Genomic DNA, 57,102 nt, shown 5'->3' with positions numbered 1-57,102 from the left:
CCTGCATCCGGTGACCCGTACCATCGATCGTATTGAAAGTTTCTTCGGTGAGCTCGGCTTTACCGTCGCGACTGGCCCGGAAATCGAAGATGACTACCATAACTTCGATGCGCTGAATATTCCTGGCCACCATCCGGCACGCGCTGACCACGACACTTTCTGGTTTGATGCCACGCGCCTGCTGCGTACGCAAACCTCAGGCGTGCAGATCCGCACCATGGCTAACCAGCAGCCGCCGATCCGCATTATTGCGCCAGGCCGCGTCTATCGTAACGACTACGATCAGACCCATACCCCAATGTTCCATCAGATGGAAGGCCTGATCGTTGATACCAACATCAGCTTTACCAACCTGAAGGGAACGCTGCACGATTTCCTGCGTAACTTCTTTGAAGAAGATCTGCAGATTCGTTTTCGTCCGTCCTATTTCCCGTTCACCGAGCCGTCGGCCGAAGTCGACGTTATGGGGAAAAACGGGAAATGGCTGGAAGTGCTCGGCTGCGGGATGGTGCATCCAAACGTACTGCGCAACGTGGGTATCGATCCGGAAATCTATTCCGGCTTTGCCTTCGGCATGGGTATGGAGCGTCTGACCATGCTGCGCTACGGCGTGACCGACTTACGCGCGTTCTTCGAAAACGATCTGCGTTTCCTCAAACAGTTTAAATAAGGGCAGGACAGAACAATGAAATTCAGTGAACTGTGGTTACGCGAGTGGGTTAACCCAGCTATCGATAGCGAAGCGCTGTCGGACCAGATAACGATGGCCGGCCTTGAGGTTGACGGCGTTGAACCGGTTGCGGGCAGCTTCAACGGCGTTGTCGTTGGGGAAGTGGTTGAGTGCGCTCAGCACCCTAATGCTGACAAACTGCGCGTCACAAAAATTAACGTCGGCGGCGAACGCCTGCTGGACATCGTCTGCGGTGCGCCAAACTGCCGTCAGGGCCTGAAGGTTGCCGTTGCAACCATCGGTGCCGTACTGCCGGGCGATTTTAAAATTAAAGCGGCAAAGCTGCGCGGCGAGCCGTCGGAAGGCATGCTGTGCTCCTTCTCCGAGCTGGGGATCTCCGACGATCACAGCGGTATTATTGAACTGCCCGCCGACGCGCCGCTGGGTACCAATATCCGCGAATACCTGAAGCTCGACGATAACACTATCGAAATCAGCGTCACGCCGAACCGTGCCGACTGCCTGGGTATTATCGGCATTGCCCGCGATGTCGCCGTGCTCAACAAGGCGCCATTGAATGTCCCGGAAATGGCCCCGGTGGCCGCGACCATCGACGACGTTCTGCCAATTCAGGTCGATGCGCCGGAAGCATGCCCGCGCTACCTGGGCCGTGTGGTAAAAGGCATTAATGTCAAAGCGCCGACGCCGTTATGGATGAAAGAGAAGCTGCGCCGCTGCGGCATTCGCTCCATCGATGCCGTGGTTGACGTGACCAACTACGTTCTGCTCGAGCTCGGTCAGCCGATGCACGCCTTCGATAAAGACCGCATTGAAGGCGGAATTATCGTGCGTATGGCGCATGAAGGCGAAACCCTGGTCCTGCTCGACGGCTCCGAGGCTAAGCTGGATACCGATACTCTGGTTATTGCTGACCACCAGAAAGCCCTGGCTATGGGCGGAATTTTCGGCGGCGAGCACTCCGGCGTAAACGATGAAACGCAAAACGTTCTGCTGGAATGCGCGTTCTTCAGCCCGCTGTCCATTACCGGCCGCGCCCGCCGTCATGGTCTGCATACCGATGCTTCCCACCGCTACGAGCGCGGCGTGGACTCCGCGCTGCAGTATCAGGCAATGGAGCGCGCAACCCGCCTGCTGATGGATATTTGCGGCGGTGAAGCGGGTCCGATTATTGACGTGACCAATGAAGCGACTCTGCCGAAGCCTGCGACCATCCGTTTGCGCCGCAGCAAACTGGATCGTCTGATTGGCCATCACATTGAAGATGCGCAGGTTAGCGACATTCTGCGTCGTCTGGGCTGTGAAGTTACCGAAGGCCAGGATGAGTGGCATGCCGTGGCGCCGAGCTGGCGTTTCGACATGGAGATCGAAGAAGACCTGGTCGAAGAGGTTGCCCGCGTCTATGGCTATAACAATATTCCTGACGAACCGGTGCAAGCGGGCCTGATCATGGGCAGCCACCGCGAAGCGGATCTGTCGCTTAAGCGCGTGAAAACGCTGCTCAACGACAAAGGCTATCAGGAAGTGATTACCTACAGCTTTGTTGACCCGAAAGTACAGCAGTGGATCCACGCCGGTGAAGAAGCGCTGATTCTGCCGAGCCCGATCTCCAGCGAAATGTCGGCGATGCGTCTGTCATTGTGGACCGGTCTGCTCGGGACGGTGGTCTACAACCAGAATCGCCAGCAGAGCCGCGTCCGCATCTTTGAGAGCGGCTTACGCTTTGTTCCCGATACGCAGGCCCCGCTGGGTATTCGCCAGGACGTGATGCTGGCTGGCGTCATCTGCGGTAACCGTTATGAAGAACACTGGAACCTGGCAAAAGAAACCGTCGATTTCTATGATTTAAAAGGCGATCTGGAGTCCGTTCTCGACCTCACGGGTAAACTGTCCGACATCGAATTCCGCATCGAAGCCAATAATGCGCTTCATCCGGGCCAGTCGGCGGCGATTTATCTGAAAGGTGAACGTATTGGTTTTATTGGGGTTGTTCATCCCGAGCTGGAACGTAAACTGGATCTGAACGGCCGCACGTTGGTGTTCGAGTTGGAGTGGAACAAGCTTGCAGACCGCGTGGTGCCTCAGGCGCGTGAAGTTTCTCGCTTCCCGGCGAACCGTCGCGACATCGCTGTCGTTGTGGCAGAAAACGTTCCCGCAGCCGATGTTTTAGCCGAGTGTAAGAAAGTTGGCGTAAATCAGGTAGTTGGCGTAAACTTATTTGACGTGTACCGCGGCAAGGGCGTAGCGGAAGGTTTCAAAAGCCTCGCTATCAGCCTTATCCTCCAGGATACCAGCCGTACACTCGAAGAAGAGGAGATTGCCGCTACCGTCGCCAAATGTGTAGAGGCATTGAAAGAGCGATTCCAGGCATCATTGAGGGATTGAACCTATGGCGCTTACAAAAGCTGAAATGTCAGAATATCTGTTTGATAAGCTTGGGCTTAGCAAGCGGGATGCCAAAGAGCTGGTAGAGTTGTTTTTCGAAGAAGTCCGTCGCGCTCTGGAAAACGGAGAGCAGGTAAAACTCTCCGGGTTCGGCAACTTCGATTTGCGAGATAAGAACCAACGCCCGGGCCGTAACCCGAAAACGGGAGAGGATATTCCTATTACAGCCCGGCGTGTGGTGACCTTCAGACCCGGACAGAAGTTAAAAAGCCGTGTCGAAAACGCTTCACCCAGAGAGAAATGATCTGGACTGACTAATCAAAAAGGCCGCTATGCGGCCTTTTTTCTTTTCCTGGCCGAATACCGTAAAATCAATCACATCCTTTTTCTCAACTCAGAAATCTATGCTGACCTTTGCTCAAACTCAACGGCGCCGCAACCGGCGCTGGCTTGCGGTATTAACGTTGCTGCTGCTGGTTACGTCGACCATCAGCCTGTGCGCGGGCGACCAGTGGATTGGCCCCGGTGAATGGTTTAGCGCCAAAGGCGAGCTGTTTATCTGGCAGATTCGTTTGCCGCGAACCCTGGCCGTCCTGCTGGTGGGCGCGGCGCTGGCCCTGTCCGGCGCGATTATGCAGGCGCTGTTTGAAAACCCGCTGGCGGAGCCCGGGCTGCTGGGGGTATCAAACGGCGCTGGGGTTGGCCTGATAGCCGCCGTGTTGCTGGGAAAAGGGCTGCTTCCGGGCTGGGCGCTGGGGCTGTGCGCCATCGCTGGCGCGCTGGTCATTACCTTTATTTTACTGCGTTTTGCCAGGCGGCATCTCTCGACCAGCCGCCTGCTGCTGGCGGGCGTGGCGCTCGGTATCATATGCAGCGCGCTGATGACCTGGGCGGTCTACTTCTCAACCTCTTTCGATCTCCGCCAGCTGATGTACTGGATGATGGGCGGCTTTGGCGGCGTGGACTGGCAGCAGCTGTGGCTGATGCTGGCCCTGCTGCCGGTGCTGGCCTGGGTGTGCCTGCAATCGCAGCCTCTTAATCTGTTAGCGCTGGGGGAGGTTTCCGCACGCCAGCTGGGGCTGCCGCTGTGGCTATGGCGTAAAGTGCTGGTGGTGGCGACCGGCTGGCTGGTGGGCGTCAGCGTGGCGCTGGCCGGCGCGATCGGCTTTATTGGTCTGGTTATCCCGCATATTCTGCGCTTATGTGGTTTAAGCGATCACCGCGCGCTGCTTCCGGCCTGTTTGTTAGCGGGGGCCAGCGCGCTGCTGGGCGCGGATATTATCGCGCGTCTGGCGCTTTCGGCGGCGGAATTGCCGATTGGCGTGGTCACCGCCACCCTGGGCGCGCCGGTGTTTATCTGGTTATTGCTGAAATCAGGCCGCCCGCAGTGAGGGGCGGCCGTAAGCGGTTGATAGTTTTACCAGCCCTTAATCGCATCGCCTTTGTAGACTTCCGCTGCCTTGTCGGCAACCTGCTGAGTCTGGAAGGCCTCTTTCAGCTCCTGGACTTTTTTGCTGTCTTTATTATCTTCGCGCGCAACAATGGCGTTGACGTACGGCGAGTCCGGGCCTTCCATAAATAGCCCATCGCGGGCAGCCGAGAGACCGGCCTGAGCGGAGAAGTTGGTGTTGATGATCGACAGGGCGACGTTCGGGTCATCAAGCGTACGGGTCAGCTGCGGCGTGTCGACTTCCACGATTTTCAGCTGCTTAGGATTGTCGATAATGTCCAGCGTCGTCGGCAGGTAGCCTGTACCCTCTTTCAGCTTGATTAAACCTTGCGTCTGCAGCAGCAGCAGGCTGCGGCCCAGGGTTGTGGTTTCGTTAGAGATGGAAATCGTCGCGCCGTCAGGCAGTTCGCTGATATTTTTGATTTTCTTCGAGTAGGCGGCGATGGGGAAGACGAAGGTTTTACCGACAATGGCAAACTTATAGCCGCGCTCTTTTGATTGTGCCTCAAGGTAAGGCAGCGTCTGGAAGGCGTTAGCATCGACGTCTTTATTGTTCAGGGCTTCGTTCGGCAGAACGTAATCATTAAATGAGATTACCTCGACGTCGAGGTTGTATTTCTCTTTAGCCACCTGTTCTACGACTTTCCAGATAGCCTCATCCGGCCCGGTATTAATGGCGACTTTAATCTTATTATCTTCATCCGGCGAGCAGGCCGAAAGCAGCGTAACGGAGGCCGCGATTAACACCGCGCTAAACATCTTCTTCATCAATAAAACTCTCTTAAATTAACAATTAACGAAATGCTATTACATCCATCCACCACTGTACACTGAATTGCGGGCTCCCGGTGTTGAGATGAATTCATGTTGTGCTGCCTGTTACATCAAGAGACACTCCCGGGGGATTCAAAGTAGAATGACCCAGTCTGAATCCGCTACAGTAGATAGGGATCACCTGAAGCAGTAACCGGTATATTCACTGAGGGAAGGCTATGCAACACGATATTCTCAATACTGAAGTCACCACCATTGATGGTGAGAAAACAACGCTCACCCCGTGGGCAGGCAAAGTCCTGTTGATTGTCAACGTCGCGTCAAAATGCGGCCTGACGCCGCAGTATGAGCAGCTGGAAGCGCTGCAAAAAGATTTAGAAAGCGAAGGTTTTAGCGTACTGGGCTTTCCGTGCAACCAGTTTCTGGGTCAGGAGCCGGGTAGCGAAGAAGAGATTAAAACGTTCTGTAGCACGACTTACGGCGTGACTTTCCCGATGTTCAGCAAAATTGACGTCAACGGCGAACATCGCGCGCCTCTGTACCAGAAGCTGGTTGAGGCCGCCCCGCAGGCTATCGCCCCGGAAGGCAGCGGTTTTTATGAGCGCATGGCCAGCAAAGGCAGAGCGCCGCTGTACGTGGATGATATTCTGTGGAACTTTGAAAAATTCCTCATCGGCCGCGATGGTCAGGTCATCGGCCGTTTCTCACCGGATATGACGCCGGATGATCCGCAGCTGGTGGCCGCTATTAAAGGAGCTTTAGCCAAATAATGCCGTTTTTGATGCAGCTACAGGATGTAGAAGAGGCGGGGCGGCTGGCGCCGTTTTCAGCCGATATCAGGCCGGGAGAGATCGTTCATCTGGTGGGGCCAAACGGGGCGGGGAAAAGCACGCTGCTGGCGCGTATGGCGGGGCTCTCTACCGGCCCGGGTCAGGTAAAACTGAATGGACGCCCGCTGTATGACTGGCTGGCGCCGGAGCTGGCGCGTCATCGGGCCTATTTAAGCCAACACCAGATGCCGCCTTTCGCCATGCCGGTTTGGCATTATCTGTCGCTGCATCTCCAGGACGACGCGCACAACGGGCTACTGACGACCATCGCGGAGAAGCTGGGCTTAGGCGACAAGCTTGGGCGCCAGGTGAATCACATCTCCGGCGGGGAGTGGCAGCGCGTGCGCCTGGCGGCGGTAATACTGCAGATTCATCGTCAGGCTAACGCGTCCGGACAGTTGCTATTGCTGGATGAACCGATGAACAGCCTGGACGTGGCGCAGCAGGCCGCCTTGGACCGACTGTTAAGCGAACTCTGCGCCTCGGGGATTGCCGTCGTGATGAGCAGCCACGACCTGAATCATACCCTCCGACACGCCCATCGCTCCTGGCTTATCTGCCGGGGGGAGACGATCGCCTGCGGCAGCACCGCCGAGGTATTAAGCGAAGAGAATTTAACCGCCGCCTATGCCATGGACTTCCAGCGGGTCGAGGTGGCGGGTCATCTTATGCTCGTTGCGTCACAGTAGCACGCAGTCAGCTTGCCAGCGAATTGATAAACAAGGTAAATTATCCTGCTATCAGGATAGGGAACAGAGGATTCGTCTGAGATGCGTTTTTGGCTCGTTTTGTGTGTTGCGTTATTTCTGGCGGGTTGTAGCAGCCATCGGGCGCCGCCGCCCAATCCACGGCTTGCTGATTCGATTACCGTTGTTGCTAACCTGAATGAGCAGCTAAGGAACTGGCGGGGAGCGCCGTATCGCTACGGCGGCATGTCGCCACGCGGCGTTGATTGCTCCGGGTTTGTGCTGATGACCTTCCGCGATAAGTTCGCGTTGCAGCTGCCGCGTGAAACGCGTGAACAGGCGGAGATCGGCACGAAAATCGATAAGAGCGAACTGCTGCCCGGCGATCTGGTTTTCTTCAAGACCGGTTCCGGAGAGAGCGGTCTGCACGTCGGTATTTACGACACGGATAACCAGTTTATCCACGCCTCCACCAGCCAGGGCGTGACGCGCTCGTCGCTGGATAATGTCTACTGGCATAAAAAATTCTGGCAGGCGCGAAGGATCTAGCCTCGATACGTCAAAGCGTAGCGTGGCGTTTTCTTGCCCGGCGGCGGTAACGCCTTACCGGGCAGCGCCACAACGCTCGTCTTGTCTTTTATCGCAATAACCCATCCATTCCTCCGTGTTAATAATTTGTTGAAAGCACTACACTGAAGGCAGGAGGAACCATGACCCTGTCTTTTACTACCCACTGGCGTGATGAACTGCCGGATTTTTACACCGCTCTAACCCCTACGCCGCTGGAGAATGCGCGGCTTGTCTGGCACAACGCTCCGCTGGCGCGAACGCTGGGCGTTGACGCGTCGTTATTCAGCCCGCAGAAGGGCGCTGGCGTATGGGGCGGCGAAACGCTGCTGCCGGGAATGTCGCCGCTGGCGCAGGTTTACAGCGGCCACCAGTTCGGCGCCTGGGCTGGGCAGCTTGGCGACGGGCGCGGTATTCTGCTCGGCGAACAGCAGCTCGCTGATGGTCGTCGCTTTGACTGGCACCTTAAAGGCGCCGGGCTCACTCCCTATTCGCGAATGGGCGACGGGCGGGCGGTGCTGCGCTCGACGATCCGCGAGGCGCTGGCCTCGGAAGCGATGCATGCGTTGGGCATTCCCACCACCCGCGCGCTGGCGATAGTGGCCAGCGATACGCCGGTATACCGCGAAACCGTCGAGCGCGGGGCAATGCTGATGCGGCTGGCGGAAAGCCACGTTCGTTTCGGCCATTTTGAGCATTTTTACTACCGTCGCGAGCCTCTGAAAGTGCAGCAGCTGGCGGATTACGTGATTCGTCACCACTGGCCGCATCTGCAAAATGAAGCGGATAAGTACCTTCTGTGGTTCAGTGACGTTGTCACTCGAACCGCGGAGATGATTGCCTGCTGGCAAACGGTGGGCTTTGCCCACGGGGTGATGAATACCGACAATATGTCAATTCTCGGCCTGACGATGGACTACGGTCCGTACGGTTTCCTTGATGATTTCCAGCCTGGCTTTATCTGTAACCACTCCGATTATCAGGGGCGCTACAGCTTTGATAATCAGCCGGCGGTAGGGCTATGGAACCTGCAACGTCTGGCGCAGACGCTCTCGCCGTTTATCAGCGCTGAGGCGCTGAACGGCGCGCTGGATAGTTACCAGCAAGCGCTGCTGACGGCGTATGGCCGCCGCATGCGCGACAAGCTCGGATTGTTTACCCAGCAAAAAGGGGATAACGAACTGCTGGACGGCCTGTTTGCGCTGATGGAACGCGAGGGCAGCGACTATACGCGGACCTTCCGGATGCTCAGCGTCAGCGAGCAGGAGAGCGCCGCCTCGCCGCTACGCGATGAGTTTATCGACCGCGAGACGTTCGATACCTGGTTTACCGCTTATCGCGCGCGCCTGCGCGATGAACAGGTTGACGATGCGCAAAGGCAGATGCGGATGCGCAGCGTGAACCCGGCGATCGTGCTGCGTAACTGGCTGGCCCAGCGGGCCATTGAACAGGCGGAGCAGGGGGATATGAGCGAGCTGGAGCGCCTGCATAGCGCACTCTCTCACCCCTTTGCCGATCGGACGGATGAGTATATTCAGCGTCCACCGGACTGGGGAAGGCGTCTGGAAGTAAGCTGTTCCAGCTAGCGATCGTTATCCCTGCCTTTATCGGCGGGGATAATTATTTGGTCAGGATCAGCTTACCCGAATGGGTCTGACGCAGCAGGTAGCGCTGACCGCGATGTTCAATCACCACCCGTCCCTCGCTGCCTAATAATGTCCGGCTGCTTATCTCTTTGTCCGTCGGAACCGGATACGGGGCATTGTCTGTTGTTTTTTCTGCTGTGGCAGTGTTATCCATACGCGTCATAGCACTAAAAATAAAAATCAAGGCAACAATGATAATCATTATCAATAATGTTGTTTTTCACGCAAGCTTTATTTAGCGGATTACCAGATTTAGCAGGTGTCGGGCCGGTCGGTGGCGGAAAATCGCTCCCCACCGCGCGTACGGTGGGGAGGGGAACTACAGGCGGGTGGCGGTGGCGGCGGCTAATTCATCCAGCAGCCGTTCGCTATCGTCCCAGCTCAGGCAGGGATCGGTAATCGATTGTCCCCAGGTCAGCGGCTGGCCCGCGACGACCTTCTGCGTGCCTTCCTGAAGGAAACTCTCGGCCATGATCCCGGCGATGGCGGTCGAGCCGGCGCGGATCTGCTGGCAGATGTCGGCGCAAACGTCCAGCTGACGGCGGTGCTGTTTCTGGCAATTGCCGTGGCTAAAATCCACCACCAGCTGTTCCGGCAGGTCGAACTCCGCCAGCGCTTCCCCGGCGGCGGCGATATCGGCGGCGTGGTAATTCGGCTTTTTACCGCCGCGCATAATGATATGGCCGTACGGATTGCCGCTGGTCTGGTAGATGGTCATCTGTCCCTGCTTATCCGGCGACAGGAACATATGGCTGGCGCGGGAAGCGCGGATCGCATCAACGGCGATACGGGTATTGCCATCGGTACCGTTCTTAAAGCCTACCGGGCACGAGAGCGCCGAGGCCATTTCGCGGTGGATCTGGCTCTCGGTCGTACGCGCGCCGATAGCGCCCCAGCTTATCAGGTCGGCAATAAACTGCCCGGTCACCATATCGAGAAACTCGGTGGCGGTCGGGACACCCAGTTCATTGACCTGCAGCAGCAGGCTACGCGCCAGCTCAAGGCCGTGATTCACCCGATAGCTGCCGTTCAGGTCGGGGTCGGAGATCAGCCCCTTCCAGCCAACCACCGTGCGCGGCTTCTCAAAATAGGTACGCATCACGATTTCCAGCTGCGGCTGGTAACGTTCGCGCATACCCTGCAGGCGGCGCGCATACTCCATCGCCGCATCAATATCGTGAATGGAACAGGGACCGATCACCACCAGCAGGCGGCGATCTTCACCGTTGAGAATTTTCTCGATTCGGCGGCGTGAGGCGGAAACGTGTGCGGCAACGTCGGCAGACACTGGATGCCGCTGAGCCAGTTCCGCAGGCGTTACCAGGCTTTCAATGCGCGCGGTACGCAATTCGTCTGTTTTATTCATTGGGGTCTCAAAATCTGTTTCTTCCGCGGCGAAAATGCCGGGAAGTGATGCGCATCACGATAAACCAATCCCCGCTTATTGCAAGAGCAGGGCATGATCCTGTATAGGGCTCAGGTGATAGCATAAACAAATTTTTAATAATGTACTAGTGTGTTAGTACATTCTGCGGCTTAACCCCATAATATCCATGATTTTGGTGGCGATCTCTTCCACGGAATAGTTGGTACTGTTCAGGCAAGGTATCTTGTTTTTGCGGTAAAGCGCCTCGACTTCGGTCACTTCCATCCGGCACTGGCGCATGGAAGCATAGCGGCTGTTTTCCCGCCGCTCTTCGCGGATGGCCGCCAGGCGCTCCGGATTGATCGTTAAGCCGAAGAGTTTGTGCTGTAGCGGCTTAAGCGAAGCCGGAAGAATCAGGTTGTCCATATCATCGGCGATAAACGGGTAGTTAGCGGCGCGGATACCGTACTGCATCGCCAGATACAGGCTGGTGGGGGTTTTCCCGCAGCGCGAAACGCCGAGGAGGATCACCTGGGCCTGATCGAGATTACGCAGAGAAATTCCGTCATCGTGGGCAAGGGTGTAGTCGATAGCGGCGATACGCGCGTCGTATTTGTTCAGGTTACCGGGCGTCAGGCCGTGGGTGCGGTGAGCGATTGGCGTCGGATCGAGGCGCAGCTCCTGCTGCAGGGGGGCCACCAGCGCCTGGACGATATCCTGACAAAAGCCTTCGCTTTGTAGGATGATGTCGCGGATTTCCGGCAGCACGATGGAGTAGAACACCAGCGGTCTAATGCCGGTCTGCTGGAAAATCGCGTCGATTTGCTCCTTCACGGCGCGCGCGCGGCTAATATTTTCGACAAACGGCAGGGTTACGCTGCTGGTGGCGACCGGGAATTGCGACATGACCGCATGACCCAGAACTTCCGCCGTAATAGCGGTACCGTCGGAAATATAAAATACGTGGCGATCTACAGCACTTTCCATTTTGACCATCCGGTATAATGAGTTTAATTGTCTGAAAGCTGATATTAAATTTAAGCATAACGCTCCAGGCTTTGTCTCATATTTAAAAAATGAAACGCTATTTTTATTTTTAATGAAAAGGTGAGTTCATTTTTCGCAACTGCGTATCTTTTGTATCAAATTTCATCAGATTTCTGAAGAATCATTAGTTTAGCTATATCTGGCAAAGAATCCTAAAAACGAAAAAATAATTTGCTTGAACGATTCACCGTTTCTTTCAGCTGGATAAATATGTCAGGATAAATCTCGTAGTCGATCGTGAATTATTTATCACTGGTATTAAATCACAAAAGGATTGTCTCGATGTCCAACAATGGCTCGTCACCGCTGGTGCTTTGGTATAACCAACTCGGCATGAATGATGTAGACAGGGTTGGGGGCAAAAATGCCTCCCTTGGTGAAATGATTACAAATCTGTCGGGTATGGGCGTGTCCGTACCGAACGGGTTTGCCACCACCGCTGATGCCTTTAATCAGTTTTTGGACCAAAGCGGTGTCAACCAGCGCATTTATGAACTGCTGGATGAAACCGACATTGACGACGTTTCCGCATTAGCGAAAGCGGGCGCACAGATCCGTCAGTGGATCATTGATACGCCGTTCCAGAGCGAACTGGAAAATGCGATTCGCGATGCCTATACCCAGCTGTCCGCCGATGACGCTGAGGCCTCCTTTGCCGTGCGCTCCTCCGCGACGGCGGAAGATATGCCGGACGCCTCCTTCGCCGGTCAGCAGGAGACATTCCTTAACGTGCAGGGCTTTGACGCCGTGCTCGTCGCGGTGAAGCACGTGTTTGCTTCGCTGTTTAACGATCGCGCCATTTCCTACCGCGTGCATCAGGGATACGATCACCGCGGGGTGGCGCTCTCCGCCGGGGTGCAGAGGATGGTGCGCTCCGATCTGGCCTCGTCCGGTGTGATGTTCTCCATCGATACCGAATCCGGTTTTGATCAGGTGGTGTTTATCACCTCCGCCTGGGGGCTCGGCGAGATGGTGGTGCAGGGGGCGGTGAACCCTGATGAGTTCTACGTCCATAAACCCACGCTGGAAGCGGGCCGGCCGGCAATCGTACGCCGCACCATGGGGTCGAAAAAAATCCGCATGGTTTACGCCCCTACCCAGGAGCACGGCAAGCAGGTGCGTATCGAAGACGTGCCGCAGGCGCAGCGCGACGTCTTCTCGTTAACCGACGCGGAAGTGCAGGAGCTGGCGCAGCAAGCGGTTCAAATCGAGAAGCACTACAACCGTCCGATGGATATCGAATGGGCGAAAGACGGCCATACCGGTAAGCTGTTTATCGTGCAGGCGCGTCCGGAGACCGTCCGTTCTCGCGGCCAGGTGATGGAGCGCTATACCCTCCATGCGCAAGGACAGATTATTTCGGAAGGGCGCGCGATCGGCCATCGTATCGGCGCGGGTCCGGTGAAGGTCATTCACGATATCAGCGAAATGAACCGCATCGAGCCCGGCGACGTGCTGGTGACCGACATGACCGACCCGGACTGGGAGCCGATCATGAAAAAGGCGGCGGCGATCGTCACCAACCGCGGCGGGCGTACCTGTCATGCGGCGATTATCGCGCGTGAGCTGGGGATCCCTGCGGTAGTGGGCTGCGGTAACGCCACCGATCGCATCCAGGAAAACCAGAATGTGACCGTCTCCTGCGCCGAGGGCGATACCGGCTACGTGTATGCCGAAATCCTCGACTTCAGCGTCAAGAGCTCCACCGTTGGCGATATGCCGGATCTGCCGCTGAAGATCATGATGAACGTCGGTAACCCGGACCGCGCCTTCGACTTTGCCTGCCTGCCGAACGAAGGCGTGGGCCTGGCGCGTCTGGAGTTCATTATCAACCGTATGATTGGCGTCCACCCGCGCGCGCTGCTGGAGTTCGACGATCAGGAGCCGGGGCTGCAGAATGAAATCCGCGAGCTGATGAAAGGCTACGACTCGCCGAAAGAGTTCTACGTCGGTCGCCTGACCGAAGGGATCTCCACCCTTGGCGCGGCATTTTTCCCGAAACGGGTGATTGTGCGTCTTTCCGACTTTAAGTCTAACGAATACGCCAACCTGGTCGGCGGCGAACGTTACGAGCCAGAAGAAGAGAACCCGATGCTGGGCTTCCGCGGGGCCGGCCGCTATGTGTCAGAAAGCTTCCGCGACTGCTTCGCGCTGGAGTGTGAAGCGGTTAAGCGGGTGCGTAACGACATGGGCCTGACCAACGTCGAAATCATGGTGCCGTTTGTCCGGACCGTCGCGCAGGCAAAAGCGGTGGTTGAAGAGCTGGAACGCCAGGGCCTCAAGCGCGGCGAAAACGGCCTGAAGCTGATTATGATGTGTGAGATCCCATCGAATGCGCTGCTGGCTGAACAGTTCCTCGAATACTTCGACGGCTTCTCTATTGGTTCTAACGACATGACGCAGCTGGCGCTGGGGCTGGATCGCGACTCCGGCGTGGTCTCCGAGCTGTTCGATGAGCGTAACGACGCGGTGAAAGCGCTGCTGTCGATGGCCATCCGCGCGGCGAAGAAGCAGGGCAAGTACGTCGGTATCTGCGGACAGGGTCCGTCTGACCATGAAGATTTTGCCGCCTGGCTGATGGAAGAGGGGATCGATAGCCTTTCCCTGAACCCGGACACGGTCGTGCAAACCTGGCTCGGCCTGGCGGAGCTGAATAAGTAAGTTCTCGCTAAAACAGGCAACTGGATACTCCCCGTCAGCTCAGCAGTGGCGGGGATTTTTTGTTTTTGGGGAACAGAAAGCGGACAAAAAAAAGCCCATCGTGGGAGATGGGCAAAGACTACACACAGCAATTCGTTGTTTCACTCAGGGGATTTCCATGCTTATAAATCAATGCGTTGATTTATAACCGTGAGCTAATACTAGGCACTGAGGCTTTTTGCGTCGATCGGATTCCTCTCAATAGTTAAATTAAGGTAAAGAATCTGCGAAGCAAATGCGGTTAGCAGGCCGCGGGTGGTGGAATGGCGTGAAAGATAGATTAGGATTTCTTAAGCTTTAAGGCTACCGCGCCCGACAGCGATAGGGGCAGAGGGGCAAAAGGCGGGTTTCCCCGCCTTTTCACTTACTTATCCTGAGTGGCTCGGGTATTGAGCTCGCTCAGCTCCTCAAGCACCAGGTCGGGGTCCTTCGGCGGCGGCGGCGCTTCGTTAACCCACGCATCGTATAGCCGCCAGGAGACCGCCAGCAGCACCGGACCGATAAACAGCCCAATCATGCCGAACGCCACCAGGCCGCCGATAACGCCGGAAAGGATCAGAATCATCGGCAGGTCCGCGCCCATACGAATCAACAGCGGACGGATAAAGTTATCCATGGTGCCGACAACGCAGCTCCAGACCAGCAGTACGGTGCCCCATGTGGTATCACCGCTCCAGTACAGCCAGATAATTGACGGTACCAGAACCAGTAAAGGCCCCAGCTGCACAAGGCAGGTAAAGATCATCACCACGGTGAGCAGCGCGGCGTAAGGCACGCCGCTGATCGCAAGGCCAATACCGCCAAGCACCGCCTGGGCCAGGGCGGTGACGACCACCCCCAGCGCCACGGCGCGAATTGCCTGGCCGGCGAGGATCACCGCCGCATCGCCGCGTTTGGCCGCCAGACGGGTGGCAAAGTGGCGGAACCCATACGCAACCTGTTCGCCTCGCCAGTACAGCAGGGCGCTAAACAGCAGCATGAGTCCGCAGTAGACCAGCAGCTTGCCGATGTGCGCCGCCTGGCCAACAAACCATGTGGTGGTGGTGCCGAGATAGGGGCGAATTTTAACCATAATCGCCGTTCCCCCCATCTCCAGTAAATTGTGCCAGCCGGTATACAGCTTATCGCCAATCAGCGGAACGCTATTTAGCCACGCCAGATCCGGCGGCGTAAAGTTACCGCTGGTAATCACTTTTATTAATGGCGTGCTGTTATCCACCAGGCTGTTGACCAGCAGCGCAATAGGGATAACGAACAGTAAAAAGAGCAGCAGCGTCATCACCAGCACCGCCAGCGCGCGCTTGCCGAACAGCAGGCGCTGCAGGCGCAAAAGCACCGGCCAGGTGGCGATAACCACGGTACCGGCCCAGGCAAATGACAGGATAAATGGCTGAACGACCCACAGGCAGGAAATAATAATCAGGGACAAAAACAGCACCGACAGCAGAACTTGCGGTATGTCCCGGGGCTGATTGGGGTTAATCATGATAAAGTTTTACCTTTGCAGTCGCGTCACAAGGCTGACGCAGCGTAATTCCATGTACTGATAATAATATCAATATCTTCGCGCGCCTGATTTTGCCCTTAATTCTGGCGGGCGCATATGAAAAAAATGTGATAAAAAGTTGTGTGCACTACGCAAACGTTTAATCACTTACAACACAACATAGTCAGGCAGGGTCGAGCGTCATGATCCCACAGATTTCTCAAGCGCCAGGTGTCGTTCAGCTGGTGCTGAATTTTTTGCAGGTACTGGAGCAACAAGGTTTTACCGGCGATACCGCCACCAGCTACGCCGACAGGCTAACGATGGCGACTGATAACAGTGTATATCAACTGTTGCCGGATGCGATTTTATTCCCCCGCTCCACGGCAGACGTCGCTCTGCTGGCAAGACTGGCGGCGGAAGAACGTTTTAAATCACTGATCTTTACCCCGCGCGGGGGCGGTACCGGCACCAACGGTCAGGCGCTCAACGCCGGGATCATCGTCGATATGTCCCGCTATATGAACCGCATTATTGAAATCAACCCCGAAGAAGGGTGGGTGCGGGTGGAAGCCGGGGTCATTAAAGATCAGCTCAATCAGTTCCTTAAACCGTACGGCTACTTTTTTGCGCCGGAACTGTCGACCAGCAACCGCGCCACGCTTGGCGGGATGATCAACACCGATGCTTCCGGGCAGGGCTCGCTGGTCTACGGGAAAACCTCCGATCACGTGCTCGGCGTGCGCTCGGTGCTGATCGGCGGCGACATTCTGGATACGCAGCCGATTCCGGCGGCGCTGGCGGAAACGCTGGGCGCAGAACAGTCGGCGATCGGGCGTATTTACCGCACGGTCTATCAGCGCTGCAAAGCGCAGCGGCAGCTGGTTATCGATAAATTCCCCAAACTTAACCGCTTCCTGACGGGCTACGATTTACGCCACGTCTTTAATGACGAGATGAGCGAATTCGATCTGACCCGCATCCTGACCGGTTCAGAAGGGACGCTGGCGTTTATTACCGAAGCGCGGCTGGATATTACCCGCTTACCGAAAGTACGCCGCCTGGTTAACGTTAAGTACGATTCCTTTAACTCCGCGCTGCGCAACGCGCCGTTTATGGTCGAAGCGAAGGCGCTGTCGGTCGAAACCGTCGACTCAAAAGTGCTTAATCTGGCGCGGGAAGATATTGTCTGGCATTCGGTCAGCGAGCTCATTACCGACGTTGCGGATAAAGAGATGCTGGGGCTGAATATCGTTGAGTTCGCCGGTGATGACGCCGAACTGATCGACGGCCAGGTGACAACCCTGTGCCAGCGCCTGGATGAGCTGATGGCGCGCGGCGAAGCGGGCGTTATCGGCTGGCAGGTTTGCCACGATCTGGACGGCGTTGAGCGCATCTACGCGATGCGGAAAAAAGCCGTTGGCCTGCTGGGGAATGCCAAAGGGGCCGCTAAACCGATACCCTTCGCCGAAGATACCTGCGTGCCGCCGGAGCATCTGGCCGACTATATTGTGGAATTTCGCGCGCTGCTTGACGGTCATGGCCTGAGCTACGGCATGTTTGGCCATGTGGATGCCGGCGTGCTGCACGTGCGGCCGGCGCTGGATATGTGCGATCCGCAGCAAGAGATGCTGATGAAGCGCATCTCCGATGACGTCGTAGCCTTAACCGCCAAGTATGGCGGCCTTCTGTGGGGGGAACACGGGAAAGGCTTCCGCGCCGAATATAGCCCGGCGTTCTTTGGGGCAGAACTGTTTGGCGAGCTGCGCAAGATTAAAGCCGCGTTTGACCCGGATAACCGTCTGAACCCCGGTAAAATATGCCCGCCGGAAGGCGTGGATGCGCCGATGATGAAGGTGGATGCGGTTAAGCGCGGGACCTTCGATCGGCAGATCCCCATTGCCGTGCGCAGCTCGTGGCGCGGCGCGATGGAGTGTAATGGCAACGGTCTGTGCTTCAACTTTGATGCCAAAAGCCCGATGTGTCCGTCGATGAAGGTCAGCAACCACCGTATTCACTCGCCGAAGGGGCGGGCCACGCTGGTGCGAGAATGGCTGCGCCTGCTGGCGGATCGCGGCGTCGACCCCAATCAGCTGGAAAAAGATCTGCCGGAAAAACGCGCCAGCCTGCGTACCCTGGTGGAGCGCACCCGCAATAGCTGGCACGCGCGTAAGGGAGAGTACGATTTCTCGCATGAGGTCAAGGAGGCGATGTCCGGCTGTCTGGCCTGTAAAGCCTGCTCGACCCAGTGCCCGATTAAGATCGACGTTCCGGAGTTCCGGTCGCGTTTCCTCCAGCTTTACCACAGCCGCTACCTGCGGCCGGTCCGCGATCATCTGGTGGCGGCGGTTGAATCCTACGCGCCGCTGATGGCGCATGCGCCGAAGACGTTCAACTTCTTTATTAATCAGCCGTGGATGCGCAAGCTATCGGAAAAGCATATCGGTATGGTCGATCTCCCGCTGCTCTCCGTCCCGTCGCTGAAGCAGCAGATGGTCGGTCATCGTTCGGCGAATACCACGCTGGAGCAGCTGGAAGCGCTGAGCGCAGAGCAGAAAGCGAAAAGGGTGCTGGTGGTTCAGGATCCGTTTACCAGCTATTACGATGCGCAGGTGGTTGCCGATTTTGTTCAACTGGTCGAAAAGCTAGGCTACCAGCCGGTGCTGCTGCCGTTTTCGCCAAACGGTAAAGCCCAGCATATTAAGGGCTTCCTGACGCGATTCGCGCGCACCGCGCAGAAAACCGCCGATTTCCTGAACCGGGTGGCCCAGCTCGGCATGCCGATGGTGGGGGTCGATCCGGCGCTGGTGCTCTGCTATCGCGATGAATACAACCAGGTGCTCGGCGACAAGCGCGGCGATTTCCGCGTGATGCTGGTGCATGAGTGGCTGCCGCAGGCGCTGTCGGCAACCGCTGCGCAGGAGCAGGGCGGCGAGTCGTGGTATCTGTTTGGCCACTGTACCGAGGTCACGGCGCTTCCCGCTTCCACCAAACAGTGGGCGGATATCTTCGCGCGTTTTGGCGCGAAGCTGGAAAACGTTAACGTGGGCTGCTGCGGCATGGCCGGTACCTACGGTCATGAAGTGAAGAACCACGCCAACTCGCTGGCTATCTACGCGCTCTCCTGGCAGCAGGCGATGCAGCGCCTGCCGCGCAATCGTTGCCTGGTCACCGGCTACTCCTGTCGTAGCCAGGTGAAGCGTATTGAAGGCAGCGGCGTACGCCATCCGCTACAGGCGCTACTGGAGATTATAGGATGATTTGGAAACGTCAGAGCACCCTGGAACAGCTGAACACCATGGGCGACGGGAATATGGTCGGCCTGCTGGATATTCGCTTCGAGGCCCTTACCGATGACGCCATCGAGGCCACCATGCCGGTAGATAGCCGCACCCATCAGCCGTTTGGGCTGCTGCACGGCGGCGCGTCGGTGGTATTAGCGGAAACTTTAGGCTCGGTGGCCGGCTATCTGTGCAGCGAAGGCGAGCAGAAGGTGGTGGGGCTGGAGGTCAATGCTAACCATATCCGTTCGGTGCGCAGCGGAAGGGTTCGCGGCGTGTGCCGCGCGCTGCACGTCGGCTCCCGTCATCAGGTGTGGCAAATCGACATCTCTGATGAACAAGGGCGCCTTTGCTGTTCGTCGCGGCTGACAACCGCAGTCATCTAAGTTAGCAAGGGGGAAATGTCCCCCTTGCTGCTTTTGTATTCCGCTTCCAGTTTCACTTTTAATAAGAAAAATCCTGGCTTATTGCTGCCTCTCCCGAGGTTTTAATTATTCACGATGCGATACTTCCGCTTGCTGATTATTTGCCCGGTACGCGTTCAGGGCGTAGACCATTATCCCCGTGCTGACAAGTCTATGTATGCTAAATATAATTTTATGAAACATCATTAATATTTATGCTAATCTTTCTATACCAGATATTTACAAGGTAACAAGAGGACGGAGTTAGCTATGGGTATCATTTCATGGATCATTTTTGGGCTTATTGCCGGTATTTTAGCCAAGTGGATTATGCCGGGGAAAGACGGCGGCGGATTTATCGTTACCGTAATTCTGGGTGTCATCGGTGCAGTTGTCGGGGGTTGGATTAGTACTTTCTTCGGCTTTGGCCGTGTAGATGGTTTTAATTTCGGCAGCTTTGTCGTGGCGGTGATTGGTGCGCTGGTTGTCCTGTTTATCTACAGGAAGATCAGGAGCTAATTCGCTCTTCGTATCAGTAACGCCATAAAGTGAAGAGGCTGCCACCATCGTTGGCAGCCTTTTTAATATTTGCACCATGCCCGACAGGGCAATATCCCCTCTCTGAACGCTTATCCCGGAATACGCTGGCAGGTCAGGCCGCGCGGGGGAACGGTACGATTTCGATTTGGATCGGGTTCGTAGCGAATAGACTGGCCTGTCCGGCGACGGCGAGTCGTACTGATTTTACGGGGGGGAAGAGGTTAATCGAGCAACACGCTAATAATTAACAACACGACCATACACATCGACATGACATCTGTTTCTATATCCATAATTCAGTACTACACAGGTTCCCGAACGGTCGCCAGGGCGACATTGCGTAAAAGATGAAGGAAATTTAGCAGCGCATTCTACATGAGCCAGTCAGCAGTGAATAAATCTTTATTTCTGTGAAATGACAATACTTATAATGAAAACGAATAGAATTTGTTGCATGAATGCATTTCGGCGCGCAGGCCGGATCGCGAGAGGGCCGAAAGCCCAATCCGCATAATCAGTACTTAGCAGGAAGTTTGTTGATTTTTATGAGTTTCCCCTCTTCCATTTCGATAAAACCACCGGTTTTCAGCGCCGCCAGAATGCGCATTACGCCGCTGCGGGAAAGCCGGGTTTTCTCTCTGATATATCTTTCAGCCGTCACGCTGTAGCGATAACCCTCCTCTTCCTCCATGAGCTTGATCAGCTGCTGGCGAATCATCTCGTACGCCGTTGGCGTGCCCTGGGGCATAACGTTATGATAGAGGCGGTTATAGACAAACATCAGCTGTTTAGAGAGCAGTCCCCATAGCGCCTTCTCTCTAATGATTTCCTCGACGCGACGGGTTGTGAGTACGCCAATCTGGCACGGCGTGACGGTTTTAAAATAGTCATCAAAGTAAATGTCCGTCAGGTTAGCGAGGCCGAAAAGGGCGGGACTGAGCGCCGTGGAAAGCATCATATTGTCACTTCTTCGGTATATCGCTATCGTCCCCTCCAGAAGGAGATAACACATCCCCTGACCGTTAACCTGAAGATCAAACTGCTCGCCGCGGCCCGTTCGGTACGTCGTGCAGTAGGGCTGTAAATGAGAAATAAATTCCTGTGCGTAAGGGGAGCCGCGGAAGGGGTGATTTGCAGATGGCATAGTCAGAAAATCCTGAAGGAGATCGGACTTATTATAACCTCGCGCGTATCTCTTGCCACTCCGAAGATACATGAACAATCAATACTTTCGCGGCAGGTGGTGGATGTCAATCAGCACTCCGCGCTCCATGGTAATGTATTTACCCGTTCGTAGCTCTGCGAGGATGCGCATAACGCCGCTGCGGGAAAGATAGGTTCGACTTTTGATATAGGCCGCCGCGGTGATACTTTGCCGGATAGCTTCGGGCTCTTGCATTAATTCAACAAGTTGAAAACGAATGATGTCATAGGCTGACATTTGCGATATTTGCGCGCAGTGCTCATAAACCCGCGATGCGGTATAGATCAGCAGCTTTGAAAAATGCTCCCATAAGTTCTGTTGCGCCACTACGCGATTAAACGTTTCCAGCGAAACGGCCGCAATTTCCGATGTTTCCAGTACCCTGACGTAAAGTCGTTCAGAGGAAAACTGGCTACACACGCCGAGAAGAAATGGCGATGACTCAGAATTTAAAACAATCCCGTCTCCGCGACGATGCAGCGCGACGCTGCCCTGGATAAGTAAAAAACACTGACGAACGTTATTATCGTAATAATGGACGATCTCCCCTTTCGAGACTATTCGTCTCTCGGCGTACGGCAGGACATTATCAATTAATTTCTCAATGTGCTTAAAGGGTTTTATCTCAAGTACTTCCGCTGGTTCGTTGCCGAATTCAGGAATAATTCTCGTGTTCATAAGATACCTCACTAACTTATGCGATCGTTTTTTGATCGATGTTGGGAATTATCTTAAAAAACAGCATCTCAGGGAATATTGGCGCCGGGTCTAATAATAGACTTGGGTGGATTATGGTTATAATTAATTGATTTTATTGATTTTGTCTCGCCAGTCCAAAAGTAGACCGGGGTCAGTGTGATTAAGTAATTTCTTAATTTGAATGTTTTATTTTTGTTAATTTCGAGTCTACATTTAGACCGCGAAATAGATTGTGCGCTGAAAAAATGTTGTATAAATTTTGTCTCGTCGGCAGGGGTAATCCGGTTTTAATAAAATGAAATAGTGGTGTGATATATACCACTGTTTCCCGGCAATATATTAAAGCAATGGCAAAATGCGTTTATTAAATATTTTGCCTGAATGTAAATAAAGTAAAACAGGATGTGTCGTTATGAAAAAGAAAATTGTTATTGCGATACTTGCAGCAGGTTCTGCATTATCAATGACTCAGGCTTTCGCAGCAGCGGGTACCGTTAATTTTAATGGCAATATTTTGGATGCCGCCTGCGACATCGATGTCGCGTCAAAGGACCAGGTGGTTGTTTTGGGCGATTATTATAAAACTGAATTTCCGGTAGCCGGTTCGAGAACCGCCGCGACGAAATTCGATATTATTTTGAAGAACTGTCCGGTGACGGTTAACAATGCCAAAGTCCGCTTTGATGGCACGCCTGATTTAAGTAACTCCAGCCTGCTGGCTATTGACTCGTCGGTCGCTGGCGCAGCCTCCGGTGTCGCGATTAATCTGATGACGGCGGATAAAGCCGATCTGCCTCTGCACGGCAGCAACGGTTACTCCTACCCGCTCACCAGCACCGCTGATAATACGCTGAATTTCTATGCTCAGTATGTGTCGACCACTGCGACGGTGGTTGCCGGCCCAGCTAACTCGGTCGCGAACTTCTCAGTGGTTTACAACTAAGTTTCTGCAGTAATCAGTAGGGGGCCGGCCCGGCCCCTTTGTTTTAAGAGGTATTAAATGCGTTTTATCAGAACAATTGGCCTGGCGATAACAATGTTAACGCTGGTGCAGGCAACCGCCACTGCCGGGGTAATTATTGGCGGCACGCGGATCATTTTCGATGGTGCAAAAAAAGAAGCGTCAATCAGCGTTAATAATCCTGATGCGACGCCTTATTTAATTCAGTCATGGATAGATGAGCAGGAAGGTGGTTCTGGTAAAGCGCCTTTTATTATTACACCGCCGATGTATCGCCTCGACAGCGGACAAAAAAATATTGAGCGAATTGTCGCGACAGGTTCACTGCCTCAGGCCAAAGAAAGTTTATTCTGGATAAATATTAAAGCGATTCCCTCGGCATCAAAGCAGATGAACTCCCTGCAAATTGCCGTAAAAACGCGTATCAAGCTGATTTATCGTCCCGTTACGCTTCGCGCCTCAACGCCGGAGGAACAGGCAAATAAACTCACCTGGCAAAGAAGCGGCAATGAACTTCAGGTTAATAACCCAACGCCTTACGTCATTAATTTCAATGAAATTACCGTGGGCGGAAAAATGCTTGCCCAGGTGACCTACGTCATGCCGGGTTCGACCACCCGGTTCCGCTTGCCGGACGGGGCCTCCGGCAATGCCCTGACATTTAAAGTTATTAATGACTACGGCAGCCCCGGTCCGTCACATCAAGCCAGTTTGTAATCCCTGAACAAATGGCAAGCCCAGCGTTAAATAGGTAATAGCGATGACAATAAAAAATAATAAGTTGCGACCTGCTCGTCTGGCTACGCTTATCGCCATAGTGTTGACCGGTTTCTCTCCGGAACTGTATGCCAGTGATTCGTTTAATACGGCCCTGGTAGAGCTGGATAATCCCGGCGTGGGCAAAGCGGATTTATCGGCTTTTGAATCGGGCTCTCAGGCGCCGGGAACATACCATGTGGATATTATTCTTGATGACCAGTTAATGGACACCCGGGATATTCCTTTTTCGATGGCAAAGACCGGGGGCGGTAATGAGGTATTGCAGCCCTGTCTGAGCGTGGAACAATTAAAACAGTGGGGAGTGAAAACCGAACTTTTTCCCCAGCTGTCGGTAGAAAATAGTGATTGCGCCAATCTCCAGGCTATTCCGCAAGCCAGCGCTGATTTTCAATTTGGCGCCCAGCGGCTGGTTATCAGCATTCCCCAGGCGGCGATCGACCTGCCGGCAAGGGGCTATGTACCGCCGGAAATGTGGGATGAGGGAATTACTGCGGCATTGCTCAATTACAGCCTGAGCGGAGCGAACACTCGGGCGAAAACGGGCCAGGGCGGCAGAAGCGACAGCCAGTATGCGAACCTGCGTCCGGGGATCAATATAGGGCCGTGGCGTTTTCGCAACTATACCACCTGGTCACGGGAGTCCTCCGGCCAGGATAAATGGGATACCGTTTATACCTACGCGCAGCGGGCCATTATTCCTCTGAAAGCCCAGCTTACCGTTGGTGACAGTTCTGCGCCTGCCGACGTGTTCGACAGTATGCCGTTTCGCGGCGGCCAGCTGGCATCCGATGACGACATGCTGCCGGATTCTCTTAAGGGCTATGCGCCCGTAGTACGCGGCATTGCCCGAACCAATGCGCAGGTCGTGGTGCGCCAGAACGGCTACCAGATCTACCAAAGCTACGTTGCGCCGGGCGCCTTTGAAATCACGGATATGTATCCTACCGGCGGGGCAGGCGATCTCGACGTGACGATTAAGGAAGCCGATGGCAGCGAACAGCACTTCACGCTGCCCTACGCCTCGCTGCCGGTACTGCAGCGGGAAGGCCGGTTCAAATACGCCATCACCGGCGGGCAGTATCGTTCATATAACAGCAGCGTGGATAAAACCCCTTTCGGGCAGGCAACGGCAATTTATGGCCTGCAGCATGGCTTTACCCTCTATGGCGGCCTGCAGGAGTCAAGCAAATATCAGTCGCTGGCATTCGGCGTGGGTAAAAATATGGGGGCGTTAGGCGCTATCTCCACGGATGTCACGCAGGCCTGGTCAACGCCGGATAAAACGGAAAAATCGCGCGGCCAATCCTGGCGAGCGCGATACAGCAAAAACTTCATCGATACCGGGACCAACTTTTCCATTGCGGGATACCGCTATTCCACCAGCGGCTATTACGGGATGCAGGAAGTTCTGGACTCATATGGAGACAGCAACGCGCTGCAGGACCGCAGGCGTAACCGCGCGGAGCTGACGATGAGCCAGACGCTGAGCCGCGAACTGGGATCGCTAACCCTCAGCGCGGCGAGGGAAGATTACTGGAACTCCGCCAGGTCGATGGCTTCCTGGAGCGTCGGATACAACAACTACTGGCGCAATATCAGCTACGGCCTGACCTGGACATACAGCAAAAATGGCAGCGCGACGTCAAACGACAGCGCGAATAACAGCGCCCACGACCAGCTGCTGGCGTTTAACGTCAGCGTACCGTTGGATAAATTCCTCCCGCAAACGTGGGCCAGCTATGGCATGAACGCCAGCAAGAATGGTGGAACGACGCATAATATCGGCATGAACGGGGTCGCGCTGGAGAACAACTCGCTGAACTGGAACGTCCAGCAGGGTTACGGTACGGATGGCGTGGGTTACACCGGCAATATGAACGGTGACTATAAAGGGACGTACGGCGAAGTGACGGCGGGGTATAGCTACGACAAAAACAGCGAGCGGCTTAATTATGGTCTGCAGGGGGGCGTTATCGCCCACGCCGATGGCATCACGCTTTCCCAACCGCTCGGTGAAACCAATGCCCTGATAAAAGCCCCCGGCGCACACGGCGTGAATATTCGCAACCAACCCGGCGCGCGCACGGACTACCGGGGATATACGGTAGTCAGCAATATTTCCGTCTATCGAAAAAACGACCTGACGCTCGATCCGCAAAATATGCCTGAGGATGTAGAGCTGGAGATAAACACCGACACGGTTACCCCGACGCGAGGCGCGGTGGTGCGCGCCGATTATCTTTCCAAAGTGGGGCGCAGGGTCCTGATGACCTTAACCGACAATAACCGCTTCGTGCCGTTCGGGGCGGTGGTGACGCTTGCGGATGATAATAAGAGCAGCTTTATCGTTGGCGATCGCGGCCAGGTTTTTTTAAGCGGAATGCGCGAGCAGGGGGCGATCTTCGTCACGTGGGGCCGCCAGTCCAGCCAACAGTGCCGTGCTGATTTCAGCCTGCCGAAACAATCAACCTACGCTGGAATAACAGAAGTTAGCGCCAGTTGCCACCAGGAACGTTAAACATGAGATTGATTTACTCTGTTATTTTGCTCGGCTTGATAGCCGGATGGAATAGCGCGCGTGCCGGAACCTGCACCACCATTACCCCGCAGATCTCCACTCTGTCCGTGGGAACGATTACCGTACCGCGTGATGCGCCGGTCGGGACCGTTATTTTTTCGGGGGGCGGGACATATACGGGCTCTTACCTTTCCGGCTGTACTAACCCACTCATGCTGGGTTTCAGCATGCGATATAATAATGCGACGCTGAGCAGCTACGGTAATCACGTTTACAACACTAATATTAGCGGTATTGGTATTCGTTTTTCATCAAACGCTTATTTTGAAAATCCAAGTAATACATTCTCCTATAACGCACAGACCTCTTATGTCGACTGGTACGGCGGCAACATACAGCTGGTGGTGACCGGGCAGGTATCATCGGGCGCATTAACGCCGGGAACGATCGGGGTGGTGACGCTCCAGGGCAGCGACGGCGTCTACCGTGATGGCCTGACCGCAACGCTGACCGATGGGACAATCAACGCCCTGGCCTGCAGTATCACTACGCCTCAGTTGAACTTCATCATTGGCGATATTCCCGCTTCAACGTTCGGCTCGACGGTAGGCACCACGCCCGCTGGCGCGCAGAATACGCAAAATCTGGGGTTAAGCTGCAGCGCCGGCACCAATATCACCGTTTCGCTGAGCGGCGTACAAAATCCCGATAGCGCCAACCCCAGCGTAATGGCATTAACGGGGCAGGGCAGCGCCGGGACGGCAAAAGGCGTCGGCGTGCAGCTTTTATATAATGGCGCGCCGCTGTCCATCAATAGCCCGCTGTTATTAAAACGGTCATCGGGCGGGCAAGAAACGCTGCCGCTGACGGCCCGTTATTATCAGACCTTAACTTCCGTTGAGTCCGGCTCGGCAAATGCGACCGCCACGCTTAATTTGACGTACCAGTAACGGGTGAAAAAATGAAAATACGCCATAAAAAATTGCTTATTCTGACGTTGCTGTGCTGGAACGTTTTTTCTGCCGACAGCGTGACGATGGGGGTGACGGGAAATATTGTCGCCTCGCCCTGTATATTCAATGGGGGAAACAGCAACCTCGATGTCAATCTGGGCGATATTCAGGCAACCAATATGGCCACGCCCGGGTCATCCTCCGACCCTGTGGCCTTTAATTTGCTGTTTACCAACTGTCCGGCGGGAACGCGCAGCGTAACGGCCTCCTTCACCGGCACTCCCGATCCGCTTGCCGGTCCTGACTATTATCTGAATAGCGGTACGGCAACCAACGTGGCGGTAGCGATGAGTGAAGCGGGCAGCGGCGCGCTAAAGGGAACGGGTTCCAGCATCACCCACAATATCGCGGCTGACAGAACCGCAACCCTGGCTATGCAGGCCTCGGTAAAATCGGTGTCAGGCGGTGCGACGCCCGGAAGCGTCAGTGCCGTTGTGGTCATGACGCTGCAGTACAATTAAACGGGCATCCGTTTAGCGATACGCGGTAGCGCCTTGATCGCCGTCATGGCGCTGCCCTTTTAATTTCCGTGGTTATCGCGGTCTTTTTGCCTCATGACCGGGAAAGATAACGTCCGCCATTTCTCCTTTTTACCCGCAGTACGTGATTGTGACTCTTTTGCCCTTCACGGCGGGTTCTGTGCAACGCAAATTCGCTATCTCAAAAATAGGTATTTCCGATGCATATTTTAACTTTCCTGCAATTTCTACCTTTCTGTCACTGAAATGCATTATTAATCAATGCATTGAACAATTTATTCCATCTCCGATATCTCTTCTGTCAGGGTCTATGCTTATAAAAAGCACTGAATGGGGAAATACCCCTTCTCTGGATGGGTTGAAGTGATAATCATTATCACTAACATAGCGATATGGCCCGATGGCGTCAACCTATGAGGTAGAGCGATGAATTCACATGCAGGAACTTTCAATCCCGAAGATTTTAGCTGGCGTGGGCTGGTCATGACCCCAGCCGCCGCCGCCCATATTCGCGATCTGGTCCGCAAACAGCCGGATATGCAGGGGCTGCGGCTTGGCGTTAAAACCAGCGGCTGCGCCGGTTTTGGCTACGTTCTCGAGCTAATTGCTGAACCGGCGAAAGACGATCTGTTATTTGAGCGCGATGGCGCGAAGCTGTGGGCGCCGCTGCAGGCGATGCCGTTTATCGACGGCACCGAGCTCGATTACGTTCGCGAAGGCTTAAATCAAATCTTCAAATTTCATAACCCTAAAGCCCAGCACGAATGCGGCTGCGGCGAAAGTTTTGGCGTTCAGGCGGAGTAACTATGTCTCGTAATACTGAAGCAACTGACGATGTCAAAACCTGGAGCGGCGGGCCACTCAACTATAAAGAGGGCTTTTTCACTCAGCTACGGACCGATGAGCTGGCGAAAGGCATAAATGAAGAGGTGGTCAGGGCGATTTCTGCGCGCCGCAATGAGCCAGAATGGATGCTGGAGTTTCGTCTGAACGCGTTTAAGGCCTGGCAGGCGATGGAAGAGCCGCACTGGCTGAAGGCGCACTACGACAAGCTGAACTATCAGGATTACAGCTATTATTCAGCGCCCTCCTGCGGCAACTGCGATGATACCTGCGCCTCTGAGCCCGGCGCGCTGCAGCAAACGGGGTCCAGCGCGTTTCTGACCAGCGAAGTCGAAGAGGCGTTTAACCTTCTCGGCGTGCCGGTGCGGGAAGGACGGGAAGTGGCCGTCGACGCCATTTTTGACTCGGTTTCGGTGGCGACCACCTATCGCGAAAAGCTGGCGGAACAGGGGATTATTTTCTGTTCCTTCGGCGAAGCGATCCACGATCACCCGGAACTGGTGAAGAAATACCTCGGCACCGTGGTGCCGGGCAACGACAACTTCTTTGCCGCCCTCAACGCGGCGGTGGCGTCCGACGGGACCTTTATCTATGTGCCCAAAGGCGTACGCTGCCCGATGGAGCTGTCGACCTATTTCCGCATCAACGCGGAAAAAACCGGCCAGTTCGAACGCACCATTCTGGTGGCCGACGAAGGCAGCTACGTGAGCTATATCGAAGGCTGTTCGGCGCCGGTACGCGATAGCTACCAGCTGCACGCGGCGGTGGTCGAGGTGATTATTCATAAAGACGCCGAGGTGAAGTACTCCACGGTGCAAAACTGGTTCCCCGGCGACAACAATACCGGCGGGATCCTCAACTTCGTCACCAAGCGCGCCCTGTGCGAAGGCGAGAATAGCAAAATGTCGTGGACCCAGTCGGAAACCGGCTCGGCGATCACCTGGAAGTATCCGAGCTGCATTCTGCGCGGGGATAACTCCATCGGCGAGTTCTTCTCGGTGGCGCTGACCAGCGGCCATCAGCAGGCGGACACCGGCACCAAGATGATCCATATCGGCAAAAACACCCGTTCGACGATTATCTCGAAGGGCATTTCCGCCGGCCACAGCCAGAACAGCTATCGCGGTCTGGTCAAAATCATGCCGACGGCGACAAACGCGCGCAACTTCACCCAGTGTGACTCCATGCTGATTGGCCCGGACAGCGGGGCGCATACCTTCCCGTACGTGGAATGCCGCAACAACAGCGCGCAGCTGGAGCACGAAGCGACCACCTCCCGTATCGGCGAAGATCAGCTGTTCTACTGCCTGCAGCGCGGAATCAGCGAAGACGATGCGATTTCGATGATCGTCAACGGTTTCTGTAAAGACGTCTTCTCAGAGCTGCCGCTGGAGTTTGCCGTAGAAGCGCAAAAATTACTGGCAATTAGCCTTGAACACAGCGTCGGCTGATAACAAAGGAAATAAGATGTTAAGTATAAAAAATTTGCAGGTCGCCGTTGAAGACAAAGCGATCCTGCGCGGGCTGGATCTGGAGGTTCGCCCCGGCGAAGTGCACGCCATTATGGGCCCGAACGGCTCCGGGAAAAGTACGCTCTCCGCTACGCTGGCCGGGCGTGAAGACTATGAAGTGACCGGCGGCAGCGTGGCGTTTAAAGGCAAAGATTTACTGGAACTCTCCCCTGAAGATCGCGCCGGTGAAGGCATCTTCATGGCCTTCCAGTATCCGGTGGAAATTCCCGGCGTCAGCAATCAGTTTTTCCTGCAAACCGCGCTCAACGCCGTGCGCAGCTATCGTGGCCAGGAGCAGCTTGACCGTTTTGACTTCCAGGACCTGATGGAAGACAAAATAAAGCTGCTGAAGATGCCGGAGGATCTGCTGACCCGCTCGGTTAACGTCGGCTTCTCCGGCGGCGAGAAAAAGCGCAACGATATCCTGCAGATGGCGGTGCTGGAACCGGAGCTGTGCATCCTGGACGAGTCCGATTCCGGGCTGGATATCGACGCGCTGAAGATTGTCTCTGACGGCGTCAACTCCCTGCGCGACGGCAAGCGCTCTTTTATTATCGTCACCCACTATCAGCGCATTCTCGATTATATCAAGCCGGATTACGTCCACGTGCTGTACCAGGGGCGAATCGTCAAATCCGGCGATTTTACTCTGGTCAAACAACTGGAGGAGCAGGGCTATGGCTGGCTTACCGAACAGCAGTAACGCGCTGCAGCAGTGGCACCATCTGTTTGAGTCCCAAAGCGGGCAGCGCAGCCCGCAGGCGCATCAGCATCTGCAACAGCTGCTGCGCCTGGGGTTGCCAACGCGTAAACACGAAAACTGGAAATATACCCCGCTGGACGAGCTACTGAATCAGACCTTTGTCGCCGCTCAGCCGCAGACGCTGACGGCGGCCCGGCGCGACGAACTGGCGCTAACGGTAGAGGCATGGCGGCTGGTGTTTGTCGACGGTCAGTTTAGCGCGAGCCTGAGCGACGATCTGGCCGCCAGCGGCTATGAAGTGCAGGTGGATAACGAGCGTCAGCAGCTGCCTGACGCCGTTCAGCCCGAAGTGTTTCTGCATTTGACCGAAAGCCTGGCGACCACCGTTACCCATATTCGGGTCAGGCGCAACCAGCGCCCGGATAAACCGCTGCTGATTATGCACCTGACGCGCGGGCTGGCGAGCGATGAAATGAACACCGCCCACTATCGCCACCATCTGGCGCTGGAGAGCGGCGCGCAGGCGACCATCATCGAACACTATCTGAGCCTTAACGATGAGCGGCACTTTACCGGCGCAAGGCTGACGATGACCGTGGCGGATAACGCCCACCTGCAGCATATCAAGCTGGCGTTTGAGAACGCGCAAAGCTACCACTTTGCCCATAACGACCTGGCGCTCGGGCGCGACGCCTCCGCTTTCAGCAGCAGTTTTCTGCTCGGTAGCTCGGTGCTGCGCCACCACACCAGCACGCAGTTGAAGGGGGAAAACAGCACCCTGCGGATTAACTCGCTGGCGATGCCGGTCAACGGCGAAGTCTGCGACAGTCGCACCTGGCTCGATCATCAGGTCGGGTACTGTAACAGCCGCCAGCTGCATAAAACCATCGTCAACGATAAAGGGCGGGCGGTGTTTAATGGCCTGATTAACGTCGCGCAGCATGCGATCAAAACCGACGGCCAGATGACCAACAACAACCTGCTGCTGGGCCGCTTATCCGAAGTGGATACCAAACCGCAGCTGGAGATTTACGCTGACGACGTGAAGTGCAGCCACGGCGCGACCATCGGGCGTATTGATGACGAACAGCTGTTTTATCTGCGCTCGCGCGGCATTACGCAGCAGGCGGCGCAGCAGATGATTCTTTACGCCTTTGCCGCGGAGCTCACGGAAGCGATCGACGATGAGGCGCTCAGGCAGCAGATACTGGCGCGTATAGGCCAGCGTTTGCCGGGAGGTAAGGCATGACATTTTCTGTGGAACGCGTGCGCGCGGATTTCCCGCTTCTCAATCGCGAGGTTAATGGCCAGCCGCTGGCCTACCTCGACAGCGCCGCCAGCGCGCAGAAGCCGGAAGCGGTGATTAACGCCGAGGCGGAATTTTACCGTCACGGCTATGCGGCGGTGCATCGCGGCATTCATACCCTCAGCGCGGAAGCCACGGCGAGCATGGAGCAGGTGCGCCAGCGGGCGGCGACGTTCCTCAACGCCCGCTCGGCGGAGGAACTGGTGTTTGTTCGCGGCACCACGGAAGGCATTAACCTCGTGGCGAACAGCTGGGGAAACGCCAACGTCGGCGCGGGCGACAACATCATCGTCAGCGCGATGGAGCATCACGCCAATATCGTGCCGTGGCAGATGCTGTGCGCCAGAGTGGGGGCGCAGCTGCGGGTGATCCCGCTGAACCAGGACGGTACGCTGCAGCTGGATGCGATCCCCGGCCTGTTTGACGAGCGTACCCGCCTGCTGGCCATTACCCAGGTATCGAACGTGCTGGGAACCGAAAATCCCATCGCCGCTCTGACGGCGTTGGCCCATCAGCACGGCGCCAAAGTGCTGGTGGACGGCGCGCAGGCGGTGATGCACCATCCGGTGGACGTGCAGGCGCTGGAGTGCGACTTTTACGCCTTCTCCGCCCACAAGCTGTACGGTCCCACCGGCATCGGCGTGCTCTACGTCAAGCAGGACATTTTGCAGGAGATGGCGCCGTGGGAAGGGGGCGGGTCGATGATCGCCACGGTCAGCCTGACGGAAGGCACGACCTGGGCAAAAGCGCCGTGGCGCTTCGAGGCGGGAACGCCGAATACCGGCGGCATCATCGGGCTGGGCGCGGCGCTGGATTACGTCAGCGCGCTGGGACTGACGCACATAGCGGAATATGAACAGACTCTGATGCGCTACGCGCTGCAGGCGCTGGAGAGCGTGGCGGATTTAACCCTTTACGGCCCGCAAGATCGCCTGGGAGCGATCGCCTTTAATCTCGGCAAACATCATGCTTATGATGTCGGCAGCTTCCTCGATAACTACGGTATTGCGGTGCGGACCGGGCACCACTGCGCCATGCCGCTGATGGCGTTCTACGGCGTGCCGGCCATGTGTCGGGCATCGCTGGCGATGTACAATACGACGGAGGAGGTGGACCGACTGGTAGCGGGGCTACAGCGGATCCACAAATTATTAAGCTAAAGGAAGCAACTATGGCGGCGTTACCGGACAGAGACAAACTGCTGCGCAACTTTAGCCGTTGTGCGAACTGGGAAGAGAAGTATCTCTATATTATTGAACTGGGTCAGCGCCTGGCGCCGCTGAGCCCGGAGGAACACACCGCGCAGAACATCATTCAGGGCTGCCAGAGCCAGGTGTGGATCGTGATGACGCAGGAGCAGAGCGGCGCGATTGCGCTTCGCGGCGACAGCGATGCGGCCATCGTCAAAGGCCTTATCGCTGTGGTGTTTATCCTCTATGACCAGATGACGGCCAAAGATATCACCGCGTTTGACGTGCGTCCGTGGTTTGAAAAAATGGCCCTGACGCAGCACCTTACCCCCTCGCGGTCGCAAGGACTGGAAGCCATGATCCGCGCAATTCGCGCGAAAGCAGCAAATCTTAGCTAGAATAAAACAGTAGATTTCATTCTGTTATGCACGACGGGAGGCTCGCCTCCCGTCGTGCATAACAGGCCTGGCGTTTTATCAGCGAAAGAAGGAATCTCAGTATGAAACGCGCTTCTCTTATCACCATTGCCCTTCTGAGCGCCCTCAGCGCGTCCCACGCCGCCTGGGCCGTTGATTATCCCCTTCCTCCTGCCAACAGTCGTCTGATTGGTGAGAACCAGTTCTGGACGGTACAGGAGGGTGACCGCAACCTGCAGGCGATTGCCCGTCGTTTTGATACGGCGGCGATGCTGATCCTTGAAGCGAACGATACCATTGCGCCGGTGCAGCCTAAACCGGGTACTCAGGTGCTGATACCTTCGCAGATGCTGCTGCCGGACGTGCCGCGTGAGGGCATCGTCGTCAACCTGGCCGAGCTGCGTCTGTACTACTTCCCGCCGGGCGTCAATCAGGTGCAGGTCTATCCCCTGGGGATTGGTCAGCAGGGGCTGGAGACGCCGGAGATGACGACCCGCATAGGGCAGAAAATCCCGAACCCCACCTGGACGCCGACGGCGGGCATCCGCGCCCGTTCGCTGGAGAAGGGGATTAAACTGCCGCCGGTCGTGCCCGCAGGGCCGAATAACCCGCTAGGCCGCTATGCGCTCCGCCTGGCATACGGTAACGGTGAATATCTGATTCATGGCACCAGCGCGCCGGACAGCGTGGGTCTGCGCGTCAGCTCCGGCTGTATGCGCATGAACGCGGCGGATATCCAGTCTTTATTCAATCAGGTGAAAAGCGGGACGCCGGTACGGATTATCAACCAGCCGGTCAAGTTCGCCGTGGAGCCGGACGGTAAGCGCTATGTTGAAGTTCATCGCCCGTTGACGCCGGATGAGGCCAGCAATGCGCAGACCATGGCCTATACGCTTCCGGCGGAGTTTCATCAATTCTCGGGGGATAAAGCGGTTGATGAGGCGCAGCTTAAACGTGCGCTGACCCGGCGGGCAGGATATCCGGTGGTGGTATCGGCTAGCGGAAGCACCGCGTCGAGCCTGTCGGTACAGAATAATACGCCGGTGGATGAAGCGAAAAGGGTGCAGTAGGCGGGAAAAGGCAAGGCAAAAAAAATGGCGCACAATGTGCGCCATTTTTATTACACAGATACTATTACTTGCGGTATTTAGTAGCTGCGTTGTCCAGACGCTGGTTAGCGCGAGCTGCGTCATCTTTAGCAGCCTGAACGTCGGAACGCATTGCGTTCACGTCGTTGCTCAGCTGGTCAACTTTAGCGTTCAGAGTCTGAACGTCAGAAGACAGCTGATCGATTTTAGCATTGCTGGAGCAACCAGCCAGCAGAGTAGAACCCAGGATTACCGCGCCCAGTACCAGTTTAGTACGATTCATTATTAATACCCTCTAGATTGAGTTAATCTCCATGTAGCGTTACAAGTATTACACAAACTTTTTTGTGATGAGAATATTTTTTTACCTGAATGCACTTATTTTTGATCGTTCGCTCAAAGAAGCATCGAAATCATCACGTAACTTTAAAAAGGCGAGTGAAAACAGCGCGCTTCCATCGGATTCATCTTAGATAATCTCGCATTAAATAGTAAATTCCGATTTGCATTTTTATTAATAGCGGCTAGTGCCAGAATAAAAAAAAGCGCCCCGAAGAGGCGCTTTTAAAGGAAATACTAATTAACCTGTAAATTATTACAGCACGTGCACGGAAGCGGTATTGGTGGTTCCGCTCGGGACCAACGCGCCGGAGACCATAACAACCACGTCGCCTTTGCGCGCCAGGCCGCTCTGCAGCGCCAGCTCTTTACCCTGGATATAGAAGGCATCGGTAGAAGAGATATCTTCAACCAGCTGCGCCACAACGCCTTTGCTCAGCACCAGCTGACGCGCGGTCGTTTCATTGGTGGTCAGCGCCAGGATGGTGGCATCCGGGAAGTATTTACGTACGGCGCGCGCGGATTTACCGCCCTGGGTTGCCACAACGATCAGCGGCGCTTCCAGTTTTTCAGCCGTTTCAACCGCACCGCGGCAAACCGCTTCGGTGATGCGCAGCTTACGGTTGTCGTTGTTGTATTCAAGACGGCTGGTCATCACGCGGTCGGTACGCTCGCAGATGGTCGCCATGATGGTGACCGCTTCCAGCGGGTATTTACCTTTTGCGGATTCGCCGGACAGCATAACTGCGTCGGTGCCGTCGAGGATGGCGTTAGCCACGTCGCCTGCTTCCGCACGGGTCGGACGCGGGTTTTTGATCATAGAATCCAGCATCTGGGTCGCGGTGATAACGACTTTACGTGCGCGGATACATTTTTCGATCATCATCTTCTGCGCGAAGATCACTTCTTCAACCGGGATTTCAACGCCCAGGTCGCCACGCGCAACCATGATGCCGTCAGAGGCTTCGAGGATCTCGTCGAAGTTGTTCAGGCCTTCCTGGTTTTCAATTTTGGAGATGATCTGGATCTTCTCGCCGCCGTGGGCTTTCAGGTGTTCACGGATTTCAACAACGTCAGAACGCTTACGGATAAAGGAGGCCGCAACAAAGTCAACGCCCTGTTCGCAACCGAAGATCAGGTCCTGCTTGTCTTTTTCGGCCAGCGCCGGCAGAGCGATAGACACGCCCGGCAGGTTAACGCCTTTGTTCTCGCCAAGGTCGCCGTTGTTCAGCACTTTACAAACAACTTTGTTGCCTTCGATAGCGGTGACTTCCATACCGATCAGACCATCGTCAACCAGTACGGTGTTGCCGACGCTCAGGTCGCTGGTGAAACCTTCATAGGTCACCGCAACGATTTCGTTATTACCGACAACGGATTTGTCGGTGGTGAAGGTAAAGGTCTGGCCCGCTTTCAGAGAAACGTCGTTGCCGCCTTCCAGCTTAATGGTACGGATTTCCGGACCTTTGGTATCCAGAAGGATTGCCGCTTTCTTACCGGTTTTACTCATCACATTGCGCAGGTTCTGGATGCGCTGACCGTGTTCCGCGTAATCACCGTGAGAGAAGTTCAGACGCATAACGTTCATGCCAGCGTCCAGCATTTTGGTCAACATCTCTTCGGATTCGGTTTTCGGACCGATGGTGCAAACAATTTTGGTCTTTTTCATGACAGTTTAATCTTTAAGTTGTGAAGGATAGGGATGGGGAATCTGACTCCGTGGGCGCACTGCCGCAGAGTTAAACCTGTATTACGAAAGTTGCTATGCCACGCTCTAAGGATAGGTGACAACAAAAGAGCGTGCAGAAGAATGTGTGCTGGCGGTTCAGCCCATGAAAAGAGGCAACGTGTTATGCGTTTAGTCATGCAATCCAATGCGCTGAAACCATTCAATAAGAATTTGTTGGGCATTATACGTTGCCAAATCCAAAAAAGAAAATGAAAACCATGTTTCATTTCTATAGTTATATACTTAACAAAATGCAAACTAATCCTACGCTTATGCGCAACACATTTTTTCATCACCTGACAAGATAAAGAGGGCGGAAACACGGGTTTATTCACAAGTTTGCCAGGGAAAAGCGGTCTCTGAGGCGCAAACGCGGAGCTGGTTTGATTTACTCAGGAAATATATCAATAATGATTTGATTGATAATGAAAAATTGAGAGTGAAATAGAATGGGAAACACAGCCAAAGATGAGGCGCTGTATCAGGAAATGTGCCGCGTAGTGGGCAAAGTCGTGCTGGAGATGCGCGACCTGGGTCAGGAGCCAAAGCATATCGTTATCGCCGGCGTGGTGCGTACCGCCCTGGCGAACCCGAAAATCAAACGTTCCGCGCTGACGCAGGAAGCGATGGAGAAGGTGGTCCATGCGCTTTCCGGAAACTAGCCGCCGCCGGGCGCTTCCCGCGCGCTTCAGGAAATCACAAAGCGAATAACCGCCTTGACGGCAATATCGCAGTGGTGGGCGACCATCGCTTCATCATCAATAGCCGGCATCGGATCGTCCAGGTAGAGGCTGCTGAACGTATAAAAGTTTGATACCTGGTAGAAGCTAAAGCTGCTGATCAATCGATGTACATCGCGCGCTTCCAGCCCTGCCTGAAACACCCCTTGCTGCTGCCCGCGCTGAAGAATATCTTCCAGGATCGACAGGGCGGTGCGGTTCAGCGGTTTCAGTTGACCTGAACTTTTCAGCCATTTCCCGCGCTGCATGTTTTCCATACAGATCACCCGCATATAGTCAGCGTGCGTGGCGTGATAGCGCACGCTCCACTTCACCAGCTGCACCAGCGCCTCTACCGGCGGTACGTTTTCCAGCCCGAGCTGCTGCTCGGTTTCGCGGATCCTCGCATAGACGTGCTGCAGCACGGCCTGATAAAGCAGCTCTTTGGTCTTGAAGTAGTAGACCACCATGCGTTTGGTAGTCTGCGCTTCGGTGGCGATTTGCTCCATCCGCGCGCCCGACAGTCCATGCTCGGCGAAAACGGTAATGGCGGCGGCGAAGATCCGCTCTTTCAGAGACTGCGCTTCATCATGAGCAACGACGGACATAACGGCTCCTTTTCTTGAGATGCAAAAAATACACATATTGATCACAATTTTGCAACCAATCATGGCGCATTTGAACCAAATGATACATATTCAGGTCATTAAGTCAGCTAATGACCCGAGGACTCTATGTTGCGTTCCATCGCCACCGTCTCGATCTCCGGTACCTTACCCGAAAAGCTCCATGCCATCGCAGCGGCGGGCTATCAGGGCGTCGAAATCTTCGAAAACGATCTGCTCTATTATACCGGTACGCCGGCCGATATCCGCCACCTGGCGGCAGATTTAGGACTAAAAATCACGCTTTTTCAACCATTTCGTGATTTTGAAGGCGCCAGCCGCGCCCAGTTTGCCGCCAACATGGAACGCGCCAGGCGCAAATTTGCGCTTATGCACGAGCTGGGCTGCGACACCCTGCTGCTGTGCAGCAACGTTCAGCCGGACTGTTCCGCCGATGTCGAGCTGCAGGTCGCCGACTTACGCGCCCTTGCTGCGATGGCGGAGCAGGAACGCATTATGATTGGCTACGAGGCGCTGGCCTGGGGCACCCACGTCAACCGCTGGCATCAGGCGTGGGCGCGGGTCAAAAGCGTCGATAGCCCGGCGCTGGGCATCGTGCTCGACAGTTTCCACGTGCTGGCGCGCGGCGATACGCTGGCGCAGCTGGCGGATGTGCCGCTGGAAAAAATCACCTTTGTACAGATGGCCGACGCGCCGCTGATGAAAATGGATATTCTCGAATGGAGCCGCCACTTCCGCTGTTTTCCCGGCCAGGGGCAGCTGCCGCTGGTGGAGTTTGCCTGCGATCTTACCCGCCGCGGCTACTGCGGCCCCTGGTCGCTGGAGATCTTTAACGACAGCTTCCGCGCATCGCCCAACGGCGCGACGGCGAAAGATGGCTATCGCTCGCTGCTGTGGCTGGAAGAGCAGGTCCGTCAGCGGCTGCCGGAAAGCCGGGCGCCGCTGTTTTCCCCCGCTGAACTGCCCCTCTACGCCGGGCTGGAGTTTATCGAGTTTGCCGCCACGCCGGCGCAGGCGGGCGAACTCGGACACAGGCTGACGCAGCTCGGCTTTGCCGAAGAGGGGACGCATCGCTCAAAACGCGTCGCCCTCTGGCGCAACGGCGGGGCGAGGGTGGTGGTTAACGCCCAGCCGCATAGCTGGGCCGATCATTTTCACCAGCGTCACGGGGTTTCCCTCTGCGCCATGGCGCTGCGCGTCAGCCAGAGCGCGGCGATCGTGGAACGGGCCCGCGCCTTAGGCTACGCCACCTGGCAGGGCGATGCCGGGCCGAACGAAAGCCCCATCCCGGCGGTTTGCGCCCCCGACGGCAGCCTTATTTATCTGATTGAGATGGGGGACGATATCTACACCCGCGATTTTCATCTGCGCACGGACGTCACGCCGCGCGACGATTATCGGGGTATCGATCACCTGGCACTCGGCATGGAAGCGGACAGCCGCGATAACTGGATTATCTTTTTCCGCACCGTATTCGGCTTTACGCTCGAACATGAGCAGACCCTGCCCGATCCTTACGGGCTGGTGCGCAGCCTGGCGGTGCGCAGTCCGCAGGGCGACATTCGTCTCGCGCTCAATATTTCGCAAAGCCGCGCCACGCAAATTGCCCGTTCGGTAGCCTGTTATCAGGGAGCAGGTTTACAGCACGCGGCGTTTGCCTGCCACGATTTACCCTCCACGCTCGCCAGCCTGGCTCCGGTTGCGGTCAACGCGCTGCCGATTCCGGCGAACTACTATGAAGATCTGTTGGCCCGTTTTGGCGAGGATGTTCAGGTCAACCTGCTGAAGAATCATCAAATTCTTTACGATCGTGACGGAAGCGGCGGTGAATTCCTGCACCTTTATACCCGCCCGTTTTCTGCCGGACGCTTTTTCTTTGAACTGACCGAGCGGCGCAACGGTTACGCACTTTATGGTGCTGTAAATGCAGCTGTACGCTTGTCAGCAATGCAGTACACCTAGTAATGTAGCAAATGGTTCACAACCCAACGTCGCAAACACAATAACAACATCCGGCTGTACCCTATGACAGGAAACGACTATGAACTCTTATAGCCATAATCACACGACGGCCGCCGCCGCGTCCGGCGCGCGGCCTTCCCGGCGGCGTATCGGTATCCTTGCGCTGCTGGCGGTCGGCACCATGATCAACTATCTCGACCGCACGGTGCTGGGGATTGCCGCGCCGCAGCTGACCGCAGAGCTGGGTATTGATGCCGCGATGATGGGCATCGTATTCTCCGCCTTTGCCTGGACCTACGCGCTGGCGCAGATCCCCGGCGGCATCTTCCTTGACCGCTTCGGTAATAAAGTCACCTATTTTCTGGCGCTGACCCTGTGGTCGCTATTCACCATGTTCCACGGCCTGGCGGTCGGCCTGAAAACCCTGCTGCTGTGCCGTTTTGGCCTCGGCGTCAGCGAAGCCCCCTGTTTCCCGGTGAACAGCCGGGTGGTGAGCGCCTGGTTCCCGCAGCAGGAGCGCGCTAAGGCGACGGCGGTCTATACCGTCGGCGAATATCTCGGGCTGGCCTGTTTTGCGCCGCTGCTGTTCTGGATAATGGGCAGCTTTGGCTGGCGCGCGCTGTTTATTAGCGTCGGCGCCGCCGGCGTGATGTTCGCGCTGGTGTGGTGGCGCTGCTATCGCGAGCCGCATGAGGATAAACACCTCAATCAGCTGGAGCGCGAGCACATCGTCAACGGCGGCGGAATGTCCACCGGCGCAGAGCAGCATACCGCCTTTAGCTGGCCGCTGATCCGCCAGCTGCTGGCGAAACGGCAGATTCTCGGCGCCAGCATCGGGCAGTTTGCCGGTAATACGGTGCTGGTCTTCTTCCTGACCTGGTTTCCAACCTATCTGGCCACCGAGCGCCATATGCCGTGGATTAAGGTCGGCTTCTTCGCCATCATGCCGTTTCTGGCGGCGGCGGGCGGCGTGATGTTCGGCGGCTGGGTCTCCGATAAGCTGCTGAAGGCCACCGGCTCGGCGAACCTCGGGCGTAAGCTGCCGATCATTGCCGGTCTGCTGATGGCGAGCACCATTATCTCCGCCAACTGGCTGACCAGCGATCTGGCGGTAATTCTGGTGATGTCGTTCGCCTTTTTTGGTCAGGGGATGGTCGGGCTGGGCTGGACGTTGATCTCCGACATCGCGCCGAAAGGCCTTGGCGGTCTGACCGGCGGCCTGTTTAACTTCTGCGCTAACCTCGCCGGGATCCTGACGCCGCTGATTATCGGTTTCATTGTTGCCGCCTCCGGCAACTTCTTTTACGCGCTGATTTATATCGGCGGCGCAGCGCTGCTGGGCGTGGCGGCTTATGTCTTTATCCTGGGCGATGTCAAGCGTATCGAACTTTCGCAGTAACGTGATGCAGTCGTTGTTAAAGGAGCAGGGAATGGTGATTAGTGGAAATACGCGGCTGATAGCGCATCTTGGCTATCCGACCGCGAAGTTTAAAGCGCCGATGATTTACAACCCGTGGTTGGTTCATCAGCAGGTTGACGCCAAAGTGGTGCCGATGGGCGTCAAGCCTGAGGATTACGCCGCCTTTGTGCCGATGCTGTTTAAGATGACCAATATTATTGGCGCGCTGGTCACCATGCCGCACAAAATCGCCACCTGCGGGCTGGTGCAGCATCTTAGCCCAACGGCGGCGATAGCGGGCGCCTGTAACGCGATCCGTCCCGAAGCCGACGGCACGCTGAGCGGCGATATGTTTGATGGCGAAGGCTTTGTCCTCGGTATCACGCGTAAAGGTTTCCAGACGCGAGGGGCGCGGGCGCTGGTGGTGGGCAGCGGCGGCGTCGGCTCGGCCATTGCCGCATCGCTGGCGGCGGCGGGCGTCAGCGCCCTGACGCTGTACGATATCTGTTCGCAGACGGCGGAAGCGCTGGCCGGGCGTCTGCTTGAGCACTATCCTCGGCTGGACATTACGCTGATGCAGCGCGATCCGCAGGGGCACGATCTGGTGGTTAACGCCACGCCGCTGGGGATGAAAGAGGGCGATCCGCTGCCGCTGGACCCGCAGCGCCTGACGCCGGGCACCTTTGTCGGTGAAGTGGTTATGGCCCAGGAGTTCACTCCGCTACTGCAGGCGGCGCAGGCGGCGGGCTGCCCCATTCAGCGCGGCACCGACATGCTGTTTGAAATGATCCCGGCCTATCTGCGCTTCTTTAACCTGCCGGTGGCGACGCCGGAACAGCTGCGCGAACTGGCGGAAATTCGCTACTGAAATGACCTGAACCTGCGTTATTATAGCGCTGTATTTATGACTATATAGCGATGGTTCTTATGACTCCCTCCCTAACGCTGCTGGCGGCGGGAAGCCTGAAAAGCGCTTTCATTCCGCTGCTGGCGCGCTTTCAGCAACAGACCGGCATCCCGGTCGAGGTCCATTTTGGTCCGGCAGGGCTGCTGCGCGAGCGCATTGAGGGCGGAGAGCCGTGCTCGGTGTTCGCCTCGGCCAATAGCCAACATCCGCAGGCGCTGCGTCAGGCCGGGCTGGCCGGGGCGTGCTATCTGTTCGCCCGGAATCAGCTGATGCTGACCGCCCGCCGCGGCGCAACAACCGAGACGCGGGAGTGGCTGGCGCTGCTCAGCGACCCGGACCTACGCCTGGCAACCTCAACGCCGGGCTGCGACCCTTCAGGCGACTACACCTGGCAGCTTTTCTCCCACATTGAAGAGCGCTGTCCCGGCGTCGGCGCCGCCATGATGGCGCGCGCGCGTCCGCTGGTAGGCGGCCGCGACTCGCTGCCGGTGCCGGCGGGAGAAATCGCCGGGGCGTGGCTGATCCGTGAAAACTTAACCGATCTGTTTATCGGCTATGCGCACTACGCCGCGCAGATGGCGGCGTGCAGCGATCTGCGCACGCTGCTTATTCCGCCGGCGTGGAATGTTCGCTGCGACTATCTGCTGGCGCAGATTGAACAGAGCGCCGGGGCGCAGCGGCTGTGCCGCTTTATCCTCGGCGCGGAGGGGCAGCGCTTACTGAAAGACGCCGGTTTTTTGCCTATCAGCGACGAATCGTAAACTGCGGAGCCAGCAGCGGCAGCGCCGACCCGGGGGGATGGACTTTGCGTACCGCTAAACCATACGCGCGCTGAAGATTCGCTTCCGTCAGTACGGCGGCTGATTCTCCCGCCAGCCATTCACCGTCGGGCAGCAGCAGCAAGGTCTGGTTCGCCACCTGCAGGGCGTGGGTCGGATCGTGCGTGGTAAACAGCACCGTCCGCTTCTGGCGATGGGCCAGGTCGCTGATGAGCTGCAGCACCAGCTGCTGATTGGCCAGATCCAGCGCCGAGCAGGGTTCATCCAGCAGGATATTCTGGCTGGCGCCCACCAGCGCCCTGGCGATAAGCACCAGCTGCTGCTGGCCGCCGGACAGCGCGCAAAACGCCTTGTCGGCCAGCGCCGCGATCCCCAGCTGCGCCAGCGCCTTCTGCACCTCACGTTCGTCTTCCGCTGTTGGCTGAGCGAACAGATTAACGTGGCGCGCCCGTCCCATCAGCACCACGTCGCGCACCTGCCAGCCAAAAGCCGGGCGAAAATGCTGCGGCACGATGGCGAGACCGCCCGCGCAGGTAAACCCACCGCCGAGCTGCGTCAGTACGCCGGTCAGGGTATCGAGCAGAGTGCTTTTGCCGCGGCCGTTAGCGCCGAGCACCGCCCAGATATCGCCGGAACGGCACTGCAGGTTCAGCGGTGCGAACAGCGGTCGGCTGTGGCCGTAGAGCAGGTCGCTTAACTGTAGGGAAAGGGTCATCAGCGCGCGCCTGTGCGTCGCGACTGCACCAGCAGCCAGGTAAACAGCGGCGCGCCAAGAAGCGCGGTGATGATTCCAATGGGGATTTCGGCCTGGATCAGCGTGCGGGCGAGGTCATCGACGACGATCATAAAACCGCCGCCGAGCCAGAAGGCGGTAGGGAGAAGACGCCGGTGGTCGGCGCCGGCCAGCAGCCGCGCCAGATGCGGGATCACCAGCCCGACCCACGCGATGCTGCCGCTGACCGCCACCTGAGCGGCGACCAGCACCGCGCAGCACACCAGCACCCCGCGACGCAGCCCGGTCACCGCAACCCCCAGACCGCGGGCATCTTTCTCCTCCAGCGCCAGCAGGTTAATCCGCCAGCGGAGCTTAAACAGCACCATCGCGGCGCAGGCTACCGGTAGCGCCATCAGCAGGACTTTGTGCCAGCTGGCGGTGGCGAAGCTGCCGAGCAGCCAGAAAACAATATTCGGCAGCGTCTCTTCGCTATCGGCCAGGTACTGCATCAGGCTCACCAGGGCGGCAAAAAAGCCGCTGAGGATAATGCCTGAGAGGATCAGCACCAGGGTGCTTTCGCGCCCCTGCAGCGCGGCTATCAGATAGACCAGCATCAGCGCGGCAAGGCCGAAGAGAAAGGTCGAGGCCATCATCAGCGCGGCGTTCAGCCCCAGCAGAATCGCCAGCGTCCCGCCGAAGGCGGAACCGGAGGTGACGCCGATGATATGCGGGTCCACCAGCGGATTCTGGAATACGCCCTGTAAGGTGGCCCCGCATAGCCCCAGCGCGCCGCCGGCCAGCAGCGCCATCACGATCCTCGGCAGCCGCACCGACCACACGACCTGGCCGGCGACGCCGTCGAGGGGAGAAAGATGCGCCAGCTGGCGAAAAACTTCCGCCAGGCTTAACGGATACTGCCCGAGGCAGAGTGAAGCGATTGCAATCACGATCGTCACCAGCGCGAGGGTACATTGCAGCAGGGCCGGATGACGATGACTACGCATCCGGCGTCCACTTCACGCGGTAGAAACGCTGATAGTACTCCCGCGCCTTCGCCTCGACATCGACGCTGTTATAGCGTGAGGGGTAGAGTTTTTTCGCCATCCACAGCTCGCCGATCGCCAGCGCCTCCGGCATCGGGTAGCCCCAGGCCTTGGCGTATTCCGGCATCAGCCACACGCGGTGATTTTTGACCGCGTCAATGCTCTGCCACTGCGGGTCGTTTTGTATCTGTTTGACCACCTCCGGGTAGCGGTCCTGTACGAAAATCACCTGCGGATCCCACTGCAGCACCTGCTCCAGCGAGACCTGGCGCGCGCCCTTTACGCTGGCGGCGGCAACGTTCAGCGCCCCGGCGTGCTTCATCATCAGGCCGGTATATTTGCCCGAGCCGTAGGTGTTGAGGTCCGGATTGGCCATATATACCCGCACCCGCTCGTTTTCCGGGATATCGGCAACCGGCGCGTTAGCCAGCCTGCGCGCGCTGAAGGTGTATTGAATCAGCGCTTCGGCCTGAGCCTGACGGCCGACCACTTCGCCAATCAGGCGGATCCCCTGTTTCAGCCCCTCGTTATAGGCCAGCTCTTCATCGGCCATCGTCGGGTTCATTTTGTTTTTCTCACCCGCGGCATCCTGGCGCAGAGAGACTGCCACCACCGGGATCCCGGCGTCCTGGATCTGCTGGATCATCGCCTGCGGCGCGTAGTTGGCAACGAACACCACCTGGGGATGCAGCGCCAGCAGGCTCTCGATATTGACCTGCGTCAGATCGCCCGGCATCGGTAGTGTCTCAATAGCCGGCATAAAGCGCGCAAACTGCGGGCCAAGCTGCTTTTTCCAGCTGCTCATGACGCCGACGACGTCGTCAGCGGCGTTAAGCTGCACCAGCAGGTTTAAGGTCTGATGCTGGAGCACCACGGCGCGGGTGACGTGGTCGGGGAGGGTGACTTCACGACCCAGCTGGTCGGTGAGGGTGCGGTCGGCAAAGGCCTGACCGGCAAACAGGCTGGCGCTTAACAGCGCCATAGCAAAGAAAACGCGCGGATGTCTGGACATGATGGGCTCAGCGGCAAAGGAAAAATCGTTGTATATTAAAATATATAACGAGTCCGGGCGCAATGGCTGACGGGCGATTTACCCCCTATGGACAAGGTTATTGATAAAACACCTCTTCATCGGACATCCGTTCTTCTATGCGGGCAGCGACCTTCTGCAGCGAGGTGAGGTACTTTTGCGCCGCCTGGTCAATGGTCATGGCTTTGGCCATATAGACCAGGTTCAGGCAGCCGATAACCCGCTGCTGGCGGCGAATGGGGACGGCAATGGAAGCGATTTTCTCCTCCTGCTGCCAGCCGCGAAAGTTTTCGCCGTAGCCGTTTTGCCGGGTGCGTTCGAGGATGGCGGCCAGTTTTTCCGGCTCGCGCGCCAGCTGATACTCCGCTTCCGGGCGGGCGGCCAGCATCTCAACAATCGGGCTTCGTTCATGTTCCGGCGCGAAGGCCAGCCAGGTTAATCCCGAAGCGGTCAGCAGCAGCGGCAGGCGGCGGCCGACCATCGCCCGGTGGAAGGAGAGGCGGCTGAAGCGGTGGGTGGTTTCGCGCACCACCATCGCATCGACGTCCAGGGTGGTGATGTCTGTCGGCCATAAAACCTCGCGCAGCAGCTCGCCAAGCAGCGGCGTGGCGAGGGCAGAAATCCAATGTTCGTCACGAAATCCCTCACTTAACTGACGCACTTTAATCGTCAGGCGAAAGCTGTCATCGGAGCGGCTGCGGCGCACGTAACCCTCGTCCTGCAGCGTTTCCAGCAGCCGCCTGACGGTCGTGCGATGCAGGCCGCTAAACTCGGCCAGGGTGCCGACCGTCGCGCCTCCGTCGAATTTATTTAACAAATTTAATAACAATAATCCGCGGCTCAATCCGCGCACCGTTTTGTAATCTGCCGAAGCGTTTTCGTTCATGCGTCCTCAATAAAAATCATTATAAACAATCATGTGCACCTGGTGCTCATCCGGTAATGTTTTGATTGTAGCGCAAATCACCGACCCTATACTGACCTCACAATAAAAATAAATTCACATTTAGTTAACAAATTGCCCTGCTGAAGGTTGTGCGGTGACGGCAATTTGTCCGAAGCGTGAGGTTTTGAAAATGACAACATCCAATCCTGATATCCAACCCGCGGTACAGCACAGCGCGCAGGTCGCTATTGCCGGCGCCGGTCCGGTTGGCCTGACCATCGCCAACTACCTCGGGCAGATGGGCGTCAGCGTCGTGCTGATTGAGAAGCTCGAGTCGCTGATCGATTATCCCCGCGCCATCGGTATCGACGATGAGGCGCTGCGGGCGATGCAGGCGGTGGGGCTGGTCGACAACGTGCTGCCGCATACTACGCCGTGGCACGCGATGCGCTTTCTCACCCCGAAAGGGCGCTGCTTTGCCGATATTCAGCCGATGACCGACGAGTTTGGCTGGTCGCGCCGCAATGCGTTTATTCAGCCGCAGGTGGACGCGGTGCTGTACGACGGCCTCAGCCGTTTCCCCCACGTGCGCTGCCTGTTTTCCCGCGAAGTAGAGGCCTTTAGCCAGAATAGTGACGGTGTCACCCTGAACGTCAAAGGCAGCGACGGCGAGCGGGAAACCGTGCGCGCCGACTGGCTGGTGGCCTGCGACGGCGGAGCCAGCTTCATTCGTCGCGCGCTGAATATTCCCTTCGAAGGCAAAACCGCGCCGAATCAATGGATTGTTATTGATATCGCCAACGATCCGCTGGCGACGCCGCACGTCTACCTGTGCTGCGACCCGGTGCGCCCGTACGTCTCCGCCGCGCTGCCGCACGGGGTACGGCGTTTCGAATTTATGGTCATGCCCGGTGAAACCGAAGCCCAGCTCAGCGAGCCGCACAAGATGCGCCAGCTATTGAGCAAGGTGCTGCCGGACCCGGATAACGTCGAGCTGATTCGCCAGCGCGTCTACACCCACAACGCGCGCATCGCCGAACGCTTTCGCGTCGATCGCGTACTGCTGGCGGGCGACGCGGCGCACATCATGCCGGTGTGGCAGGGGCAGGGCTACAACAGCGGTATGCGTGACGCCTTTAACCTGGCCTGGAAGCTGGCGCTGGTGGTGAACGGCAAAGCCGGAGAGGCGCTGCTGGACAGCTACCAGCAGGAGCGGCGCGATCACGCCAAAGCGATGATCGACCTGTCGGTCACCGCCGGCAACGTCCTGGCGCCGCCGAAACGCTGGCACGGCGCGGTGCGCGACGGCGTTTCGTGGCTGCTCAACTATCTGCCGCCGGTTAAACGCTACTTCCTTGAAATGCGTTTCAAGCCAATGCCGCAGTATCGCGACGGCGCGCTGCTGGCGGAAGGCGAAAGCAAAACGTCCCCGGTCGGCAAAATGTTTATCCAGCCGAAGGTGACGCTGGAAAACGGGCAGGTGACGCTGCTCGATGAGGTGATTGGCGCCAGATTCGCCATTATCGCCTGGGGCTGTAATCCGCAGTGGGGGCTCAACGATGAACAAATAGCCCGCTGGCGCGCGGTCGGGGTGCGCTTTATCCAGGTGGTGCCGGAGGTGCAGATTCATTGCGATCAGGACAACGTGCCCGGCGTTATCCGCATCGGCGATACGCAAAACCGCCTGAAAAGCTGGTTCGCGCAGCACGATACCGCCATTGCCGTGGTGCGTCCGGACCGCTTCGTCGCCACCGTGGCCATCCCGCAAACCCTGAGCAAAAAGCTCGACGCGCTGGCGAGCAAGATGCAGCTGGCTTCCGCGCAGGCGGCAACAACGATTGAACAGGTGGCCTGATATGAACGCGTATCTTCATTGCCTCTCCCATACCCCGCTGGTGGGCTACGTTGACCCGGAACAGGCGGTACTGGACGAAGTGAACGGCACTATCGCCGACGCGCGGGCGCGCATTGCCGCCTTCGACCCGGAGCTGGTGGTGCTGTTTGCTCCCGATCACTACAACGGCTTTTTCTACGATGTGATGCCGCCGTTCTGTTTAGGCATCGGGGCGACCGCTATCGGCGACTTCAGCAGCGCCAGCGGCGTTCTGCCGGTGCCGACGGCGCTGGCGGAGGCCTGCGCCCACGCGGTGATGAAAGAGGGCATCGATCTGGCGGTCTCCTACTGCATGCAGGTGGATCACGGCTTTGCGCAACCGCTGGAGTTCCTGCTCGGCGGGCTGGATACCCTGCCGGTTCTGCCGGTGTTTATCAACGGCGTGGCGTCGCCGCTGCCGGGCTTTCAGCGCACCCGCATGCTGGGCGAAGCCATTGGCCGCTTCCTGACCACCCTCAATAAACGGGTATTAATCCTTGGCTCCGGCGGCCTGTCGCATCAGCCGCCGGTACCGGAGCTGGCGAAGGCCGATGCCCATATGCGCGACCGGCTGCTGGGCAGCGGCAGGCAGCTGCCTCCGGACGAGCGTGAACTGCGCCAGCAGCGGGTCATTAGCGCGGCGAAGCAGTTTATCGAGGACCAGAACTCGCTCTATCCGCTCAACCCCGTCTGGGATACCCGCTTTATGAGCCTTCTTGAGCAGGGGCGGCTGGCGGAGCTGGATGCCGTCAGTAACGAAGAGCTGTCGGCAATGGCCGGGAAATCGACGCACGAAATTAAAACCTGGGTGGCCGCCTTTGCCGCGCTATCCGCATTTGGCCGCTGGCGCTGCGAAGGCCGCTATTACCGACCAATCCCCGAGTGGATTGCCGGATTTGGCTCGCTGAGCGCCGCCGCGCAGAACTGAATTAACGGGAGAATATGATGAGCTACCAACCGCAAACCGAAGTCGCCACCAGCCGTTTCCTCAACGTGGAAGAGGGCGGAGAAACATTACGCATCCATTTTAATGACTGCGGCGAGGGCGACGAAACCGTGGTCCTGCTGCACGGCTCTGGCCCCGGGGCTACCGGCTGGGCCAACTTTAGCCGCAATATCGACCCGCTGGTCGAGGCGGGCTACCGGGTCATTCTGCTGGACTGCCCCGGCTGGGGAAAAAGCGATTCTATCGTCAACCGCGGCTCCCGTTCCGACCTGAACGCCAGGGTGCTGAAAAGCGTGATTGACCAGCTGGATATCAGCAAAGTGCATCTGCTGGGCAATTCGATGGGCGGACACAGCGCGGTGGCCTTTACCCTCAGCTGGCCGGAGCGCGTCGGCAAACTGGTGCTGATGGGCGGCGGAACCGGCGGCATGAGCCTGTTTACGCCGATGCCGACGGAAGGCATCAAGCTGCTGAACGGCCTGTACCGTGAGCCGACCATCGAAAACCTGAAAAAGATGATGAACATCTTTGTCTTCGATACCCGCGATTTGACCGACGCGCTATTTGAAGCGCGCCTCAATAATATGCTGTCGCGCCGGGAGCATCTGGATAATTTCGTCCAAAGCCTGGAAGCCAACCCGAAGCAGTTCCCGGATTTTAGCCCGCGTCTCGGCGAAATCCGCGCGCAGACCCTGATCGTCTGGGGGCGTAACGATCGCTTTGTACCGATGGACGCCGGGCTGCGCCTGCTGGCGGGTATTAACGGTTCCGAACTGCATATCTATCGCGACTGCGGCCACTGGGCGCAGTGGGAGCACGCGGAGAGCTTTAACCAGCTGGTGCTCGATTTTCTGGCGCGTACCTGAGGAGTGCTGATGACAACCTTATCTCTTGAACAACTGGCGCAGCGTCTGCGTGAGGCGGAAAGCCGCGGCCAGGCGATTGAACCGCTGCGCGATGCGCTCGGCGTTGACAACGCGGAAGCGGCCTACGCCATCCAGCGGATGAACGTGCAGCACCACGTGGCGAACGGCCGCCGGGTGGCGGGACGCAAGGTGGGGCTGACCCATCCTAAAGTGCAGCAGCAGCTGGGCGTTGACCAGCCGGACTTCGGCACCCTGTTTGCCGACATGTGCTACGGCGATAACGCCGATGTGCCGTTCTCCCGGGTGCTGCAGCCGAAAGTGGAGGCCGAAGTCGCCCTGGTGCTGAAACGCGATCTGCCGCATGCCGATACCACCTTTGATGAACTGTACGCCGCCATCGACTGGGTGCTTCCCGCGCTGGAGGTGGTCGGCAGCCGTATTCGCGACTGGTCGATTGGCTTTGTCGATACGGTCGCCGATAACGCCTCCTGCGGCGTTTACGTGCTGGGTAGCCCGGCGCGGCGCCCGGATGGGCTGGATCTGAAAAACTGCGCGATGCGCATGACCCGTAACGAGGAAGAGGTCTCCAGCGGGCGCGGCAGCGAATGTCTTGGCCATCCGCTGAACGCGGCGGTGTGGCTGGCGCGCAAAATGGCCAGCCTCGGCGAGCCGCTGCGGGCGGGGGATATCGTGCTGACCGGGGCGTTAGGCCCGATGGTGGCGATTACCGCCGGCGATCGTTTTGCCGCCCATATCGACGGTTTAGGTTCAGTGGCGGCGACCTTTGTCGCCAAAGAGGAAGAGAGTGATGAGTAAACGTAAAGTCGCCATTATCGGCTCCGGCAATATCGGCACCGATTTAATGATCAAAATTCTGCGCCACGGGCAGCACCTGGAGATGGCGGTGATGGTCGGCATCGACCCCGAGTCCGACGGCCTGGCCCGCGCCCGGCGCATGGGCGTCGCCACCACGCACGAGGGCGTTGGCGGCCTGATGCAGATGGCGGAATTCGCCGATATCGATGTGGTTTTTGACGCCACCAGCGCCGGAGCGCACGTGAAAAACGACGCCGCGCTGCGGGAAGCCAGGCCGGGGATCCGGGTGATCGACCTGACCCCGGCGGCCATCGGCCCGTACTGCGTGCCGGTGGTCAATCTCGAGGCCAATCTGGCCGAAGGCAACGTCAATATGGTGACCTGCGGCGGCCAGGCCACCATCCCGATGGTGGCGGCGGTCTCTCGGGTGGCAAAAGTGCACTATGCGGAGATCGTCGCCTCAATTGCCAGCAAATCCGCCGGGCCGGGGACGCGCGCCAACATTGATGAATTTACCGAAACCACCTCGCAGGCCATTGAGAAAGTGGGCGGCGCGGCGAAAGGCAAAGCGATTATCGTGCTGAATCCGGCGGAGCCGCCGCTGATGATGCGCGACACCGTTTATGTCCTGAGCGAAGCGGCATCGCAGCAGGCGATTGCCGCTTCGATCGCCGAGATGGCGGCGGCGGTGCAGGCCTACGTGCCGGGATATCGCCTGAAGCAGCAGGTGCAGTTTGAGGTCATCCCGGAAGATAAACCGGTAAACCTGCCGGGCGTCGGCCGCTTCTCGGGCCTGAAAACGGCGGTTTATCTCGAGGTCGAAGGGGCGGCGCACTATCTGCCAGCCTACGCGGGTAACCTCGATATTATGACGTCGGCGGCGCTGGCGACGGCGGAAAAAATGGTCCAGGCGATGAACGACGCGGCGGGAGAAGCAGCATGAACGGCAAAAAACTCTATATCTCAGACGTGACCCTGCGCGACGGGATGCACGCGATTCGTCATCAATACTCGCTCGACAATGTGCGCCAGATTGCCCGGGCGCTGGATTGCGCGGGCGTCGATTCGATAGAGGTGGCCCACGGCGACGGCCTGCAGGGTTCCAGCTTTAACTACGGCTTCGGCGCGCACAGCGATCTGCAGTGGATTGAAGCGGCGGCGGAGTCGGTCAGCCAGGCGAAGATCGCCACTTTATTGCTACCCGGCATTGGCACTCTGCACGACCTGAAAAACGCGTATCAGGCCGGGGCGCGGGTGGTGCGCGTGGCGACCCACTGCACCGAGGCGGATGTTTCCGCGCAGCATATCGCCTTCGCCCGCGAGCTGGGCATGGACACCGTCGGCTTCCTGATGATGAGCCATATGACCTCCCCGGAACAGCTGGCGCAGCAGGCGCTGAAGATGGAATCCTACGGCGCCACCTGTATTTACGTGGTGGATTCCGGCGGGGCGATGAACATGAACGATATTCGCGATCGCTTCCGCGCCCTCAAGGCGGTGCTGAAGCCGGAAACCGCCACCGGGATGCACGCGCACCATAACCTCAGTCTCGGCGTGGCCAACTCCATCGCCGCGGTGGAAGAGGGCTGCGACCGTATCGATGCCAGCCTGGCGGGGATGGGGGCCGGGGCGGGCAACGCGCCGCTGGAGGTGTTTATCGCCGCCGCCGATAAGCTCGGCTGGAATCACGGTACCGATCTGTATGCTCTGATGAACGCCGCCGATGAGCTGGTGCGCCCGCTGCAGGATCGCCCGGTGCGGGTTGACCGCGAAACGCTGGCGCTGGGCTATGCCGGGGTTTACTCCAGCTTTCTGCGCCACAGCGAAGCGGCCGCCGGGCGCTACGGCCTGAGCGCGGTGGATATCCTCGTCGAGCTCGGCAAGCGGCGGATGGTGGGCGGTCAGGAGGATATGATCGTCGACGTCGCGCTGGATCTGCTTAACCGCAGCAAATAAAAGCAACGCGCGGCTGGCAACGTATCAGCCGCCATTCACCTGCTCCGCTTGTCCGGATATCGCAAAGGTACCCTATGACCCAAACAACGACTGCAAGCAATTCGCGCCTGATGTTAACCGTCGGGCTCTGTTTTATGGTGGCCCTGATGGAAGGGCTGGATCTGCAGGCGGCAGGCATCGCCGCCGTAGGCATGGCGCAGGCGTTCGCGCTGGATAAAATGCAGATGGGCTGGATTTTCAGCGCCGGGATCCTCGGCCTGCTGCCCGGCGCGCTGGTGGGCGGCATGCTGGCGGATCGCTATGGCCGCAAGCGAATTCTGCTGGGCTCGGTGCTGCTCTTTGGCCTGTTCTCAATCGCTACCGCGCTGGCGTGGAATTATCCCACGCTGCTGCTGGCCCGGCTGCTGACCGGCGTCGGCCTGGGCGCGGCGCTGCCGAATCTGATTGCCTTAACCTCCGAGGCCGCCGGCCCCCGCTTTCGCGGAAGGGCGGTCAGCCTGATGTACTGCGGCGTCCCCATCGGCGCGGCGCTGGCGGCGGCGCTGGGCTTTTTCGGCCTTGCCGCGGCCTGGCAAACGGTGTTCTGGATCGGCGGTATCGTTCCGCTGCTGCTGGTGCCGCTGCTGCTGCGCTGGCTGCCGGAATCGCCGGTGTTTCAGCGCAGCGCGCGGGGCGTGCCGCTGCGCACGCTCCTCGCGCCGGGCAACGCTACCGCCACGCTGCTGCTGTGGCTGTGCTATTTTTTCACGCTGCTGGTGGTCTATATGCTGATCAACTGGCTGCCGATGCTGTTAGTCGGCCAGGGGTTCAGCCCCAGCGAGGCGGCGGGGGTGATGTTTGTCCTGCAGTTCGGCGCCGCCTGCGGCACGCTGCTGCTGGGGGCGCTGATGGATAAGCTCAGCCCGCTGTGGATGTCGCTGCTGATCTATACCGGCATGCTGGCGTCGCTGCTGGCGCTGGGGACCGCGTCCTCGCTGACCGCAATGCTCTTCTCCGGCTTTGTCGCCGGACTGTTTGCCACCGGCGGCCAGAGCGTGCTTTACGCGCTGGCTCCGCTGTTCTATCGCACCGAAATCCGCGCCACCGGCGTAGGGACGGCGGTGGCGATTGGCCGTCTCGGCGCGATGAGCGGTCCGCTGCTGGCGGGCAAAATGCTGGCGCTGGGCACCGGCACCGTCGGGGTGATGGCCGCGTCCGCTCCCGGCATTCTGCTGGCGGGCGCGGCGGTGTTCTGGCTGATGAGCCGACAAAAGCGCACGGCGCTGGCCTGAGCATTTTCGCTGATTCCCGGGGGCGGCGCGGTAAAGCCGCGCCTTGCCCGGGCTACCGGACTGGTAGCCCGGGAATCCGCCTTGCGCATCTCTCTACTTTGGCATAGGTTAAATCATCATCCATTGATTCTTCCGAGCATCATGTCTTTTACATCCCGCTTACTGAGCGATATCCCCGGTATCCGCTACGCCTTTCTCGACGTTCATGAAACCGCCGCCTTTCCCTATAGCGAAATGGCGCCGGTTAAACTGGTTCACAGCAATATCGTACATGAGTATCGGGCGCCGCAGGCGGAGCGCCCCCACGCCGATGCGATGTTTACCGCCGTCAGCGGGCAAAAGATGGGCGTGGTGACCGCCGACTGTCTGCCGCTGCTGATGGCGTCGCGCGATGGGCGCTATGTTTGCAGCGTGCACGCAGGCTGGCGCGGCGCGGCCAGCGGGATTATCGAAAATAGCCTTGCGCTGTTTCAGCGTTATCACGTCGACCCGCAAGATCTGGTGGTGGTGAGCGGGCCGCATATTCACCCCTGCTGCTATGAAGTCACCGGCGACTTCTACCAGGCGCTGCTGGCGATGCCCGCCGGCGAGCTGGCAAAACGCCATCGGGAGCAGCTCTTCCTGTCCCATCAGGCGGCGTCGGAGGGGGAGCAGGCGAAAGCGACCGCGGGCGACAATGCGTGGTTCGATCTGCGGGCCTTTGCCCACCTCCTGCTGCGCAGCGCGGGCGTGCCGGAGGAAAACATGGAGTGGCTGGGGAGCTGCACCTACTGCACGCCGCAGCGGCTGGGGTCGTTTCGTCGGCGCACGCATTTCCCGGCGCCGAAGTCATTTCAGTACTCATGGATCATGCGCGAGCCTGATGGGGCGGGCCGATGAGACGAAATGATGTTTGATGATGTGTAACATCGGCGGGCGTTTGCTATCTCTGCACTCCTTCAAACAAGGAGGATTGCAAAATGAAATTGAACGCGTTCACTTTAACTCTCGCGCCGCTGCTGGTTGCCGGCGCGTTTTCCGCTCATGCCGGCCCGCAGGCCCACGTGGTCTGCGCTTATCACCATACGTTGGGCGATGACGCCATCATGATGTTCGGCAAACCGAATCAGGCCATGTGGCATGATTTTTTTGGTAATACCCATACCGATGCGGTTTCCACCTATCAGACGCTGCGCGACCAGCCGGAAACCACCTGCGATAACAAGGCCGACGGTTCCGCCTACTGGGTGCCGTCGATGAAGCTGCCGGATGGTCAGGTGGTGACGCCGGCGTATCAAAAAACCTACTATCAGACCACCAAAGTGGAACAGTATCCGCTGCACCCGTTCCCGGCGGGTCTCGAACTGCTGGCGGGCGATCACCACGGTTCGGCGCCCAGCTCGCGCATCACCTTTTTGTGCGCTAACGGCAAAGGCTACAGCAACCAGGCCGGGGAAGTCTGTGGGCTGCGTAAAGGTGGCGATGCGGTACAGTTTAATATCGGTATTCAGTTCCCCAACTGCTGGGATGGGGTCAACCTCAAACCGGCTCATGGACACAGTAACGCGGCATACGACGTCAACGGCGCCTGTCCGAGCGACTATCCGGTGAAAATCCCGACGGTGAATATGAATGTGGCCTACGTTCTGCCGCAGATTACATCCCTGGATACCGCGAAGATTCAGCTCTCCCTGGATCCGATCATGGACGGTGAGAAGCGCGAAGAGCGCTGGGGCAGTATCTATACGGCGCACGCGGATTTTATGAACGGCTGGACGGTGGAAGGGGCGCACTATATGACCGAGCGCTGCATGAACAAGGGAATCGACTGCGGCAGCGCGGTGCCGTATCGCTTCACGACGGTGAAGGAGAATGCGCTGGTGGACAGCACCGCGCCGACGGTTGCCCATCCCGCGCCGGAAAACCTGGTGGTCAGCGATAACTGGCAAAACGGCGGGCGCACGCACAATCCGGAAACCATGACGCTGGTGAAATTCCCTATCCCGCCGCTGCCGCAGGATCAGGACGCCTCGCTGTTTAAATATCAGCTGCGGATCTACGGCGGAAAAGTGGAAACCAACGGCGCGGATCAGATCTTTTTCTATCCGGCGAGCAACGACTGGAGCGCGAACAGCGTGACCTGGAATCATCGCCCGCCCTGCAACTACAGCTCGGAGGCGTCGCTGTACCTCAATTCCAAACGCGAATACCGGATGGTGGATGTCGATAAAGCGGTGCGCAAGGCGCTGGCGGAAGGCAAAACCGAGATCTCGTGGTATATCGGCGGCGACCGTCAGGGCAATCGCTATCATTTCGACCCGGCGGGCTCACAGCAGGAGCCGATGCTGATGCTGATGGGCTTTAAAAATACCCCGGAGATCTGATTGCGGCCCTTCCCCGGGCGACGGGTTCGCAGACGGCGGTGGACCTGTAGCCCGGGCAGGCGCTTGCGCCGCCCCCGGGAGCAGAGCGCAGTGCGGCATAATTTCCCGGAGGCGATGCTGCGCATCTGTCCGGGCGACGGTATGGCAGATGGCGGTGGACCTGTAGCCCGGGCAGGCGCTTTGCGCCGCCCCCGGGAGCAGAATGCAGTGCGGCATAATTTCCCGGAGGCGATGCTGCGCATTTGTCCGGGCGACGGTATTGCAGACGGCGGTGGACCTGTAGCCCGGGCAGGCGCTTGCGCCGCCCCCGGGAGCA

Annotated in this window: 52 protein-coding genes, 1 other RNA gene and 1 pseudogene (1 of these 54 only partly in view); 39 read left to right on the top strand and 15 right to left on the bottom strand. The window is 57.5% G+C overall.

Features of this window, described 5'->3' with window-relative positions; genetic code table 11:
• From pheS to btuC, 4 genes are all read left to right on the top strand, one after another.
• On the top strand, positions 1-670 hold the 3' portion of the coding sequence (gene pheS, locus ABLU96_RS15980) for a phenylalanine--tRNA ligase subunit alpha (protein WP_004851795.1). Its footprint begins 314 nt before the window's first position; only the last 670 of its 984 coding nucleotides appear in the window; its start codon lies beyond the left edge, outside the window; it ends in the stop codon at positions 668-670.
• A 15-nt stretch (positions 671-685) separates the two neighbouring features.
• On the top strand, positions 686-3,073 hold the full coding sequence (pheT, locus tag ABLU96_RS15975; protein WP_064405801.1) for a phenylalanine--tRNA ligase subunit beta: 2,388 nt from the start codon (positions 686-688) through the stop codon (positions 3,071-3,073).
• Positions 3,074-3,077: 4 nt separating this feature from the next.
• Positions 3,078-3,377, top strand: coding sequence for an integration host factor subunit alpha (gene ihfA, locus ABLU96_RS15970; protein ID WP_004851790.1), 300 nt, complete (start codon positions 3,078-3,080; stop codon positions 3,375-3,377).
• 100 nt (positions 3,378-3,477) lie between these two features.
• Entirely contained in the window at positions 3,478-4,464 is a 987-nt protein-coding gene (btuC, locus tag ABLU96_RS15965) for a vitamin B12 ABC transporter permease BtuC (protein ID WP_009653750.1), read from the top strand.
• A 26-nt stretch (positions 4,465-4,490) separates the two neighbouring features.
• On the opposite strand, the gene ABLU96_RS15960 is transcribed toward btuC, so the two are convergent.
• On the bottom strand, positions 4,491-5,291 hold the full coding sequence (locus ABLU96_RS15960; protein ID WP_064405803.1) for a MetQ/NlpA family lipoprotein: 801 nt from the start codon (positions 5,289-5,291) through the stop codon (positions 4,491-4,493).
• A gap of 224 nt (positions 5,292-5,515) precedes the next feature.
• Between ABLU96_RS15960 and ABLU96_RS15955 the strand changes: the two genes are divergently transcribed.
• The 4 genes from ABLU96_RS15955 to selO all read left to right on the top strand — a co-directional run bounded on the left by ABLU96_RS15955 (position 5,516) and on the right by selO (position 8,966).
• Complete coding sequence (locus tag ABLU96_RS15955; RefSeq protein ID WP_025108225.1) at positions 5,516-6,067, top strand: glutathione peroxidase; 552 nt, start codon at positions 5,516-5,518, stop codon at positions 6,065-6,067.
• Complete coding sequence (gene btuD, locus ABLU96_RS15950) at positions 6,067-6,816, top strand: vitamin B12 ABC transporter ATP-binding protein BtuD (RefSeq protein WP_049082331.1); 750 nt, start codon at positions 6,067-6,069, stop codon at positions 6,814-6,816. Before ABLU96_RS15955 ends, btuD begins: the two co-directional genes overlap by 1 nt.
• Before the next feature lie 81 nt (positions 6,817-6,897).
• Positions 6,898-7,362, top strand: a complete 465-nt coding sequence (locus ABLU96_RS15945) for an NlpC/P60 family protein (protein WP_004134084.1) — start codon at positions 6,898-6,900, stop codon at positions 7,360-7,362.
• Positions 7,363-7,523: 161 nt separating this feature from the next.
• Positions 7,524-8,966 carry a protein adenylyltransferase SelO gene (gene selO / locus ABLU96_RS15940; RefSeq protein ID WP_064405806.1) on the top strand — a complete coding sequence of 481 codons (1,443 nt, stop codon included), beginning with the start codon at positions 7,524-7,526 and terminating at the stop codon, positions 8,964-8,966.
• Between the two features lie 34 nt (positions 8,967-9,000).
• On the opposite strand, the gene hemP is transcribed toward selO, so the two are convergent.
• From hemP to ABLU96_RS15925, 3 genes are all read right to left on the bottom strand, one after another.
• The gene (gene hemP / locus ABLU96_RS15935) at positions 9,001-9,180 is read right to left on the bottom strand and encodes a hemin uptake protein HemP (RefSeq protein WP_160741222.1); all 180 of its coding nucleotides are present in this window, start codon (positions 9,178-9,180) and stop codon (positions 9,001-9,003) included.
• A gap of 165 nt (positions 9,181-9,345) precedes the next feature.
• Positions 9,346-10,392, bottom strand: coding sequence for a 3-deoxy-7-phosphoheptulonate synthase AroH (aroH, locus tag ABLU96_RS15930; RefSeq protein ID WP_025108222.1), 1,047 nt, complete (start codon positions 10,390-10,392; stop codon positions 9,346-9,348).
• A gap of 153 nt (positions 10,393-10,545) precedes the next feature.
• The gene (locus ABLU96_RS15925) at positions 10,546-11,379 is read right to left on the bottom strand and encodes a pyruvate, water dikinase regulatory protein (RefSeq protein ID WP_004851771.1); all 834 of its coding nucleotides are present in this window, start codon (positions 11,377-11,379) and stop codon (positions 10,546-10,548) included.
• Positions 11,380-11,721: 342 nt separating this feature from the next.
• On the opposite strand from ABLU96_RS15925, the gene ppsA reads away from it, so the two are divergent.
• Positions 11,722-14,100 (top strand): phosphoenolpyruvate synthase, encoded by a 2,379-nt coding sequence (ppsA, locus tag ABLU96_RS15920; protein ID WP_014229722.1) that lies wholly within the window; start codon positions 11,722-11,724, stop codon positions 14,098-14,100.
• Positions 14,101-14,183: 83 nt separating this feature from the next.
• Here ppsA and rprA read toward each other — a convergent pair.
• Positions 14,184-14,291, bottom strand: an RNA gene (gene rprA / locus ABLU96_RS15915) — antisense sRNA RprA.
• A 212-nt stretch (positions 14,292-14,503) separates the two neighbouring features.
• The gene (gene ydiK, locus ABLU96_RS15910; protein ID WP_064375359.1) at positions 14,504-15,625 is read right to left on the bottom strand and encodes an AI-2E family transporter YdiK; all 1,122 of its coding nucleotides are present in this window, start codon (positions 15,623-15,625) and stop codon (positions 14,504-14,506) included.
• 203 nt (positions 15,626-15,828) lie between these two features.
• Between ydiK and ABLU96_RS15905 the strand changes: the two genes are divergently transcribed.
• The 3 genes from ABLU96_RS15905 to ABLU96_RS15895 all read left to right on the top strand — a co-directional run bounded on the left by ABLU96_RS15905 (position 15,829) and on the right by ABLU96_RS15895 (position 19,829).
• Complete coding sequence (locus ABLU96_RS15905) at positions 15,829-18,885, top strand: FAD-binding and (Fe-S)-binding domain-containing protein (RefSeq protein ID WP_064405807.1); 3,057 nt, start codon at positions 15,829-15,831, stop codon at positions 18,883-18,885.
• Positions 18,882-19,292, top strand: coding sequence for a 1,4-dihydroxy-2-naphthoyl-CoA hydrolase (menI, locus tag ABLU96_RS15900; protein WP_025108219.1), 411 nt, complete (start codon positions 18,882-18,884; stop codon positions 19,290-19,292). The genes ABLU96_RS15905 and menI overlap by 4 nt, the downstream gene beginning before the upstream one ends.
• A 288-nt stretch (positions 19,293-19,580) precedes the next feature.
• Positions 19,581-19,829, top strand: a complete 249-nt coding sequence (locus tag ABLU96_RS15895) for a GlsB/YeaQ/YmgE family stress response membrane protein (RefSeq protein WP_004102935.1) — start codon at positions 19,581-19,583, stop codon at positions 19,827-19,829.
• Positions 19,830-20,364: 535 nt separating this feature from the next.
• Here the strand turns inward: ABLU96_RS15895 and ABLU96_RS15890 are convergent.
• Both ABLU96_RS15890 and ABLU96_RS15885 read right to left on the bottom strand, forming a co-directional pair.
• The gene (locus tag ABLU96_RS15890; protein WP_064405830.1) at positions 20,365-20,994 is read right to left on the bottom strand and encodes a helix-turn-helix domain-containing protein; all 630 of its coding nucleotides are present in this window, start codon (positions 20,992-20,994) and stop codon (positions 20,365-20,367) included.
• 78 nt (positions 20,995-21,072) lie between these two features.
• Positions 21,073-21,732 (bottom strand): winged helix-turn-helix transcriptional regulator, encoded by a 660-nt coding sequence (locus tag ABLU96_RS15885; RefSeq protein ID WP_025108217.1) that lies wholly within the window; start codon positions 21,730-21,732, stop codon positions 21,073-21,075.
• 433 nt (positions 21,733-22,165) lie between these two features.
• Between ABLU96_RS15885 and ABLU96_RS15880 the strand changes: the two genes are divergently transcribed.
• From ABLU96_RS15880 to ABLU96_RS15825, 12 genes are all read left to right on the top strand, one after another.
• Positions 22,166-22,696 (top strand): fimbrial protein, encoded by a 531-nt coding sequence (locus ABLU96_RS15880; RefSeq protein WP_025108216.1) that lies wholly within the window; start codon positions 22,166-22,168, stop codon positions 22,694-22,696.
• A 57-nt stretch (positions 22,697-22,753) separates the two neighbouring features.
• Complete coding sequence (locus tag ABLU96_RS15875) at positions 22,754-23,431, top strand: molecular chaperone (protein WP_025108215.1); 678 nt, start codon at positions 22,754-22,756, stop codon at positions 23,429-23,431.
• A 43-nt stretch (positions 23,432-23,474) separates the two neighbouring features.
• A complete protein-coding gene (locus tag ABLU96_RS15870; protein WP_064405810.1) occupies positions 23,475-26,012 on the top strand; it encodes a fimbria/pilus outer membrane usher protein in 2,538 nt (845 codons plus the stop codon).
• Between the two features lie 2 nt (positions 26,013-26,014).
• Positions 26,015-26,962: a fimbrial protein gene (locus ABLU96_RS15865; protein WP_025108213.1), complete on the top strand. Its 948-nt coding sequence runs from the start codon at positions 26,015-26,017 to the stop codon at positions 26,960-26,962.
• Positions 26,963-26,973: 11 nt separating this feature from the next.
• Complete coding sequence (locus ABLU96_RS15860; RefSeq protein ID WP_025108212.1) at positions 26,974-27,486, top strand: fimbrial protein; 513 nt, start codon at positions 26,974-26,976, stop codon at positions 27,484-27,486.
• A 444-nt stretch (positions 27,487-27,930) separates the two neighbouring features.
• Positions 27,931-28,308, top strand: coding sequence for a Fe-S cluster assembly scaffold SufA (sufA, locus tag ABLU96_RS15855; protein WP_004119171.1), 378 nt, complete (start codon positions 27,931-27,933; stop codon positions 28,306-28,308).
• A 2-nt stretch (positions 28,309-28,310) separates the two neighbouring features.
• Positions 28,311-29,798 carry a Fe-S cluster assembly protein SufB gene (sufB, locus tag ABLU96_RS15850; RefSeq protein WP_004851745.1) on the top strand — a complete coding sequence of 496 codons (1,488 nt, stop codon included), beginning with the start codon at positions 28,311-28,313 and terminating at the stop codon, positions 29,796-29,798.
• A 16-nt stretch (positions 29,799-29,814) separates the two neighbouring features.
• Positions 29,815-30,561 carry a Fe-S cluster assembly ATPase SufC gene (sufC, locus tag ABLU96_RS15845; RefSeq protein WP_004851743.1) on the top strand — a complete coding sequence of 249 codons (747 nt, stop codon included), beginning with the start codon at positions 29,815-29,817 and terminating at the stop codon, positions 30,559-30,561.
• Positions 30,536-31,810 carry a Fe-S cluster assembly protein SufD gene (gene sufD / locus ABLU96_RS15840; RefSeq protein ID WP_032749876.1) on the top strand — a complete coding sequence of 425 codons (1,275 nt, stop codon included), beginning with the start codon at positions 30,536-30,538 and terminating at the stop codon, positions 31,808-31,810. Before sufC ends, sufD begins: the two co-directional genes overlap by 26 nt.
• Positions 31,807-33,027 carry a cysteine desulfurase SufS gene (sufS, locus tag ABLU96_RS15835; RefSeq protein ID WP_064375353.1) on the top strand — a complete coding sequence of 407 codons (1,221 nt, stop codon included), beginning with the start codon at positions 31,807-31,809 and terminating at the stop codon, positions 33,025-33,027. Before sufD ends, sufS begins: the two co-directional genes overlap by 4 nt.
• Before the next feature lie 11 nt (positions 33,028-33,038).
• Positions 33,039-33,455, top strand: coding sequence for a cysteine desulfuration protein SufE (sufE, locus tag ABLU96_RS15830; RefSeq protein ID WP_004851737.1), 417 nt, complete (start codon positions 33,039-33,041; stop codon positions 33,453-33,455).
• 101 nt (positions 33,456-33,556) lie between these two features.
• Complete coding sequence (locus tag ABLU96_RS15825) at positions 33,557-34,543, top strand: L,D-transpeptidase family protein (protein WP_004851735.1); 987 nt, start codon at positions 33,557-33,559, stop codon at positions 34,541-34,543.
• 64 nt (positions 34,544-34,607) lie between these two features.
• On the opposite strand, the gene lpp is transcribed toward ABLU96_RS15825, so the two are convergent.
• Positions 34,608-34,844 (bottom strand): murein lipoprotein Lpp, encoded by a 237-nt coding sequence (lpp, locus tag ABLU96_RS15820; RefSeq protein WP_003029373.1) that lies wholly within the window; start codon positions 34,842-34,844, stop codon positions 34,608-34,610.
• Positions 34,845-35,156: 312 nt separating this feature from the next.
• On the bottom strand, positions 35,157-36,569 hold the full coding sequence (pykF, locus tag ABLU96_RS15815; protein ID WP_004119183.1) for a pyruvate kinase PykF: 1,413 nt from the start codon (positions 36,567-36,569) through the stop codon (positions 35,157-35,159).
• A gap of 509 nt (positions 36,570-37,078) precedes the next feature.
• Between pykF and fumD the strand changes: the two genes are divergently transcribed.
• Positions 37,079-37,291, top strand: a complete 213-nt coding sequence (gene fumD, locus ABLU96_RS15810) for a fumarate hydratase FumD (RefSeq protein ID WP_004851729.1) — start codon at positions 37,079-37,081, stop codon at positions 37,289-37,291.
• 26 nt (positions 37,292-37,317) lie between these two features.
• Here the strand turns inward: fumD and ABLU96_RS15805 are convergent, their stop codons facing one another.
• Positions 37,318-37,956, bottom strand: a complete 639-nt coding sequence (locus ABLU96_RS15805) for a TetR/AcrR family transcriptional regulator (protein ID WP_014229708.1) — start codon at positions 37,954-37,956, stop codon at positions 37,318-37,320.
• A gap of 126 nt (positions 37,957-38,082) precedes the next feature.
• On the opposite strand from ABLU96_RS15805, the gene ABLU96_RS15800 reads away from it, so the two are divergent.
• The 4 genes from ABLU96_RS15800 to ABLU96_RS15785 all read left to right on the top strand — a co-directional run bounded on the left by ABLU96_RS15800 (position 38,083) and on the right by ABLU96_RS15785 (position 43,003).
• Positions 38,083-39,936, top strand: coding sequence for a sugar phosphate isomerase/epimerase and 4-hydroxyphenylpyruvate domain-containing protein (locus ABLU96_RS15800; protein ID WP_064405812.1), 1,854 nt, complete (start codon positions 38,083-38,085; stop codon positions 39,934-39,936).
• 79 nt (positions 39,937-40,015) lie between these two features.
• Positions 40,016-41,335 (top strand): MFS transporter, encoded by a 1,320-nt coding sequence (locus ABLU96_RS15795; RefSeq protein WP_004851724.1) that lies wholly within the window; start codon positions 40,016-40,018, stop codon positions 41,333-41,335.
• Between the two features lie 31 nt (positions 41,336-41,366).
• Entirely contained in the window at positions 41,367-42,203 is an 837-nt protein-coding gene (locus tag ABLU96_RS15790) for a shikimate dehydrogenase (protein WP_077254493.1), read from the top strand.
• A gap of 59 nt (positions 42,204-42,262) precedes the next feature.
• Positions 42,263-43,003: a substrate-binding domain-containing protein gene (locus ABLU96_RS15785; protein ID WP_049082320.1), complete on the top strand. Its 741-nt coding sequence runs from the start codon at positions 42,263-42,265 to the stop codon at positions 43,001-43,003.
• Here ABLU96_RS15785 and ABLU96_RS15780 read toward each other — a convergent pair.
• The 4 genes from ABLU96_RS15780 to ABLU96_RS15765 form a co-directional block, all read right to left on the bottom strand.
• Complete coding sequence (locus ABLU96_RS15780) at positions 42,987-43,736, bottom strand: ABC transporter ATP-binding protein (RefSeq protein WP_025108205.1); 750 nt, start codon at positions 43,734-43,736, stop codon at positions 42,987-42,989. The genes ABLU96_RS15785 and ABLU96_RS15780 overlap by 17 nt on opposite strands.
• A complete protein-coding gene (locus tag ABLU96_RS15775; protein ID WP_014229702.1) occupies positions 43,736-44,740 on the bottom strand; it encodes an iron ABC transporter permease in 1,005 nt (334 codons plus the stop codon). Before ABLU96_RS15775 ends, ABLU96_RS15780 begins: the two co-directional genes overlap by 1 nt.
• Positions 44,733-45,791 (bottom strand): ABC transporter substrate-binding protein, encoded by a 1,059-nt coding sequence (locus tag ABLU96_RS15770; RefSeq protein WP_032720596.1) that lies wholly within the window; start codon positions 45,789-45,791, stop codon positions 44,733-44,735. The genes ABLU96_RS15775 and ABLU96_RS15770 overlap by 8 nt, the downstream gene beginning before the upstream one ends.
• Before the next feature lie 97 nt (positions 45,792-45,888).
• The gene (locus ABLU96_RS15765) at positions 45,889-46,695 is read right to left on the bottom strand and encodes a DNA-binding transcriptional regulator (RefSeq protein ID WP_032749865.1); all 807 of its coding nucleotides are present in this window, start codon (positions 46,693-46,695) and stop codon (positions 45,889-45,891) included.
• 190 nt (positions 46,696-46,885) lie between these two features.
• On the opposite strand from ABLU96_RS15765, the gene ABLU96_RS15760 reads away from it, so the two are divergent.
• From ABLU96_RS15760 to ABLU96_RS15715, 10 genes and pseudogenes are all read left to right on the top strand, one after another.
• Entirely contained in the window at positions 46,886-48,550 is a 1,665-nt protein-coding gene (locus tag ABLU96_RS15760) for a bifunctional 3-(3-hydroxy-phenyl)propionate/3-hydroxycinnamic acid hydroxylase (protein ID WP_032749864.1), read from the top strand.
• Between the two features lies 1 nt (position 48,551).
• Positions 48,552-49,496 (top strand): 2,3-dihydroxyphenylpropionate/2,3-dihydroxicinnamic acid 1,2-dioxygenase, encoded by a 945-nt coding sequence (mhpB, locus tag ABLU96_RS15755; protein ID WP_004851708.1) that lies wholly within the window; start codon positions 48,552-48,554, stop codon positions 49,494-49,496.
• A 17-nt stretch (positions 49,497-49,513) separates the two neighbouring features.
• Positions 49,514-50,380 (top strand): 2-hydroxy-6-oxonona-2,4-dienedioate hydrolase, encoded by an 867-nt coding sequence (mhpC, locus tag ABLU96_RS15750; protein ID WP_048262456.1) that lies wholly within the window; start codon positions 49,514-49,516, stop codon positions 50,378-50,380.
• A gap of 9 nt (positions 50,381-50,389) precedes the next feature.
• A complete protein-coding gene (mhpD, locus tag ABLU96_RS15745; RefSeq protein WP_057174042.1) occupies positions 50,390-51,196 on the top strand; it encodes a 2-keto-4-pentenoate hydratase in 807 nt (268 codons plus the stop codon).
• A complete protein-coding gene (gene mhpF / locus ABLU96_RS15740) occupies positions 51,189-52,139 on the top strand; it encodes an acetaldehyde dehydrogenase (RefSeq protein WP_064405816.1) in 951 nt (316 codons plus the stop codon). The genes mhpD and mhpF overlap by 8 nt, the downstream gene beginning before the upstream one ends.
• Positions 52,136-53,152 carry a 4-hydroxy-2-oxovalerate aldolase gene (mhpE, locus tag ABLU96_RS15735; RefSeq protein ID WP_047723668.1) on the top strand — a complete coding sequence of 339 codons (1,017 nt, stop codon included), beginning with the start codon at positions 52,136-52,138 and terminating at the stop codon, positions 53,150-53,152. Before mhpF ends, mhpE begins: the two co-directional genes overlap by 4 nt.
• 74 nt (positions 53,153-53,226) lie before the next feature.
• Positions 53,227-54,423: a 3-(3-hydroxy-phenyl)propionate transporter MhpT gene (gene mhpT / locus ABLU96_RS15730; protein ID WP_025108197.1), complete on the top strand. Its 1,197-nt coding sequence runs from the start codon at positions 53,227-53,229 to the stop codon at positions 54,421-54,423.
• 141 nt (positions 54,424-54,564) lie between these two features.
• Positions 54,565-55,302, top strand: coding sequence for a polyphenol oxidase family protein (locus ABLU96_RS15725; protein WP_014229693.1), 738 nt, complete (start codon positions 54,565-54,567; stop codon positions 55,300-55,302).
• An 80-nt stretch (positions 55,303-55,382) separates the two neighbouring features.
• Positions 55,383-56,786: a DUF1996 domain-containing protein gene (locus tag ABLU96_RS15720; protein ID WP_049082455.1), complete on the top strand. Its 1,404-nt coding sequence runs from the start codon at positions 55,383-55,385 to the stop codon at positions 56,784-56,786.
• 90 nt (positions 56,787-56,876) lie between these two features.
• Positions 56,877-57,102 (top strand): annotated as a pseudogene (locus ABLU96_RS15715) (hypothetical protein); the annotation flags it as partial.

The organism is Klebsiella sp. CN_Kp106, assembly GCF_040064575.1.
Taxonomy (GTDB): Bacteria; Pseudomonadota; Gammaproteobacteria; order Enterobacterales; family Enterobacteriaceae; genus Klebsiella; species Klebsiella michiganensis.
This window is presented reverse-complemented; position numbering and strand designations above follow the sequence as displayed.

Bases quoted from the DNA above. Each gene is read 5' to 3' on its own strand.
- pheT (WP_064405801.1), top strand. From the start codon at position 686: ATGAAATTCAGTGAACTGTGGTTACGCGAGTGGGTTAACCCAGCTATC.
- ihfA (WP_004851790.1), top strand. From the start codon at position 3,078: ATGGCGCTTACAAAAGCTGAAATGTCAGAATATCTGTTTGATAAGCTT.
- btuC (WP_009653750.1), top strand. From the start codon at position 3,478: ATGCTGACCTTTGCTCAAACTCAACGGCGCCGCAACCGGCGCTGGCTT.
- ABLU96_RS15960 (WP_064405803.1), bottom strand. From the start codon at position 5,291: ATGAAGAAGATGTTTAGCGCGGTGTTAATCGCGGCCTCCGTTACGCTG.
- ABLU96_RS15955 (WP_025108225.1), top strand. From the start codon at position 5,516: ATGCAACACGATATTCTCAATACTGAAGTCACCACCATTGATGGTGAG.
- btuD (WP_049082331.1), top strand. From the start codon at position 6,067: ATGCCGTTTTTGATGCAGCTACAGGATGTAGAAGAGGCGGGGCGGCTG.
- ABLU96_RS15945 (WP_004134084.1), top strand. From the start codon at position 6,898: ATGCGTTTTTGGCTCGTTTTGTGTGTTGCGTTATTTCTGGCGGGTTGT.
- selO (WP_064405806.1), top strand. From the start codon at position 7,524: ATGACCCTGTCTTTTACTACCCACTGGCGTGATGAACTGCCGGATTTT.
- hemP (WP_160741222.1), bottom strand. From the start codon at position 9,180: ATGGATAACACTGCCACAGCAGAAAAAACAACAGACAATGCCCCGTAT.
- aroH (WP_025108222.1), bottom strand. From the start codon at position 10,392: ATGAATAAAACAGACGAATTGCGTACCGCGCGCATTGAAAGCCTGGTA.
- ABLU96_RS15925 (WP_004851771.1), bottom strand. From the start codon at position 11,379: ATGGAAAGTGCTGTAGATCGCCACGTATTTTATATTTCCGACGGTACC.
- ppsA (WP_014229722.1), top strand. From the start codon at position 11,722: ATGTCCAACAATGGCTCGTCACCGCTGGTGCTTTGGTATAACCAACTC.
- ydiK (WP_064375359.1), bottom strand. From the start codon at position 15,625: ATGATTAACCCCAATCAGCCCCGGGACATACCGCAAGTTCTGCTGTCG.
- ABLU96_RS15905 (WP_064405807.1), top strand. From the start codon at position 15,829: ATGATCCCACAGATTTCTCAAGCGCCAGGTGTCGTTCAGCTGGTGCTG.
- menI (WP_025108219.1), top strand. From the start codon at position 18,882: ATGATTTGGAAACGTCAGAGCACCCTGGAACAGCTGAACACCATGGGC.
- ABLU96_RS15895 (WP_004102935.1), top strand. From the start codon at position 19,581: ATGGGTATCATTTCATGGATCATTTTTGGGCTTATTGCCGGTATTTTA.
- ABLU96_RS15890 (WP_064405830.1), bottom strand. From the start codon at position 20,994: ATGCCATCTGCAAATCACCCCTTCCGCGGCTCCCCTTACGCACAGGAA.
- ABLU96_RS15885 (WP_025108217.1), bottom strand. From the start codon at position 21,732: ATGAACACGAGAATTATTCCTGAATTCGGCAACGAACCAGCGGAAGTA.
- ABLU96_RS15880 (WP_025108216.1), top strand. From the start codon at position 22,166: ATGAAAAAGAAAATTGTTATTGCGATACTTGCAGCAGGTTCTGCATTA.
- ABLU96_RS15875 (WP_025108215.1), top strand. From the start codon at position 22,754: ATGCGTTTTATCAGAACAATTGGCCTGGCGATAACAATGTTAACGCTG.
- ABLU96_RS15870 (WP_064405810.1), top strand. From the start codon at position 23,475: ATGACAATAAAAAATAATAAGTTGCGACCTGCTCGTCTGGCTACGCTT.
- ABLU96_RS15865 (WP_025108213.1), top strand. From the start codon at position 26,015: ATGAGATTGATTTACTCTGTTATTTTGCTCGGCTTGATAGCCGGATGG.
- ABLU96_RS15860 (WP_025108212.1), top strand. From the start codon at position 26,974: ATGAAAATACGCCATAAAAAATTGCTTATTCTGACGTTGCTGTGCTGG.
- sufA (WP_004119171.1), top strand. From the start codon at position 27,931: ATGAATTCACATGCAGGAACTTTCAATCCCGAAGATTTTAGCTGGCGT.
- sufB (WP_004851745.1), top strand. From the start codon at position 28,311: ATGTCTCGTAATACTGAAGCAACTGACGATGTCAAAACCTGGAGCGGC.
- sufC (WP_004851743.1), top strand. From the start codon at position 29,815: ATGTTAAGTATAAAAAATTTGCAGGTCGCCGTTGAAGACAAAGCGATC.
- sufD (WP_032749876.1), top strand. From the start codon at position 30,536: ATGGCTGGCTTACCGAACAGCAGTAACGCGCTGCAGCAGTGGCACCAT.
- sufS (WP_064375353.1), top strand. From the start codon at position 31,807: ATGACATTTTCTGTGGAACGCGTGCGCGCGGATTTCCCGCTTCTCAAT.
- sufE (WP_004851737.1), top strand. From the start codon at position 33,039: ATGGCGGCGTTACCGGACAGAGACAAACTGCTGCGCAACTTTAGCCGT.
- ABLU96_RS15825 (WP_004851735.1), top strand. From the start codon at position 33,557: ATGAAACGCGCTTCTCTTATCACCATTGCCCTTCTGAGCGCCCTCAGC.
- lpp (WP_003029373.1), bottom strand. From the start codon at position 34,844: ATGAATCGTACTAAACTGGTACTGGGCGCGGTAATCCTGGGTTCTACT.
- pykF (WP_004119183.1), bottom strand. From the start codon at position 36,569: ATGAAAAAGACCAAAATTGTTTGCACCATCGGTCCGAAAACCGAATCC.
- fumD (WP_004851729.1), top strand. From the start codon at position 37,079: ATGGGAAACACAGCCAAAGATGAGGCGCTGTATCAGGAAATGTGCCGC.
- ABLU96_RS15805 (WP_014229708.1), bottom strand. From the start codon at position 37,956: ATGTCCGTCGTTGCTCATGATGAAGCGCAGTCTCTGAAAGAGCGGATC.
- ABLU96_RS15800 (WP_064405812.1), top strand. From the start codon at position 38,083: ATGTTGCGTTCCATCGCCACCGTCTCGATCTCCGGTACCTTACCCGAA.
- ABLU96_RS15795 (WP_004851724.1), top strand. From the start codon at position 40,016: ATGAACTCTTATAGCCATAATCACACGACGGCCGCCGCCGCGTCCGGC.
- ABLU96_RS15790 (WP_077254493.1), top strand. From the start codon at position 41,367: ATGGTGATTAGTGGAAATACGCGGCTGATAGCGCATCTTGGCTATCCG.
- ABLU96_RS15785 (WP_049082320.1), top strand. From the start codon at position 42,263: ATGACTCCCTCCCTAACGCTGCTGGCGGCGGGAAGCCTGAAAAGCGCT.
- ABLU96_RS15780 (WP_025108205.1), bottom strand. From the start codon at position 43,736: ATGACCCTTTCCCTACAGTTAAGCGACCTGCTCTACGGCCACAGCCGA.
- ABLU96_RS15775 (WP_014229702.1), bottom strand. From the start codon at position 44,740: ATGCGTAGTCATCGTCATCCGGCCCTGCTGCAATGTACCCTCGCGCTG.
- ABLU96_RS15770 (WP_032720596.1), bottom strand. From the start codon at position 45,791: ATGTCCAGACATCCGCGCGTTTTCTTTGCTATGGCGCTGTTAAGCGCC.
- ABLU96_RS15765 (WP_032749865.1), bottom strand. From the start codon at position 46,695: ATGAACGAAAACGCTTCGGCAGATTACAAAACGGTGCGCGGATTGAGC.
- ABLU96_RS15760 (WP_032749864.1), top strand. From the start codon at position 46,886: ATGACAACATCCAATCCTGATATCCAACCCGCGGTACAGCACAGCGCG.
- mhpB (WP_004851708.1), top strand. From the start codon at position 48,552: ATGAACGCGTATCTTCATTGCCTCTCCCATACCCCGCTGGTGGGCTAC.
- mhpC (WP_048262456.1), top strand. From the start codon at position 49,514: ATGAGCTACCAACCGCAAACCGAAGTCGCCACCAGCCGTTTCCTCAAC.
- mhpD (WP_057174042.1), top strand. From the start codon at position 50,390: ATGACAACCTTATCTCTTGAACAACTGGCGCAGCGTCTGCGTGAGGCG.
- mhpF (WP_064405816.1), top strand. From the start codon at position 51,189: ATGAGTAAACGTAAAGTCGCCATTATCGGCTCCGGCAATATCGGCACC.
- mhpE (WP_047723668.1), top strand. From the start codon at position 52,136: ATGAACGGCAAAAAACTCTATATCTCAGACGTGACCCTGCGCGACGGG.
- mhpT (WP_025108197.1), top strand. From the start codon at position 53,227: ATGACCCAAACAACGACTGCAAGCAATTCGCGCCTGATGTTAACCGTC.
- ABLU96_RS15725 (WP_014229693.1), top strand. From the start codon at position 54,565: ATGTCTTTTACATCCCGCTTACTGAGCGATATCCCCGGTATCCGCTAC.
- ABLU96_RS15720 (WP_049082455.1), top strand. From the start codon at position 55,383: ATGAAATTGAACGCGTTCACTTTAACTCTCGCGCCGCTGCTGGTTGCC.